Raw genomic sequence first — 57671 nt, 5'->3', positions numbered from 1 at the left:
ACAAGGTGCTTGTCCAAAAGCTGACGGCCTTCTGCGCGGAGAGCAGCCCAGGTCTCGATGTCATGCCGGTGATCGAGGTAGAACCACGCCTTCGCGTCGGCGTCCTCGCGAGTAGGGACAAGCCGTTCAGACACGGTGGTAGGCCTCCAGAGTGGCGATGTAGTCGTGGACGCCGGGCGCCGCCCCGGTCATCGAGGTGGCGGCCACGCGGGCGATGTCGGCGACCTGGTCCCAGGTGAGTGCTCGCCACTGGTCGCGGCTGTCCACGGCGGTGGTCGGCACCCGCTGGCCGCGGGTGAGGAAGACGAAGCAGGGGGCCGGCTCGTTCCGCCAGTGCTCGTAAAGGCGGTCCAGTTGGCGCTCCTGCTCGACAGCGAAGGTCTTGGCCTCCACCACGATCGTCCAGTCGCCGCCATAGAGCACGAGGTCGGCGCGGGTCTCGTCCCGCTGCTCCTCCAACACCGCCCGCACGCCGGCCTCCGTGCCGGAGCCGTCGATCCCGAGGTGGTGAAGCAGCCCGTCGAGCAGAGCAGGGCCGAGGCCGTGGTGGCCATCGGAGCGCAGCAGCCAGGCCAGCCCCGCGGTCATCGCCAGTTCCCGGTACTGCACGTCGAGCGCGGCGAGCAGCGTTCGCGGGCCACCCCGCCAGCGGCCGGTCTGGACGAGGTCCCGCTGGGCGGCCTGCAGCTGTCCGAGGCGGTTCCTCCAGTGCGTCACCGCGGTGGCGCCCTGCGACTGCTCGGCGGCAGCGACGGCGTGCCACTTCACGGTCAGCGTCGCGTGACGCGCCTCCCATTCGTGCATCGCATCGACGGCGACCTCGCCGGGACGGGTCACGTCTTCCGCCCCAGCGACATGGTCAACCGCGAACTCCTGCCCATGGGTGGGTGCTCCGCGCCCTCACGCGACCGTGACGTCCGGAAGAGCTCGGTCTCTGACCTGATGAAGAACGGTCACGATGCCGTCGACCTCTTCCTCGGTGAAGATCGAGTCCGGGCCGTGCGGTGCGCTGTCGGTAAATGGCGACTCGTAAAGGCGCTCCACTTCCATGACGCCGTTGGCGGTCAAGTGCTCGACGATGAGCTGGACGAACCGGATCTGGTTGGCCGAGTACGTGCCGTCGGACAGGTAGCGGTCGAACGCGGCGGTCGCGGCCTCGCGGTCCAGACCGATCAGGGAGCGGATAAACAACCCGAGCCCGTGCGCCTCCTCCCGGGCGCGGGCAATGTCGGCCTCATTGCCGGCGCCGGACTCGACGAGCATCGCCTCCAGCACCGCTAGGTCCTCCGGAGTGAGCTGGAGGTTGCGGCGCAGACGCTGGAGGGCCAAGTGGTCTTCGTGGTCGCGGAGGTAGGCGCGGGCCTTCGCGCGGAACCGCTCCCAGTCAGTGCCCGGAGTGACGCCGGGAAGCTCCACGATGCTGCTCTCGCCGACCTCGTCGGCGAAGTTGGAGTAGACGACCGCGCGCCGGGACTTCTCCACAAACCGCACCAATCCGCGGACGCGCCGCCGGGCCAACTCCAGCATCGGCAGGGTGACGTCGACCCACCATTCGTCGCCGGACAGGCCTTCGAGCAGCTGCTCCTGCGCCTTGACCGAGGGGATCGCGGTCTGGCCGAGTAACGCGGCGGTGATGTCCTGCACCTGCTTGCGCAGCCGCTCGAACAGGACGGCATCGCCGTCGAGCCGCGCGAGCTGGAGCCGCAGCAGGATCAGGTCGAAGCGCTTGGCGTCCTCGTCGTCGTCCCGTCTGGTGGAGGGGAGGCCGGCGAGGTGATGGGCGATGTCGCCGGCCTTCTCCGGGGTCAACTGATGCCAGGCTTTCCAGTCGGAGTACGTCTCGACCCACTGCCGAGCTGGGCGGACCAGGAAGTTGTCGACGTTCATGCCGACCACCACCTCGTGCAGCGACCAAGCGACGTCGACGCGCAGGCCGCGCTCGCTGACCTCGCCCCGGCCGACTTCCGGCTGGTCACCGGGGACGACACCGACTCCGGTTCGGTCCAGCCCGGTCAGGAGTCCCAGGCGCGCCTCGAACAGGCGCTCGGTGAGGGACTTCTGCAGCGACCCGCCGGAGTCGGGCAGGTTCTGGCTGAAGAACTCGAGGTTGCCGCAGAAGTCGAAGACGTAGAAGTCTTTCTTGTCCTCACCCGGCCCGTAGAGGTCGGGGCAGAGGCGAGTGCCGCGGCCGATCATTTGCCAGAACTTGCTCTTGGCGCGCACCAGCTTGAAAAAGACGAGGTTGACGACCTCGGGGACGTCGATGCCGGTGTCGAGCATGTCGACGGAGATGGAGATGTGCGGCGCCTTGTCCTTGATTGAGAAGTCATCAATCAGGTTCTGGGCGTAGGTCACCGAGTGGGTGACGACGCGGGCGAAGTGGCCGGCGTACTCGGGGTAGTTGGCGTCGAAGCGCTTCTGGATGAACTCGGCATGGGCCTGGTTCTTGGCGAACACGATGGTCTTGCCGAGCCGGTCACCGCCGGCGACCTTGTGGCCGTCCTTCATCAAGGTGGCAAGTACCTTGTCGACGGTGTCGGCGTTGAAGAGGAACTTGTTGAACTCTTCGGCCGAGACGGCGTCAGGGATGTCGCCGTCCTCGTTCCATTCGAGCGAATCCCAATCGTCCTTCTCCGCCTCGCTGAGCTCGTCATAGCGGATGCCGTCGCGGAGGAACTTCGTGGGCACCGACACCGCCACCGGCGGCACGAGGTAGCCCGCGGCGACGGCCTCGTCGAGGCTGTAGGCGTCGGTGGGAACTCCGTCTTCGAGGTTGAACAACGAATAGGTGTTGCGGTCGACCTCGTCCTTCGGCGTGGCGGTGAGGCCTACCAGCAGCGAGTCGAACCAGGAAAAGATGGAGCGGTACTTCTGGTAGACCGATCGGTGGGCCTCGTCGATGACGATAAGGTCGAAGTAGCCCGGTCCGAACAGCCTCCGACCTGCGTCGGTCTCGTTGATCAAGTTCATCATCGTTGGGTACGTCGAGACGTATACCCGGCCGTCGGTGACCTTCTCGGTCACCAGGTTGACCGTGGTCGCGTTCGGCAGGTGGGTCTTGAAGGCCCCGACGGCCTGGGTGACCAGGGCGGTGCGGTCGGCGAGGAACAAGACACGCTTGACCCACCCGGCGCGCATCAGCTGATCGACCAGCGCGATGACGGTTCGGGTCTTGCCGGAGCCGGTGGCCATCACCAGCAAGGCGGCGCGCTGCTTGGCGATGAAGGTCTCTCCTACCGCCCGGATGGCGCGCTGCTGGTAATGGCGCTCGACGATGCTGTTGTCGATGGGCGCGTCCGCCAGCGGCAGGCGGCCGGTGCGGCGCTGCACCATCAGTTCGAGCTCGTCGGCGGTGAAAAAGCCCTCGACCCGGCGCGGCGGATAGCCGGCGGCGTCGTCCCATAGCCAGGTCCGGTAGCCGTTGGTGTAGAAGATCACCGGCCGGCGGCCGGTCATCTGCTGCAGGCAGTCAGCGTACAGCTTGGCCTGTTGTTGGCCTACCGCCGGCTCGACGGTGGTCTTCTTCGCCTCCACGACCGCGAGCGGCAGCCCGTCGCTACCCCACAGCACGTAGTCGACGTAGCCCTTGCCCTCGGCGTTGGGCATGCCGGTGACCGGGAACTCGCGGTGGCGGCCCTCGGTGAGCTGCCAGCCCGCCTCGCGGAGGAGTTCGTCGATGATGAGGTCGCGGGTCCGGGCCTCGGAGTAGTCGTGGGTGTCGGTCAGCGTGTGCGCGGCCTGCGCGGCCTTGATCTGCTCCCGCAGTTGTTCAATCTCGGCGTCCTTCGCCGCCGCGAGCTCGTCCCGCTCCCTTAGAGCGCGACCGTGAGCCTCGTCCTGCTGGCGGAACTTTTCCGCCAGCTTCACGACATCCGCCCGGCTCAGCGGAGCCTGACTGCCCGCGAGCTTCGGGTCGAACACCGCCCCGGTCGGCACCGCCGCCGGGTTGGTGGAGTAGCGGAAGGCCGTCCACACCACCACGTGATGCAACTCCCGCAGCACGTCAACCGCCGCACGGGCCGGAATGGGCTGCACATCATGGACAGCCCGGTTCCCGAGCTTGCGGATCAGATTGAGCTTCTGCCCGATCCCGACGCCGACCCGCCGTTGGAACGCCGGCTCGTTGGTACGAGCCGAGAGGTCGTCCTTGTACGGGATAGGCAGCCCGTCGACGTCGTAGATGAGCCCGACGACTTGCTCTGCTGCCCGGCGGGCATAGAAGCACGCCGACCGCGGGTCCGACGCGAGATAACCTTCCGCTCGCCTGCAGTCATTGTGGATCTCAGGCCACTCTTGCCTCACGAACTCGAAGTTGCTCATTTCGCTGTTGCCCCTACTGCACTTCCGGGGTGGAACAGGCGTTGCTCAAGAGCCGCCAGAAGCGACTCCGTCTCGGCAGCCGCGCTCGTCCGCAGTGCAGCCTGTCGGTCCAAGACGCGCACCACCGAACAGAATCGCTCCTGCTCGGCCCGCTCGGGGACTGGCACCAGCAGTTGTTGTAGGACTTTTGTGTTGACGACTTTCTGTGCCGAACCCACGCGACGGCCCAAGAGAAAGTCTTGCGCCGCTTGCGATCGCAAGAAATGCGACAAGACCTCGCCACGAAGCTCTGCACTCGGTGATACGAGCAACATGTTCGCGCAGTTCGCGCCGTCGAGGTCCGATGGCAGGACCGCACAGCGAATCTCATCGACCACGTGTCGCGAGATCAGCACATCGCCGGCCCTCAAGCGACTCTTGCTCAGCCGTCCAGCCAGGTCTTCGTCGATCTGAATCAGGCCGGCTTTGATGACGGCGCCGCGGCCGATGTTTTGTGTGCGCAGCAGCGGAGTGCCTTCGGCAACGACGTGGTCGGCTGTGGGTCCAACGTGGCCAACGGTGACACGTTGCGCGATGTCAGCAAGTCGCTCTCGCCGAGGAGTGCTAGCGAGAAGCTCGTAAGCAAGACTAGCAGCGAGCTCATCCGTGGCCTCGAGCTGACGGCGCTGCAGATCAAGCATGCGATTCGCTTCGTCCAAGATCGCCACGATGCGCCGCTGCTCCTCAAGCGGCGGAACGGGGAGACGAAGTTCTTTCAGGAATGCAGGGGGCACGCGCCGCTGTCCACCACTCCCCGTCATGCGTCGCTCGCCTTCGAGGCGCACACGGTCCTGGCGCAAAAAGTGCATAAGATAGCGAGCGTCAACCATGTCCGTCTTGGGCCTCACGACATGGAACTCGGACGAGCCAACACCTACTTCATGACGCAGGTTCGCCTGACCTATCTTATTGTTCTCAAAGCACGGGGTAATCTTCGCGACCAGCAAATCTTGATCCCGGAAGAGGGTGTACCCACTGGACACTTCCCGGAACGGACGGGTATCGCCTGGGGCGGTCTGAGCCGTCTCGGCATTGAGTGCGGCCATCGGGACGAATGCCACGGCCTCGTCAAGAGCAGGTTTCCAAATGGCCCGTGGGTTGACGTCGGCCACCTCGGCCAGAGAGAGAACCGTCACGACAGCATCGACCTCAAATTCGCAAGGCCCTGCTGGATGTCCGCTTCCAACTTCTCGAGATCGCCGATGATCTCCAGTGGCGGCCGATGTTCGACCTCGTCGTGGATAACCTCCCCATACCGGTTGAGCGAGAGGTCGTAGCCGTTCGCGGCGATTTCGGATTTCGATACGCAGAAACTCTGCTCCGTGCGCTCGCGCGCTCGTTCGTCGCCGTCACGTTCTATCCAGCGTGCGAGCACGTCGGGGAGGTCGTTGGCCTCCGTCGGCGTGCGCTTGTCGTCAAGGGTGAAGCCGTCGGCCTGGACGTCGTAGAACCAGACATCCTCGGTGCCGCCGCTGTTGGTCTTGGTGAACAGCAGGACCGCTGTCGACACTCCCGCGTACGGCCTGAACACCCCGGAGGGCAGCTTGACTACTGCGTCGAGCTTCTGGTCTTCGACCAGGATCCGGCGCAGGGCCTTATGCGCCGTCGAAGATCCGAAGAGCACGCCATCAGGGACGATGACTGCCGCCCGCCCACCGGGCTTGAGCAGCCGAAGGAACAGCGCGAGGAAGAGCAACTCTGTCTTCCTGGTCTTGACGATCCGCTGCAGGTCCTTCGACGTCGACTCGTAGTCGAGGCTGCCGGCGAACGGGGGATTGGCGAGAACCAGGGAGTAGAGTCCCGCCTCCCCTGCCGCGCCTTCGGAGAGGGAGTCGCGGTAGCGAATGTCCGGCTGCTCGACCCCGTGCAGCAGCATGTTCATGCTGCCGATCCGGAGCATGGTGGAGTCGAAGTCGTACCCGTGGAACATGCTGCGGTGGTAGTGCTGCCGCTGCTCTGCGTCGGTCATGACCGTGGGGTGCTGGCTGCGCACGTACTCGGAGGCGGCGACGAGGAAGCCGGCGGTGCCGCAGGCGGGGTCGCAGATTTCGTCCGTCGGCTGCGGGGCGGTCATCGCCACCATGAGCTGGATGATGTGCCGTGGGGTTCGGAACTGACCGTTTTGACCGGCTGAGGCGATCTTGCTGAGCATGTACTCGTACAGGTCGCCGTTGGTGTCCCGGTCCTGCATGGGGACGTCGTTTAGCAAGTCGACGACGCGAGAGAGCAGCGCCGGGGTCGGGATGGTGAACCGAGCGTCCCTCATGTGCTCGGAGTAGGTGGACCCGTCGCCACCGAGCTGGCGCAGGAACGGGAACACCCCCTCACCGATCACCCGGTGCATGACGCCAGGTTCGAAGTCCTTGAACCGCGACCAGCGGAGGTCCTCCTCGCCGGGCCGGAAGATCGGATCCTCGATCGGCTTACCCGTGCGGTTGGCCTTCCGCTCCCTCAGCGTCTGCAGATCGTCGAGCCGACGGACAAAGAGCAAGTAGGTGATCTGCTCAATGACCTCGAGGGGGTTGGAGATGCCCCCGGACCAGAAGGCGTCCCAGACTCGGTCGATCTTGATCTTGAGCTCGCCAGTGATCATGCCGGTGCACCGGTTCCCAGCGTTGCTGACTTCTTCGCGCGCGGTGGCACGTGCAACCCCCTCGGTTGTTCTAAGCACTGGCACGGTAGCCTGGCATCCGCCGCACAGTGGACAACCGGACACGGTCGGTGACGCCAGCGAGCGGATCACCTCGTGGCGGCGCGGGCGTTGCCTCTCATGTGTCCCGTGGCTCCGACTGTGTACGAGCGTCGGACACCAACGGTTCTTCAACGAGGAGCCGGGCAGTTGACACGCCGGCACCCGCCGCGGCCGGGTCGACCCGCCGCCGCTGCAGCCGGATCCGCCCTACTGGGGCTGCGACCTTACGAAGGAAGGCGAAGGCCATTGATGCCAAGAATCAGGCGCCCTCCGCTGCGGCCACCTGCGGCCCCGTCGCGCAGGCCATTCAAGCCCACGAGCTGACGGTTTCTCTCGACCTCACGGTCCCGGGCGGTTCGTTATCCTGCGACGAGTCCGCCCAAGCTTCGAACCCCCGGGCACCTCAACGTAAGCGGCCGGAGTGACCTATCAGGAGGCGATTGGTCACATGGTGGTCACGCGGGTCTATCCAGACACTCGAATGTGCCGCTGACCAGCGCAGATGGGGTCACAAGATCCTGCCTTCCAAGCTGGCCATGCCAGTTCAACCCAGTCGCCCGCTTCACGCATAACCGTAGGCCAACCCAGCCTGCTCGCCCGCCTGGAGCAGCCTCCGAACGGGCCATGTCAACCCTTTCAGGACTCCTGCTTCAGCGCACTACGTTGCCCGGACGCTGTGCGAGTCCAGCTGGTTCGCGACTGATCGCGCAGCCCCTCCCCACCGAGCCGGTCGAGCACCGCCTGGTGCACCCGGTTGCACACGCCGACCTCGGCGCACTCGCATCCACCAGCAGGTCCGGCCCGACCCGTAGCCCGGCTCGGTCGGATCTCGCAGGCGGCCGGTGCGACCGTGAACCACCGGCTTCTGCGGTGAGATCGACAGCTCGAATGTCGTCCACAGCTCCTCCCTGATGAACCGGGGCGGCGAGGAGGACGGGATCGACGGACCGCGTCGAACCGTCAGGGCGGAACAGGGCTCAACGCCCCACTCCTGCGACGTCCTGCGAGGCTCCCTGCCTGCGGCCGTCCTCTCACACCCTTTCAGTGGCAGTTCAGCGCAGGTCAAGCACCCATCGCGAGCCTCTGGATGGCTCGAAGACCAGCACGAGCCCGGGCCCGGCCAGGACATGGGTCCGACCTCCGAGTCAACGGACAGGAAGACCATGCTCATCCATCCGACTCAGTCGTCCAACCGGCACCAGGATCGACGGATGCGGCGATCTGTCACGAGGCTCGTCGCGACGACGGCAACTGCGGGTGCCCTGACAGGCGGTCTCGCCACCGCTGCACAGGTCCCGGCACATGCCGCGAGCACAGCAGCAGGTCCCGCGGAATCACCCGCATCGATCGCACTGAACTCAGCTGCCGCGCAGGCCGAATGGCAGTACGAGACGTGGTATCTGAGCGGCCAGCGCCTCCAGTGCGCCACCGATGGCCTCAACGGTGTGCGCCAAGGTCGGTGGTACGACTACGAATGCAGGAGCTACGGCATCCTGTGGACCGAACTGAGGGTCCTGCGCTAGGAGTCAGCACGCTGGGTCGGCGGCAGCCCCGGCTGCCGCCGACCCAGCCCCCTCCCGTCCGCGTTCGGACCCACGACCCTGCAAGGTGGTCTCCGGCGCGGTGGTCACCGTCGACCGCGGTGGGACGTGCGGGCCCACAGGTCGGCCACCGAGCGATCCCCCCGGAGTCGCGCGTCTCGAACGATCACCGGTGGCCGTGGGGGACGGTGTTCCAGCAGTCCTCGAGACCGAGGAGACCCGGACTCCGTCGTCCTGTCCTCGGTTCGAGGCCTCTGGCGGGCCCGCTCGTGCGGCTGCGGGAAGCCGTGAGCCGTGGTCGGGATGTGCGGCGCGGCTGATCTCTCGGCCGGTGCCGGACACGGTGCGGGGTCAGCTGATGAGGGTCGCGGATCAACCTGTCGACGGCAGCCGGATCGTGTTGAACTCACTTCCGGGAGGAGGCACGCTGGGTGGTGTAGGGCCGTGACTCCCCGGGCACCCGACTGCCGTGGCCGCCGGCGAGCGGAGACGGCCGGGACGGGAGACCGGGGTGGACGTTCGGGTCCTGGGTCCACTCGAGGTCCGGACGGCGCGTGGTCCGCTCCCCCTGGGCGGCACCAAGCAACGCGCGGTGTTGGCCATGCTGGCTCTGAACCTCAATGAGGTCGTCTCCACCGACACCCTCATCGATGGCCTGTGGGGAGGCCGGCCGCCGGCGAGTGCGACCAACATCGTCCAGGTGTACGTCTCCCGGCTACGGAAGACCCTCCTGACCGAGGAGGAGTCCGAGCCACTCGGCGGAGGGATCCTCCACCGCCGCAGACCCGGGTACGCCCTCGACCTCGACCCCGAGCGGCTCGACCTCCGCCGCTTCCAGCGGCTCTCCCGCGAAGGTGCCCGGGAGCTGGCCCTGGCGCCGGCCAGGGCCGCGAGCGCGCTCCAGGAGGCGCTCGATCTGTGGTACGGGCAACCGCTGTCGGAGTTCACCGCCGAGCCCTTCGCGCAGGCCGAGATCCCGCGGCTGGAACAGCAGCGGCTCCGCGCACTGGAGATGCGCCTCCAGGCGGACCTGGCCGTGGGGCAGCACGGCCAGGTGATCACGGAGCTCGAGGACCTCGTCGTCCGACATCCCTTCCGCGAGGGGCTGCACGAACTGCTCATGCTCGGCCTGTACCGATCCGGCCGACAGGCCGAGGCGCTGGGGGTCTACCGGCGACTGAGCCGGTCGCTGGCCGACGAGCTCGGCGTCGACCCCGGCAGGTCGCTGCAGCACCTGCACCGGCAGATCCTGCGCAACGATCCGGCACTCCTCCCCGCACGGACCGCGACCTCCGTCCCGGGCCGGACCACCCCGGTCCCGCGGCAGCTCCCTCCCCCCATCCGCCACTTCACCGGCCGGGCCGCCGAGGTGGCGGCGCTGGACGCGCTGCTGGCCGAAGCGACCGCCGCCGGCGCCCCGGTGGTCATCTCGGCGATCGCCGGCACCGCCGGCATCGGCAAGACGACGCTGGCGGTGCACTGGGCTCACCAGGTCGCGGACCGGTTCCCCGACGGACAGCTGTACGTCAACCTGCGTGGATTCGACCCCAGTGGACAGCCGATGGTCCCGGCCGAGGCAGTACACGGCTTCCTCGACGCTCTCGCGGTGCCGCTCGAGCGCCTACCGGTGGACCTGGAGTCCCAGGCGGCGTTGTACCGGAGCCGCCTGGCCGGCAAGAAGATGCTGGTCGTGCTGGACAACGCCCGCGACACCGCCCAGGTCCGCCCCCTGCTGCCCGGCACCCCCGGCTGCCTGGTCCTGGTCACCAGCCGCAACCGGCTGACGGGCCTGATCGCCGGCGCCGGCGCCCAGCCGCTGACCCTCGACGTGTTCACCCACGACGAGGCCCAGGCCCTCTTGGCGCGCCGCTGCGGTGAGCACCGGATCGCAGCCGAACCCCGGGCCACCACGGACATCGTCACCTCGTGCGCCCGTCTGCCGCTGGCACTGACGATGGTGGCCGCCCGGGCCGCCGCTCAGCCGACGTTCCCCCTCGCCACGCTGGCCGATGAGCTACGCGAGGCGCAGGCTCGGCTGGATGCGCTCGCCAGCCAGGACGGTCCGGCCTCGGACGTGCGCAGCGTGTTCTCCTGGTCCTACCGGCAACTCAGCGACCAGGCGGCGCGGCTGTTCCGCCTCCTGGGGCTCCACCCCGGTCCACACCTCACGGCCCCCGCGGCGGCCAGCCTGGCCGGGCTGCCACTCGCGCGGGTGCGGCCCCTGCTGGCCGAGCTGAGCGGCAGTCACCTGCTCGCCGAGCTGACACCGGGTCGGTACGCCCTCCACGACCTGCTCCGTGCCTACGCCACGGAACTGGCCCGCACCGTCGACACGGGGGCCGACCGGTGCGCGGCAACCCGCCGGCTGCTGGACCACTACCTGCAGAGCTGCTACACCGCCGCACAGCTGCTGCACTGGATCAGGATCCCGATCAGCCTGGTCGAGCAGTGCGCCGGAGTGTCACTCGCGGGCCTGGCTGACGCCGGACAGGCCCTCGCATGGTTCGCCGCCGAGCACCCGGTCCTGCTGGCCGCCGTCGACCAGGCCGTGTCGGCGGGCTTGGACACCCACGCCTGGCAACTGGTCTGGAGCATGGAGATGTTCCTGGACTGGCGGGGGCACTGGCACGACTGGGTCGCCGTCGGGCGCACCGCGCTGGCCGTTGCCCACCGGCTGGGTGATCCGCTCGCCCAGGCCCTGGCTCACCGCGGTCTCGCAGGCGCCTACATCCGGTTGGGTCGCCTCGACGAAGCCATCGACGAAGCCCGGCAGGCGCTGGGCCTGTTCGAGCAACTGGACGACCGGGTCGGGCAGGCCCACACCCACATCAACTTCGCGCGCCTGTTCGAGCGGCAGAGCCGCCCTGCTGAGGCGCTCCACCACGCTCGCCGGGCGTTGCAGCTGTTCGAGGCCGTCGATCACCGCGAGGGGCGGGCCCGGGCCCTCAACACGGTCGGCTGGTGCCACGCTCTGCTCGACGACCACCGCCAGGCCCTGACCTGCTGCGAGCGAGCGCTGACCCTGTTCCGGGAGATGGGTGACCGCCACGGGGAGGCCGCCACCTGGGACAGCCTCGGCCTCGCCCACAGTCGTCTCGACCACCACGCTCAGGCCTTCGACTGCTACAGGCACGCAGTGGAGCTGTTCCGGGAGCTCGGGAACCGGTTCTACGAAGCCAACGCACTCGCTGCCGTCGGCGAAGCCCGACGGAGGGCAGGCGACACCCACGCCGCCCGCGACGCCTGGCAGCAGGCCTTGACCATCCTCGACCAGCTGGCCCACCCCGATGCCGAACGACTGCGTGCCAGGCTGGAGCAGCTCGACGGCGCGAACGCCCCCTGCGACTCGGCTCGGTGACCCGGGCAGCTCCCCCACGACCGTCACCGGAGCCGTCACGAGCTGCGGAACCCGAGGAGGAGCTCCCGGCCGAACGGCGGGACGGCGGCGCTGCTCAGCAGCAGTGAGAGCGGACCGTCGCGCGTTGACGGTCCGCTCAGCGGACTGCTGCCCGTCCTCGCCGAGGCCTACCGGCTCTGGTACCTGCTGTGCATGGAGGAGTTCCGCCTCGCCATGCCGATGGTCGACGAGGTCGGCGACAAGGGGATGCAGAAGGCAGCAGAGCACTACTACGCCGTCGCGGCCGACTGGTGGGGCGAGAAGCCGACGCTCGACCAGTTCATCGCCGGATACGCCCGCCGGGGCACGCTCATCCGCCGGCTCGCCGAGGTCCTCGAGTCCCACCCGCTCGTCCTCCTCCCGGTGTCGGCCGAGCAGGCGTTCAAGTAGGCGTTCGAGCAGGACGCCGACATCGTCAGCGTGGAGAGCATGCGCCGGCTCGTGGCCGCGCAGGCGTCGATGATGGCGATCCCCGTCCTCGGGTTCCCGGCCATGTCGGTGCCCACCGGGGTGGCCGGCGCCCTGCCCACGGGCGTGCAGCTCCTCGGGCGGCGGTTCGACGAGGACACCCGCTCGAAGCCGCCACGGTCATCGAGGCCCGAGCAGGCGTCCTCACCCCCATCGACCCGCGCTGAACAGACGAGCGGGTCCTGACGGCGGGAGGGGCGCAGGGCGCTGCAGACGTGGACGAAGAGGGTTCGGGCGCGGGTGGTGACGAACCGACCTCCGTGGCGGCACGGCGGGCCGCCCGGGGCCGGGCGTGCGAGCCACGCCGTCGCCCTACGCGGACGTCTCGGCCCGGGCGGTGCCGTCCGCGGCCGGCACCGGGCCGGTGGGCCTGGGCCGCAGCCGGTAGGTCGGCGGGAACTCCTGGGACACCCGCACCGCCACCTCGGGGTACTGCCAGTGCAACAGGCGGTGGGCGACGTCCCGCTCCGCCTGGCTGGCCGCGACCAGTCCCCACTCGCTCCCGACGGCACGGGCGGCCTGCTCGAGCAGTGCGTTGACGAACCCGGGGGGCGTGTCCGCGGGGCGACCGCGGTGCAGGGCGCCGGCGTTCCCAGCACGGGGTCGGTCGGGGACCTGGTCCACCACGACGTCCCGCAGTCCCGGTTCGGTGCGCGTGCGTTCCTCGAGCACCTGCTGCCGGGCGTAGCTCAGCACCTGCCCCGGGCTCGGCCGCGGAGCCGGACGTTCCGGCTCGGACCGGTGCGGCTCGGCCAGGCGCACGACATCCCGGCCGCTGCCCATCGCCGGCACGTCGAGCAGCAGGACCATCAGCCGCGGCGGGTTGCGCAGCGGCACCGCCTCGGCCAGCAGCGTGCGGGCCAGGACGGCGAGCTGCACCTCGCTGTACCGGTCGGTGACCGCGCCCACGAGTTCGGGCAGTGCCAGCCGGACCTGGTCCACGGTGCTGTGGACCTCGTCGAGGTGGACGAACCACCATGCGTGCTCGCGCACCCGTGACTCCACGGCGGCCGCGAGGGCCTCGATCGTGACCGGCTCGGGCAGCCGCTGCGGCCGGAACGCCGTGTGGTGCAGCCGCACGGTGCAGCAGCCGTCGGGCACCCGCGGATCGATGCGGATGTCGATGTCGGGGACCCGCAGCCCCAGCTCCTCGTACAGCCGGACCCGCATGCGGGAGAAGGTCTCAGGGTCCACCTCGTCCCGGGTCATCTCGCGCAGGAGCCGCTGGGGCAGCCCGACCAGGACCACGCCCGGGGACAGCCCGGCGATGAGCACCTCTGCCAGCTCGGCGTCGGTCGACGCGCCGCCCTGGGCGGTCTCGAGCACCCGGACGACGGCAGCCGTGTCACGGCAGGACACCCCGTTGGCCACCACCGCCTGCAGCGCCGCTCCCAGCACGTCCGGCGCGTGGGCGGTCATCCCGGCCTTCCGGACCGCTGACACCAGGGCCGCGCGCTGGGGCGGGCCGATCACCACCGACGGGTCCCATTCGACGGCCACCTGGCAGGCCGTGGCCACCTCGGTGGGCCAGTCGGCTCCTGCCTGGTCGTCGTCATCCCCGTCCGCCCCCTGGACCGGACCGGTCGGCGCCAGGGCCGCGGCGAGCCGGTCCTGCGGGATCCGGCACGGCTGGCCGGCGATGTGCAGCCGGGGGAACTCGGCCCCGGGCTCGAGGGCGACCTGCACGACGGGGACGCCTGGCACGCCCAGCTCCGCCATGCGCACCCGTAGGACGTCCGCGACGCGGGATGCAGCCGCGTCCGTGTCCGCCGGCCCCGTCGTCGGGGGAGCCGTGACCAGCCGGACGTCGAGGCGCGGGAGCTGCGCGATCCGGACCGCCTCGCGGAAGACGCGCCGGGCGCCGGCGCGGAAGCCCGTCTGCTCAGGTGCGGACACCGATCTCCTCCTTGCTCAGCACCCGGACGGGGTGGTCGGACGTCATGGCGAGCAGCCGCCACACGTACGGCCGCAGCTCGGCGCTGCCCATGGACACGCAGCGCGGGTGACCCGCGTCCTCGTGCCAGGCGGCCAGGGCGGCGGCCAGGGTGGTGGCCTCCTCCCGCGGGAGCTGCCACACGCTGGGGTCCTCCGGGTCGAGGCCGGCACGGAGCCGCTGCTCGAGGTCCACCGGGAGGGTGGCGCTCGGGACGCCGTCGACGATGGATGCCCGGTCGGCGGCGAGGAGGCGGCGGCGGACGGCGGGCAGCGCGGCCGGTGCGCTCCAGTGCGGCTCGTGCCGCGCCACCTCGGCGAGGATGGTGTCGCGGTCGACGATGGGGACCTGCTCGCGGAGGAGCAGCCGGAGGAGCCGCAGGAGCTCCAGCCGTTCCGACCGGCTGGTCCGGGCCAGCGCCTGACGAGAGGCCTCGGGGAAGGCCCCGCCGCCCAGCCAGAGCGCGACGTCGTCGATGGTGAAGAGCCGGTTCAGGGTGCCCCGGGCGACCTCCTCGAGCCGCGCCACCACGGTGTCCACGGCGGCCGCCCACTGCGCGCTGTCCTGGTCGGCGGTGACCTGGACGGTGCCGCGGACACGGACGTCGTCGTACAGCTCGACCCGGTACGCGTCGTCGGCGAGGTCCGGGTCCAGCCCCAGGCCGACGTGCGGCAGGAGGACCCCCACCTCGTCCTGGATGCGCCCACGGAGCTCGGTGACCGCCGACCGCCAGGCACTGGTCCGGTCCGGGTCGTTCTTCGGCCACAGGGCCGCGCCCACGCGGATGGCCAGCGGTGTGAGGAGCGGGTACATGCGCCGCGGATCGACGTCCTCCCGCCGGGTCCGCAGCAGGCCGGCGAGGGGCAGGGCGTCGAGGAGTCGCCGGACGGCCTCACACTCCGGGCTGCCGGCCGCAACGCTGCGGCCCATCTCCTGGGCGGCGTCTCTGACCACCCAGTAGGTCGCGAACGTGTCCACGGCCTCGGCCAGCGTCGAGGCCACGGCAGCGCTGGCCCCGGGCGCCGGTTCCGCCAGCGCCGCGGTCAGGTGCTCGGCGAACCGCTGCTGTCGTGCTGCGCGTGCGGCCAGGAGGGCCGCGCGCAGCCGGGTGGTGGTCAGCACGTCCGGTGGCACGCCGGGTGCGCCGGAGAGCAGGGACAGCAGCGCCTCGGCGGCGGTCAGGCCCTCGTCGGGCGTGGCCTGCCGGGCGGTCGCCTCGATCTCGGCCCACACGTCGCGGACGACGCGTCGTGTCCCCAGGGATGCCTCCGGGACGGCGGGGTCGGCGCCGAGCCGCAGATAGCGGCGCAGCGCCCGCGTGCGGTCGTCGGCCGCCTCGAGCCGCGCCAGCCCGGCCAAGCAGGCCCGGCGGCGGTCGGCGCCGTCGTCGTCGTCCGCGGGATGGGCGGGGAGGTCGAGGCACCGCTCCAGTTCCTCGACGGCGTTCCCGGCGCCCCGCAGGTCCTCGACGAGGCCGGCCACGGTGGTCCGGACACGGTTCACCTCGGCCCGCAGCCGGTCGGCGTGCGGGGCGTGCTCCGTGAGCTGGAGGAGCCGGGGGAGGTCCATCCGGACGAGGACGGAGAGGGCGTACCGGCTGCGCGCCATCCGGATGCCGTCGTCCAGCTCTCGGGCGCCCTGTTCCAGGTCCCCGGTGCGGCCGCGGGCCAGGAGCATCTGCCCGTACTCCCAGTGCAGGGAGGGGTCCCGCCGGTCCGCGGTGAGCAGCGGCTCGTAGACGTCCACGGCCTCGTCGTGCCGCCCGAGCAGGTGCAGTGCCCAGGCCCGGAGGTTGTCCCGCCGCTGGCCTTCTGCGTCGGCCCGGTCGGCGGCCAGAGCGTACGCCCGGGACGCGTCCTCGGGACGTCCGTCCAGCCAGTGGCAGAGCCCGACCTGCAGCGCGTGCATGACGTCGTCGCCCGTGCTGTGCCGTTCGAGGACCTCCACGGCCTCCCCCGGACGGCCGAGCTCGATCAGGATCTGGACCGTCCGGTTGATCAGCCAGGGGGTCCGCCGACTCATCGGGCGGGCGGTGACGAGCTCGAGGGCCTCCTGGGGTCTCTCGAGCTCGAGGAGGGCGAGGAGGTGCTGGTCGAACAGCACCTCGTTGCCGGGGTCGCGCTCCAGTCCCTGCCGGCTCAGGTCCAGCGCTGCCCAGGGGTTGCCGATCAGCCGGTGGGCCTGGGAGAGCGGGCCCGTCAGCTGCCGATCGGCGGGCGCCACGAGCAGGCCCCGTTCGAGGACGGCCGTGGCGGAGGTGGACGCCCTGGGCCGGTAGAGGTCGCCGGAGCGCAGGTGGGCGATCGACGCGCCGGTCGCGTAGACCCACGGCGGCTGGCCGCCGTCAGCGGCCCGGACCATCCCCTCCGACCAGTGCTGCGCCGCCTCCGCGAGCCGGACCAGGTCCACGAGCCCGTCCTGGCGCACCGCCTCCAGCCGCAGGGCCTCGGCGTAGAGGAAGCGGTACTCCACCTCGGCCGGTTGCCGCTCCACGGCCAGGCCGATGTACTCCCGCGCCGTGGACCGGTCACCCTTGGCCGCATAACGTTGGGCGGCCTTCGCGTAGGCCCGGCCTGCTTCGGTGCGGTTGCCGGCCCGGTCGTGGGTCCGCGCGAGGTCCACGTACGCCTTTCGCTCGGGAAAGGCGCCCGCGGGCAGGGCCTGGGCCTCCTGGAGCGCTCGTCGGATCGCCGTGACGGCACGCTCGGTGTCGGAACTGCGCAGCCGCCGGCCGTGGCGCCAGAGCAGGATCGGCGGGACCGGCGCGAACAGCGCCCCGGACACGACGCGCTCCGCGTCCAGCGCGAGGGCCGCGTCGTACCACTGCTCCGCGCGTGCCACTTCGCCGGCGGCCTCGGCGATCATGCCGCCCAGGACGTGCGCACTCGGTTCGGCCTCGCTGGCGAGGAGCGCCCGGTGCAACTCGTCCTGCGCCGCCGCGGGGTCCCCGTGGTCGAGGAGCGCCTCGCCCAACGCCACGTGCACCACCGCGCGCACGGTGGACGACCACGGCTGTGACGCGCCGGTGAGGGAACCGAGCAGCTCGACGGCGGCTCCCGGCTCGTTGAGCCCCCGGCAGACGGCACGGGCGCGCATCACCCAGCACCGCCCCCGCACGTCGTCGTCGATGGCGGCGCTGCAGGCGGGATCGGTGAGCAGCTCCAGCCCAGGGAGGGTGTAGGCGAGCAGTCCGTGGCGTGCGGCCTCCGCCGAGCCGCGCAGCTGGCGGCGTGTGTCGTCGTCGGGGCGGACACCATCGGCGTCGCAGAGCCACAGGCAAGCCTCGAACTGGGAGGCGCAGAAGGCCGCGGCGTAGAAGTTGCGCCACACGGCGGCTCGGTCCGCCCGGGGCGTGCCCGACAACCGCGTCCGGACGTCGTCCCGCCACGCGGGGCCGGCCGGATCGGTGAGGACCCGGCTCTCGCGGAGCGCGTCCAGTCGGGAGCGCTGCGCCCGGAGCCTCCCGGCCATGGCCGACAGCTCGTCCTCCAGGGTCCGCAGCACGTCACCGGCCTGGTCGTAGGACGACGCCCGTCGCAGCTGCCAGGCCAGCCACCCCCGGGCCGCCAGGGCCAGCGGCCCGATCGAGACGGCGGCGAGGTCGTCGGTGACCGCCCGGCTCACGGCGTCGAGGTCGTCACGCACAGGACTGCGTTCGCTGTCAGCCGGCAAGGAGACCACCGCCCCTCTCCCACTCGGAGACGACCCGGGCGAGCTCCTCGTAGACGACCAGCTCGTCCGGTCGGGAGACCGATTCGCGGATGCGCCGGGCCAGCAGCTGGCCCACCCCGACAGCGCTGTCGGGCCAGGTGTTGCGCTCCACCTCGAGGCGCACCCCCGCGGTCACCGGGCTCTCGGGCAGCACGGTCAGAGCGGCGAGGAGGGCGTCCCGCAGGGACCCGGCCGGCAGGAGGGTGGTGACCACACCGCCGGGCCCGGCTCCGGCCGTGCCCGGCACGGCGTCCGCGCCCGGGAGCAACTGGCTGTCGAGGCTCTGCATGTAGAGGACGGGCGAGCCGAAGGCGAGGTCGTCCTGCAGGTCGACGAAGAGCTCGCCGCGGGCGCACTGGACGGCCTCCTCGATGCTCTTGTGCTCGGCGATCTTCTCGTAGAGGAGCCGGATGAAGCGCGCGGCGGGCTCGCCGGTGAGCGGGTACTGCATGGCCAGCACCGCGGGGATCCCGCGCTGGATGAGGGCCGGGGCGAGCCGCTCGAAGGTCACGTCGAAGTCCAGCGGCGAGGGCTCGCTGAGGTGGAGGACGGCGAGCCGGGCCCGGTTCTCCCCGCGCGGCGTGCCGCCGCTGGCCAGCAGGTCCACGAGCGCGGTCGTACTCGCCCATTCGTGGCCGCCCGAGCCGTCGTCGAGGCAGATCTGCAGGTTGAGGACCCCGCCCTCCCACCGCCGCCGGCACACCCCCACGAAGTGGATGATGTGGGGGTGCGGAGCCGTGCGCAGCCGCTGCTGCACGGTCTTCTGGTTCCACCGCTCGGTGATCTCGGGCTGGATGGTCCTGCTGTACTCGGTCATCCCCGTCAGCGCCTCGGTCAGCTCCTCGCGCTGGGCCGCGTAGGCGGGCGTGTCGGGCACGGCGATGATGCAGTAGACCCGCAGCGGTGGGTCCTGGTGCCGGTTGGGGAAGCGGGTCTGGTTGAGGCTCCGGCTGAGCACCAGTCCGGAGGCCTTGGCGAGGAACTCGCCGCCCCAGTCCGGCGAGTACAGCAGCTCCCACGGCCACTCGGCCAGTTCCCCGGCGCCCGGCCCCAGGGCGAGGTCGACCCGCAGGGTGAGGTCGTCGCGCTCCGCCTCCTCGCGCACCTCCCGGAACTTGGTCTCGACGGCCTCGCGGAACACGGTCCGGTAGAGGTAGCTGCCGAGCAGCTTGAAGGTGTCCGGGACGGGGAGCTTCTTCTGCTGCCGGATGGCCGGCCATCGGTCCAGCCAGAGCCGGAGCACCCGCACCGTCTCCCGCTGCAGCGCGTCGTCCGTCCGCGGGGCGCGGGCCACTTCGGTGGGCACCGTCTCGCCCGGCCCGCTCCTGAAACCGCGGAGGTCCGTGTCGACCACGATGCGGTACTCGTATCCGTCGTCCACGCCAGGTCCTAGGGGGAAGGGGACGGGGTCGTCGGGGGGAGCAGCACGGCGTCCCGGCTGTTGAGGTAGATCACCGGGATGCCCAGCAGCCGCGAGTCGTCCCCGTAGATGACGTGCAATTCCATCCGCCCGGCCTGGACCGCCTCGTCGACCGGGAGCCCCCGGCCCAACCGGTCGTAGAAGATCCGAGCGAACTCCAGCGCCGTCCGGTTCGTCACCGCGTACTGCATGGCGACGACGCACTGCACGCCACGCTTGATCAGCCGTGGCGCGAGTCCGGCGAAGCTGGCGCGGTAGTCGACCTGGGCACCGGCGCACGAGTGGAACAGGGTCAGCCGCGGAAGCGTCCCGCCGGCGTCGAGGAGCTGGGCGAGCGCCTGCTCGCCGACCCAGTCGGCCCGGCCCGTTCCACCCACGAGCGCGATCTGGCCCTCCGCGTGCTCGGCGTCGAACTGCCCGTGGCCGATGAAGTGCACGACGTGGGGACGGGTCTCCTGCACCTGGTCCCTCAGCGACGAGCGCGAGGGCTGCTCGAGGACCACGACGTCCAGGGGCAGCTCCTTCTCCCTCCGGAGCTTCTCGAGCTGCTCGACCACCGGGCCGGCGATGACCTCGCCGAGGTCCTGCGGCTGGGAGGTCAGCACGAGGACGCTGATCCGCGGCTCACCCCCGAGAGCCCGTCGGCCCCGCTCCGACTGGACGAACCGCGTGAGGATCACGTGGTGGTCCGCCGCCAGGAAGAAGCCCTCCCGGCCGGGCCGGTTCGGCACGTGCAGGTACTCCCACGGCACGGCCGCGAGGTCGGCCAGGCCCTCCGACGGGAACTCCAGCTGCAGGCGCAGGCGGCTGTCCCCGAACTCGGTCATCGACTGCTCGACCCAGCTCCACAGGCCCGCGGGGAAGAGACTCCGGTGCAGCAGGCTGCCGAAGGCCCGTACCTCGTCCCACCGCCACTCCCGGCCCCGCTCGGTGAGCCAGCGGGCGAAGATCCGGATGAGTTCGGCGTCCACGCCGGAGAACTGGATGCTCCCGCCCTGCCAGGTGGCGCCGTCGTCCCGGCGGGCGTCGACCTCTCCCGAGGACAGCACCCGGACCTGGATCTCCCGTGTCGCCGTCTCGGTCCCGCCCATGGCCGTCAGACCTCCAGTCGCACGCCGTCGGCCGGCTCGTCGGGCAGCACGGCGCCGAAGCCGACCGAGCGGCCGGTCGCCGACCACTCCTCGGTCGTCGCCGTCCGGTGGTTGAAGGCCAGCGTTCCGCCCGACGAGCCGTAGGTGAGGACCCTGGCCATGGCGATGTCGTGGGGGTGGCCGAAGTAGCTGCCGTCGGTCGAGACGAGGTAGGTGCCCGCGGGCACCGCTCGGAGCACGTCGGCGGTGACGTTCCGGCTGCTGCCGTGGTGGGGGAGCTTGAGGACGTCGACGGCGAGCGTCGGCCCGGTCCGTCGGGCCGACAGCGCCTCGAGGCCGCTGCTCAGGGCGGTCGGCGTCGCATCGGCCGCGAGGAGGGCGCTCCCGCCGTCCAGCTCGAGGAGGAGGGTGATGCTGCTGGCGTTGGCCTCCGAGTCGTCGTCTGCGGTGGGCGTGTCGGCCAGTTCCGCGAGCGCGTCGCCGGGGTCGAGGTAGGAGTCCAGCGGGTTGTACTTCTTCGTCCGCTGCAGTCTCGGCAGGGCGTCCCGCGACGACCCCGCCACCAGGCCCGCCCGGCGGCACTCCCGCTCCCAGACCGGGCGCAGGGCGGCCAGTTCCCTGTCCGACGGGGCGAGAACGGTCACCCGCAGGCCGCCGTCGAGCTCCACCTCGGCCGGAGGCGCTCCCCGCGCCCGGCTGACCGCCGCGCCATCGAAGCGGGCGTTCCAGGGCAGGTGCCGCTCGTCCAGCAGCGCGCCGAGCATCTCCCCGTGCACGGGGCCGAGGAAGTCGTCGGAGGGCAGGTGCTGGTAGCCGTTGAACCACACATCGCCGACGGTGAGGCCGAGGGAGGCGTCGTTCAGCAGCCGGAGGACCCCCTCGATGTGGTCGGCGTCGACGTGCGTGACGACGACGACGTCGAGGTGCCGCTCCGCGGGCTCCAGCCGGGACATCCTGCGGTGCACCGCGGGATAGGCCGGCACCGGGCCCGCGTCGATCAGCATCCGGTGGCGATCGGTGTGCGGCCCCCAGGTGACCAGGGTGCAGTCGCCCTGCCGCACGGGGAGGGCCTCGATGGTGAGGCCGGCCTCATCCGCGGTCGGCATGATCCCTCCTCTTCTCCCGATCCGACGTGACGGCCCGTCTCAGAGCGGCGGCGGACCGATGCCGCTGGAGGGCAGCCGTTCAGGGTGGTAGGCCGCCAGCACGGCTCCCATCAGCCACCACCCGCGGTACACGAGGGCGCGGCAGAGCCGTTCGTCGAGCTTGTCGAAGACGGTCGGGACCAGGGCGAGGTCGCGGCCGTCGTGCGTCCGGTGCTCGGGGTGCGCGGCGCACCAGGCCCGGAGCGGCTCCGGTCGCTCGGTGGGCAGGTCGGTGGCGAGCGAGACCAGCACCCCCCGGCGCGCACCGTCCGGCAGCGGCGAGCCCGCTGGGAGCTCTCGTCCACGACGGAACCGGTTGACCATGTCCCGCGTCCTCAGCGTGGTGCTCTGGCGGTACAGGAGGGAGTTGGCCCGGGCGAGGTCGCGGACCAGCGGCACCTTGCCGTACGAGCCGGCCCGCAGCAGGCCGCCGGCGTTCATCGTGAACAGGAAGACGTCGCGGTACCGCTCGCCATCGAGCGCCTCGAGACCGGTGTTGTCGTACACCCCGCCGTCCAGCAGGGCGGGTGGGGCGGTGCCGCACGGGAACGGGAGGTCGCGGAGCACGACGGGCGCGAAGGTCCCCGGCACGGCGGCCGAGGCGGCGACGGCCCGGCTGAGCCGGAGGCCGGTTCCCTTCGTCGCCAGGAGGCCGATGGTGTAGTCGCCGACGACGTCGCGCTCGAACCCGAAGCGCACGCCCGACATCATGTTCGCGGCGCTGATGATCCAGCGGACGCCGGGGTCGAGGTGCTCGAGTTCCGCCTCGTGCAGGAACCACTCGTCCAGCCGACGGGCGAGCACGTCGGTCCGCGTCTGCGGTCCGACCGTGCGCCACAGCCCGCGCAGGAGAGCGAACTTCAACGAGCGGCTCGACAGCCGCGCGACGACCGGCTCGACGACGAGCTCGTCGAACGCCTCGGCCGTGAAGCCGCGGTCGCGCAGGCGCGGCCAGGCCAGAGCGGTGACCGCGTTGGTGATCGAGCCCCCGGACACCGAGGAGAGGTAGCGCAGGTCGCCGAGGGACCCGGTGCCGGCCACGAGGCGCAGTGCGCCCAGTCCGGCGAGCGTGGCCCGGAACCCCCCGCCCGAGAGCGTGACCGCGAGCGGATCCCGGCTGTCGGGCGGCGGCTCGGGCCGGAGGTCGTCCCCGCACGGCGTGATCCGGAGCCCGGTGCCGACGGCCGGCGAGTCGACGAACGGCACCGAGTCGTCGACGGCAGGTGCCTCGTGTCCGACGCCCATGGCGCCTCCCCTTGGACGGACCGGCTCGGTCCCCCGACGGCGTCCTCCTCCGTGCTGTTCCGTCGGAGGACGCGCCGAGTGGGACGGAGGCTAGGGCCGTGCTCCGCAACACTGCGTAGAGCAACCGGTCACAGGACATGATTGTTGGGTGTGCACGCGCGTCGTTGCGCTGAGTGACGGCGCGATCGAGCGGTGTCAGCCCGTCTCCTCGGTCCCGCGGCCGGGGAGGAACCGCTGCGCCCGGACTGGCAGCAGGACGACGGTCCGGGTACGGGTCCGGCCTGGGACCGGAGAGCGGCGATCCCCCAGCAGCCCGCTGCTGACCGTCGCACGGCGAGGCACCCGTCAGGGGCTCGTCCACCAGCACGGCGCGGACGACCGCCACGGCGAGGGCGCCCGCCCCCTCCCCACCATGCCGAGCGACTCCCGGGGCACCGAGCGAGGGCGCCCACGAGCAGCCGGAGTGGCCGCGATGCGTCGCACAGTGGTCGCGCGGGCTCGGTGGCACACCGGGACGAACCCCGGACCAGCGCGGATGGCCCTACGGTCTCCGGTGTCCGGCTCTCCGAGCCGGTCCCGCGGGTCCGGCTCCCATCACCTCCTCCCCCACCCCGCCCCCTGCTGATCGGCCAGCAGCCGGGCCATCGCGTCGCTCGCCTTGAGGCCCGAGCCGGTGAGGACCAGCACGACGCTGTCGCCGGCGGCCACGTGCCCCTCCCGCGCGAAGTGCTCGAGCGCGGGGACGACCTGACCGCACGTGGGCTCGACGTACAGGCCGGTCGCGGCGAGCGCCAGGGTCGCGGCGCGCAGGTCCTCCTCCCGGACCGCGGTGGCCGAGCCGCCGCTCCCCCGGATGGCCGCGAGCACCTCGCGGTCGCGGACCGGTCGGGCGATGGCGGTGCCCTCGGCGATCGTCGGCTCCCAGGTGCGCGGTTCGACGGTGTCGCGACCGGCGGCCAGCGCCTCGACCAGCGGGCTGCACCGGGCGGGCTGGGACACCAGGATCCGGGGCACGCGCGTGATTTCACCGGCCCTCTGCAGCTCGCCGAACCCGATCGCGCAGCCGAGCACGAGGCTCCCCGCGCCGGTGGGGAGGACGACGGCGTCGGGCGCGGTGAAGCCGAGGTCCTCCCAGATCTCGTAGGCGATGAGCTTGGTGCCCTGGAGGAACATCGGGTGCCAGTTGTGGCTGGCGTAGAAGCGCTCCCTCGACCGGCGGACGGCCTCGTTGGCGGTGTCCTGCCGGGTCCCCGGGACGAGCTCGACCGTGGCGCCGTGCAGCCGGCTCTGCAGGACCTTGGCCGACGACGTCGACGCCGGGGCGAGGATGAGCGCGTCGATGCCGGCGGCCGCGCTGTAGGCGGCAACCGAGGACCCGCCGTTGCCGCTGGAGTCCTCCAGCAGCGCGGTCACGCCCTGGGCGCGCAGGGCGCTGACCATCACGGAGACCCCGCGGTCCTTGAAGCTCGCGGTGGGGTTGACCGCCTCGACCTTGACCGCGACGTCCAGCCCGGCGAGGCGTCGCGGCAGCAGCGGCGTCCGGCCCTCCCCCAGGGTGACCGGCGGCAGGTCGGGCAGCGGCAGGGCCGCCCGGTACCGCCACTGCGACGGCACCGTCGGATCGATCGCGTCCCGCGTGATGCCCGGCAGCGGCTCGACCATGAGCGGCGACCCGTCGTCGCCGCACCAGCGGAGCTCGTCGAGGGGGTAGCGCCGGCCGCCGCGGTCGACGACCGCGGGCGGGGTGGTGGGCATCGGGTCTCCCTGCGTCGTGCCGTCGGGACGGGTGGCCTGATCGGGGCCGGGACACCAGCCTCGCGCACGCCATCGCGCGACCAGGACGGCGCTCGGCCGGAGGTTCTGCGTCGCGCGGAACGGCTATGGTCGGCGGGCCCGAGCCGCGGGTCCCGCCGTCCTCCGGAGCGCCCCATGACCGGCTCCCGGCTGCGCACCCCCGTCCCCCGGCCCGACGCCGGAACCCCTCCGCCGCTGTCCGTGCTCATGGTCATCGACTCCCTCGACGGAGGCGGCGCCGAGCGGTACGTCGTCGACCTCACCGTCGCGCTGCACCGGCGGGGGTGGCCGGTGCACGTGGCCTGCTCGGTGGGCGGGGCCCACGCCGCGTCCCTCGCCGACGCGGGGGTGCCGGTCACCGCCCTGCTCGACGAGCTCGTCGAGCGACGGGTCAGCGGCCGGTACGAGCGCGCGCTCACGCAGCTGGTGGCCGACCTGCGGCCGGCCGTCGTGCACGCCCACCTGTTCGCCAGCGCGGCCGCCGCCGTCCACGCCGTCCGCGACCTGCCGGTGCCGCTGGTGGTCACCGAGCACACCGAGGGGCCCTGGCGGGACCGCCGGACGCGCGCGGTGAGCGGCCTGGTCTACCGGCACGCCGACCGGGTGGTCGCCGTCTCCTCGGCGATCCGGGACCTGCTGGTGAGCGGCTACGGCGTCGCGCCCGAGCGGGTGGAGGTGCTCCTGCCGACGACGGCCGCAGTCCCCTCCGCGGGGAGCCCTGCCCCGGACCCGGGACGGCCGGTGGTCGGGCTGGTGGGCCGGCTGGTCCCGGAGAAGGGCGTCGACGTCTTCCTGCGGGCCGCCGCACTGGTGTCGGGCGTCGTCCCGCAGGCGCGTTTCCTCGTGGTCGGCGACGGGCCGCTGCGGCCCGACCTCGAGCACCGTGCGGCGGTTCTCGGGTTGGCCGGCGCGGTCACGTTCACCGGGTACCGCTCGGATGCCACGCGTCTGCTCACCGGCCTCGACGTGCTCGCCGTGCCCTCCCGGTCCGACGGCTCACCGATGGTGGTCTGCGAGGCCATGGCCGCGGGCGTGCCGGTGGTCGCCAGCCGGGTGGGCGGGCTGCCCGACCTGGTCGAGGACGGCGGCAGCGGGCTGCTGGTGCGCCCGGGCGAGGCCGAGGACCTGGCCCGGGCGCTGGTGTCGCTGCTGCTCGACCCGGAGTCGGCCCGGCGGCTCGGCGCCCACGGCCGCCGGCTGGCCGCGAGCCGCTCGCACGACCGGCTGGTCGACCGGATGACGCAGCTGTACGCGAGTCTGGCCGGGGCCGAGGTCCGCTGACCGCCGCGGCCGCGTCCAGGGTCTGGCCGCGAGCCTGCGAGGGGTGAGGAGGGCGGGGTCCGTCGTCAGGCCGGCGGCTCGACCGGCAGGCCCAGCCGCCGGAACAGCTCGTTGTCGAGGTCGAGGAAGCTGGAGATGTGCGCGACCCGCCCGGCGCGCACCTCGAGCACGTGCAGCGCCCACGGCTCGTGCCCGCCGCCGGCGCGGGGGCGGTACTGGGCGAAGGCCGGCGCCCCGTTGGCGAGGGTCGGCAGCACCCGGGAGCCGCGGCACTTCGCACCCGGGCCGAGCATCCAGGTGCCGATGTCGGCCCGGCCGCGCAGCCACATCTCGAGCGGCGGCATGTGCTGGGTGGCGTCCTCGTGCAGCAGCGCGACGAGGCTCTCCACGTCGTAGCGCTCGAAGGCGTCGACGTAGCGATCGAGCAGGGCCCGGTGGACGTCGTCCAGCGGCTCGGTCTCCGCCTCGCCCCCGACCTCGGCCATCGTGGCGCGGGCCCGCTGCAGCGCGCTGTTGACCGACGCGACGGTGGTGTCGAGCAGCTGGGCGACCTCGTCGGCCCGCCAGCGGAGCACCTCGCGCAGCAGCAGCACGGCCCGCTGGCGGGGAGGCAGGTGCTGCAGCGCGGAGACGAAGGCCAGCCGGATCGACTCCCGCTGCACGGCCTGTTCGGCGGGGTCGGCGTCCTCGGCGACGACCTGCCGGTCGAGCACCGGTTCCACCCACGCCGTGCCCGGCCGGCGGGCGGCCAGCGAGGCCTCGACCGGCTGCCACGGGGAGCCGGAGAGGTCCATGGGCAACGCCCGCCGCTGCCGGCCGGAGAGCTGGTCCAGGCAGACGTTCGTGGCGATCCGGTACAGCCAGGAGCGCAGCGCCGAGCGGCCCTCGAAGTCGGACAGGCCGCGCCAGGCGCGGACCATCGTCTCCTGCACGGCGTCGTCGGCGTCGAACGCCGACCCGAGCATCCGGTAGCAGTAGCCGGTCAGCTCCCGCCGGTGTTCGAGCAGGCGAGGGTCGAGTTCGTCGGTCAGCACGGTCGTCACGTGTCCTCCTCGGGCCTGGGCCGCGACAGCTCACCACAGGACACCGACGGAACGGGAGGTCCCCCGGCTACTGGTAGCTGATCAGGTCAGGGCGCGGCTCGACGGCGACCGTCTCCTCCGGGGTGAGCATCGGGACGTCCTCGTCGTAGAAGTTCTTCCAGCCCCAGGCGACCTCGTCCGGCTCGGTCTGCCGCAGCGTCCGCCAGGTCGCCTGCTTGTCGCCCTGACCGCCCTGGCCGTCGGCGTGCACCATGAGCGCCAGCTCGTCGCGGGAGGTGTCCAGCCGGTCGCGGTCCGGGATCATGTCGACCCGGAACTGGTGCAGCAGCAGCAGCTTCTGCGGCAGGTCGCCCCCCCGCGTCAGGTCGGCCAGCCAGGTCACGACCTCGTTGACCTCGTCGATCGACACCGACCCGATCTGGGTCAGGTGCACCTCGTCCGGACCCAGCCGCCACTCCGGGTCCAGCGCCAGCCCGACGTGCGGCAGCTCCAGCAGCGAGCGGTACTGCTCGGCCTGGGTGACGAAGTCGGTGCGCCCCGGCTGCAGGTCGATGACCACGTACATGCCCGCCTCGCCGGCCGCCTCGACCCAGGGCCGCAGCTCCTCGACGGGCAGCTCGGTGGAGTAGTTGCCGTCCGGCCCGGCCACCGAGGAGGCGACGGTGGCGATGACCTCGAAGGCGGGGACGACGGTGGCGTCCTGCACCAGCGGCTCGTAGTCGGCCGCGTGGGCCTGCGCCCGCTCGACGGAGGCCGGCAGGTCCTGCTCGCCGAGGACGCCGAGCGCGCCGGTGCCCGGGCTGCCGTAGAGGGCGACGAGGAAGTGCTGCGGGAAGAGCAGCTGGCCGCCGCCGGGCAGCTGCCGGCCGGTGGCGGCGGTCTCGAGCTTCCAGTCCAGCCCCTCCTCGGCGCCGAACCCGGCGCCCAGCGCCACCACGGTCCCGGGCTGCTGCTCGCCCAGCAGCTCCACCAGCTCGGCGGAGCCGCGCGGGTCGGGGGGGCTCAGCTGCACGTGGGCGCCGGCGGCCCGAGCTGTGGCCACGCCGGCCAGCGCCTCCGGGGCGCCGGTGCTCACGACGACGGTGTCCTCGAGCGGCTCGGCGCGCTCGACGGCCGGCAGCTCGCCGTCCCCCGGCTCGTCACCGGCCGGCTCGGTGCCGGTGGGCTGCAGCGCGGTCGGCTGCTCGGGGTCCAGCCCGGCGACCGCGGCCACCGCGTCGTCGGCGTCCACCTGCTGCGCCTCGTCCAGCTCCAGCCCGGTGACCTCGGCGACGGCGTCCGGGGCGGCCGGGACGGCGACCACCTCGAGGCCGCCCTCCCCGCCGGCGCCGCCCCCGGCGGCCCCGACCGCGAGCACCGTCGTCGTGCCGAGGCGCTCCAGCTCGCCGCTCAGCGGGTCGGCGGAGCCGCCGCCGGCCGGCTCGAGCAGCAGCGGGACGCCGAGGCCGGTGGCCGCCGAGGCGCCCAGCAGCGTGCCGGCCGCGTCGCCGTCGCGGGCGACGACGACGACGTCCGCGCGGTCGAAGAGGGCCCGGCTGGCGGAGGCGGCCGAGGCGACGGGGTCCTCGTCGGCCACGAGGGTGAGGCGGGCGTCGGGCGCGGAGGTCGCCACACCGCCGCCCTGCGCGGCCTCGTCGCCCGAGGCCGCGCCGCAGCCGCTGACCAGCAACGCCACGGTCACGGCGATCGGCACCGTCGGAGAGCGCACGGCTCCCTCCCCCCGGCCGGGCGCACGGTCGTGCGGGAGCGCGACGGCGGTGGCCGCGCCCGGCCCCCGGCGACCCTAACGACGCGACGGCCCTGGACAGCGGGCCGCCCGTCGCGACCGCGGGCTGCTCGGGCCGATCGCCGGGGCGCGGCGGTCCGCGCGCACCCGGCGGATCTCCGCCACGCTCGGGACCCGACGGGCGACCCTCGCCCACCCGCACCGCTGACCGGGAGGTCACCCACCGTGCAACCCGATGACGCCCCCGAGGTCCGCGTCCTCGTCAACACCAACGTGTCGATGTCGCGGCACAAGGCGGCGGCGCAGGCCGTGCACGCCGCGCTGGCCGCCTTCGGCATCCCCCACGGACGGGTCGTCGTGCTGGGCGGACGGCCGGACGAGGTGGCCGCGATGGACGTCGTCGTCCGGGACGCCGGCCGCACCGAGGTGGCGCCCGGGACCCTGACCGCCGGTGCCACGGTGGTCCGCTGAAAGGGGACCCTGTCCTCCCGCCTCGGAGGAGGCCCCCTGCCCCCCGCGGTTCGCACGCTCGGCGCGAGCCTCGGGACGGGGCCGGGTAGACAGCTCGGGTGACCGACATCGCCGACCAGCTGCGCCCCGCCACGCCCGAGGACTGGCCGTCGTTCAGCCGGGCCTTCTTCACCACGTTCGCCGAGGAGCCGCCCGCCTCCTTCGTCGACGCCGTCCCCGCGCACGCGGAGCTGGACCGCTCGCTCGGGCTGTGGGAGCGCGACCGGGTGGTCGCGACGTCCGGCGTCCACAGCCGGGAGCTGACCGTGCCCGGCGGCGTCGTCCCCTGTGCCGCCGTGACCTGGGTGAGCGTCGCGCCCAGCCACCGGCGGCGCGGCGTGCTCACCGCGGTCATGCGGCGCCAGCTCACCGAGCTCCACGAGCAGGGGCGCGAGCCGGTCGCGGCGCTGTGGGCCTCGGAGTCCTCGATCTACGGCCGCTTCGGCTACGCACCGGCCACCGAGCGCGGCAACCTCTCCGGCGACGTCGCCCGGCTGGCGCTGCGGCCGGACGTCGACCTCGGCGCGGGGCGGGTCGAGCAGGTCGGCGTCGAGGACTTCCGCGCGGCCGCCGTGGGGCTGCACGACCGGGTCCGCCGGTCGGTGCCCGGCAACCTCGCCCGTGACGCCCGCTGGTGGGACCGCGGGCTGGAGGACGACCCGGCCCGGCGCCACGGCGCGACCGAGCGGCGCTTCCTGCGGCACGTCGAGCCCGACGGCACGGTGACCGGCTACGCCACCTACCGCGTCCGGTCGGCGTGGACCGACGACGGCCAGCCCGACGGCACCGTCGTCGTCGAGGAGGTGCGCTCCCTGACGACGCCGGCGTGCGCGTCGCTGTGGCGGTTCCTGCTGTCGCTGGACCTCGTCCGCACGATGCGGGCGCCGACCGCCTCGCCGGACGACCCGCTGCGGCACCTGCTGGCCGAGCCGCGGGCGCTGCGGGCGCAGCCGTACGACGCGCTGTGGGTGCGGCTGGTCGACGTCGGCCGCGCGCTGGCCGCCCGCCGCTACCCGGCCCGGGTCAACCTGGTGTTCGAGGTGCGCGACCGGTTCTGCCCCTGGAACGACGGCCGCTGGTCCCTCGTCGGCCACCCGGCCGGCGCCTTCTGCTTCGAGACCGACGCCGACCCCGACCTCGTGCTCGACGTCGAGGCGCTGGGCGCGGCCTACCTCGGCGGGGTGTCGCTGGCGACGCTGCAGGCGGCCGGACGGGTCACCGAGGTCAGCCCGGGGGCGGTCACCCAGGCCGGGACGGCGTTCCGCTGGCCGGTGACGCCGTGGTGCCCCGACGAGTTCTAGACCTGCTCCTCGCGGGTGGGCAGCCCGCCGGCCGGGCGGCGTCGGTCGCGCTCGTAGTCGGTGATCAGGCCGATCCGGCGCACGTGCCGCTCCTCGTCGCTGAACGGCGTGGCGAGGAAGTGCAGCACCAGCTCGGTGGCCTCCTCGACGCTGTGCTGGCGGGCGCCGATCGAGACGACGTTGGCGTCGTTGTGCTGGCGGGCCAGCTCGGCGGTCTCCCGGTTCCACACCAGCGCGGCGCGCACCCCGGGCACCTTGTTGGCCGCGATCTGCTCGCCGTTGCCGGAGCCGCCGATGACCACGCCGAGGCTGCCCGGCTCGGTGACCGTCCGCTCGCCGACCTCGAAGCAGAACGGCGGGTAGTCGTCCTGCGCGTCGTACTCGAACGCCCCGCAGTCGACCGGCTCGTGGCCTGCGTCGGCGAGCGCCTGCTTGAGGTGCTCCTTGAACTCCAGGCCGGCGTGGTCGGTCCCGACGAAGACGCGCATGGCGGCGAGTCTGTCAGGCTGCCCGGGTGGCGGTGCTGGGTGTCGACGGGTGGCGCGGCGCCTGGGTCGGCGCCCGGCTGGACGGCCGGACGGTGGAGCTGCTGGCGCTGCCCGATGCGGCCGCCGTCCTCGCCGTGCCGGACGTCGAGGTGGTCGGCATCGACATGCCGATCGGTCTGTCCGACACCGGGGTGCGGGCCTGCGACGTCGAGGCGCGGCAGCGGCTGGGGCGGGCGGGCAGCTCGGTCTTCCCCGCGCCGGTGCGGGCCGTCCTGCGTGCCCGCGACCACGCCGAGGCGCGGCAGCTGTCGGTCGCGGCGACGGGCGGCCGCTCGCTGTCGGCGCAGTCCTTCCAGCTGGTCGCGGCGATCCGGGGCCTGGACGAGGCGCTCGGCGACCCGCCGGTCGAGCGCGTCGTCGAGGTGCACCCGGAGTTGGCCTTCCGCGCGCTGGACCAGCGGGTGTGCGACCCCAAGTCGAGCGTGCGCGGGCAGGCGCAGCGGATCCGGGCGCTGCAGCCGCTGATGGACATCCTCGACGCGCTCGCGGGCGCCCCGCCGCGGGTGCCGGCCGTGGACGCGCTCGACGCCTGCGCCGCCGCGTGGTCGGCCCGGCGGATCGCCGACGGCACCGCGGAGTGCGTCGGTGACGGCGCGACCGACGCCCGCGGCCGGCCGATGCGCATCTGCTGGTGAGGTCCGTCCCGAGCCTTCACCGGGTCCCACGTGAGGCCCCGTCCGGAGGCTCGCCGCGGCCCCGTCCAGGGCACCGCCCCGAGCTCGCGAAGGGTGGGGAGGACGGGGTCCTTCCACGGTGAGGAGGACGGGGTCCTCAGGTCACCCGGCGGACGACGGGCAGCGGCAGCACCCGCAGCAGCCCGGCGATCGGACGCCAGGGCCACTCGGGGACGTAGGCGCGCACCGGCTCCCGCTCGACGGCCGCGGTGAGCGCGTCGACGCCGGTGTCGACGTCGACGGTGAACGGGCCGCGGCGGCCGACGTTGATGTCGGTGGCGATGTAGCCCGGCAGGATCGTCGAGACGGCGATCGGCGTCCCGTGCACCTCCGAGCGGATCCCCTCGGCGAGGGAGTTCAGCGCCGCCTTGCTGGCGCCGTACGCCGTCCGGGTGCCGCGCATGCCCCGGACGGAGGCCACCGAGGAGACCACGACGAGGTGACCGGACCCCTGGGCGCGGAAGAGCTCGACCGCCGCCTCGCACTGGGCGTGGGTGCCGAGCACGTTGGTGGCCAGGACGGCCCGGTTGGTCGCCGCCGCACCGGTGCCGATGGGGACCCCGTTGCCGATGCCGGCGTTGGCGATCACGCGGTCCAGGCCGCCGAGCCGTTCGGCCAGCGCGGGCACGACCGTGGCGACCGAGTCGGCGTCGTCGACGTCCATCGCCGCGACCTCGACCCGGATGCCGGGGTGGGCGGCGAGCAGCTCGCGCTGCAGGGCCTCGAGGCGGTCGGACCTGCGGGCGACGAGCGCCAGGTCGCGGCCCATCGCGGCGAAGCGGCGGGCCATGCCCTCGCCGAGGCCGGAGCTGGCGCCGGAGATCAGGATGCGCTGGCGGAGGGGGTGCGGCACCCGCTGAGGATGCCGCACCCCTCCGCGCCGCTTCAGCGGCGGCCGGTCAGCTCGAGGGCGTCGGCCGGCACGGAGTCCATGTCGGGCCCGGAGAGCCGGGTCCGCTTGAGCTCCCAGAAGTCGGGGAGGTTGGCCAGCAGGACGGCGCCGTCGAAGGCCTTGCCGGCGGCCTCACCGGTGGGCACCTTGCTGATGACCGGGCCGAAGAACGCCACGCCGTCGATGTGCATGACCGGGGTCCCGACGTCGTCGCCGACCGGGTCCATGCCCGCGTGGTGGCTCTTCTCGAGGGCCTCGTCGTACTCGGTGGAGGTGGCGGCCTCGGCCAGCGAGGCCGGCAGGCCGACGCGCTCCAGCGCGGGGGCGATCAGCTCGTCGAGCTCCACGCCCTCGTGGTGGCGCAGCGTCCCCATGGCCGTGTAGAGGTCGCCGAGGACCTCGTCGCCGTGCTGCTGCGCCGCGGCGATCGCGACCCGCACCGGGCCGATCGCCTTCTCCATCATGCGCTGGTACTCCTCCGGCAGGTCCCGGCCGCGGTTGAGCACCGCCAGGGACATGACGTGCCAGTGCAGGTCGATGTCGCGGACCTTCCCGGCCTCCAGCACCCAGCGGCTGGTCAACCACGCCCACGGGCACAACGGGTCGAACCAGAAGTCCACGCGGGCCTTCGTCGGCGCGCTCTGCACTGCCTCGGTCATGCGTTCCGCTCCTCGCGTCGTCCTGCCCGGCGGCGGTGCGCCGGGGTCGTCCCTGCCGGTGCCAAGCCGGGCCGGGGAGCCGTTGTTCCCGCGGTCGCCCGGGCGTGGCGTCCCCCGGTCCAGGTCGGGGGCGTGTCGGAGGGCCGTGGGAAGCTCCCCTGCGTGGCCGTACCCAACCTGACCCGCGATGACGCCGCCGCCCGCGCCCGACTGCTGGCGGTCGACAGCTACGACGTCCAGTTCGACCTGACCGACGGCGCCGGGCGTCCCGGCGAGCACACCTTCGGGTCGACGACGACGGTGCGGTTCACCTGCCGCGAGCCCGGGGCCGACACCTTCATCGACCTGGTCGCCGAGAAGGTCCGCTCCGCCACGCTGAACGGCGAGCCGCTGGACGTCTCCGCCTACACCGAGGAGGGCGGCCTGCCGCTGCCGGGCCTGGCCGCGGAGAACACCCTCGTCGTCGAGGCCGACTGCCGGTACTCCAACTCCGGCGAGGGGCTGCACCGCTTCGTCGACCCCGAGGACGGGCAGGTCTACCTCTACACGCACTTCGAGCCGGCCGAGGCCAAGCGGGTGTTCACCTGCTTCGACCAGCCCGACCTGAAGGCCACCTACACCGTGCACGTCACCGCGCCGTTCGACTGGCAGGTCGTCTCCAACACCGGCGAGCGCACCGTCGAGGGCGGCCCCGGCGGCTCCCAGCTGGTGCACTTCGCGCCGACGAAGCGGCTGTCGACCTACCTGCTCGCGCTCGTCGCCGGCCCCTACGCGAGGGTGACCGACTCCCACGAGGGCATCCCGCTGGGGCTGTACTGCCGCGCCTCGCTGGCCCAGCACCTCGACCCGGAGGAGCTGTTCCGGGTCACCAAGCAGGGCTTCGACTTCTACCACCGGGTCTTCGACTACCCGTACCCGTTCGACAAGTACGACCAGCTGTTCGTGCCGGAGTTCAACGCCGGGGCGATGGAGAACGCCGGCGCGGTGACCTTCCTGGAGGACTACGTCTTCCGGTCCAAGGCCACCCGGGCGCGCTACGAGCGGCGCGCGGAGACGGTGCTGCACGAGCTGGCGCACATGTGGTTCGGCGACCTGGTGACCATGCGCTGGTGGGACGACCTGTGGCTCAACGAGTCCTTCGCCACCTACATCTCCACGCTGTGCCAGGCCGAGGCCACCGAGTACACGACCGCGTGGACGACGTTCGCCAACACCGAGAAGGCGTGGGCCTATGCGCAGGACCAGCTGCCCTCGACCCACCCGATCGCCGCCGACATGGTCGACGTCGCCGCGGTCGAGGTGAACTTCGACGGCATCACCTACGCCAAGGGCGCCTCGGTGCTCAAGCAGCTGGTGGCCTACGTCGGCCGTGACGAGTTCCTGGCCGGGATTCGCCGCTACTTCCGCACCCACGAGTACGGCAACACCACGCTGGCCGACCTGCTCGGTCCCCTGGAGGAGAGCACGGGCCGCGACCTCACCGAGTGGGCGCGGCAGTGGCTGGAGACCAGCCAGGTGAACACGCTGCGACCGGTCCTCGAGCTGTCCGACGACGGCCGGTACGCCCGCGTCTCGATCCAGCAGACGGCGGTGCCCGAGCACCCGGTGCTGCGGCGGCACCGGCTGGCCGTGGGCCTCTACGACGAGGGGCCCGAGGGGCTGACGCGGCGCACGCGGGTGGAGCTGGACGTCGAGGGCGAGCTGACCGAGGTCCCCGAGCTCGCCGGCCACCCCGTGGCGGACCTGGTGCTGGTCAACGACGACGACCTGACCTACGCCAAGCTGCGGCTCGACGAGCGCTCGCTGGCCACCCTGCAGGAGTCGATCGGCGCCATCCCCGACCCCCTGCCGCGCGCGCTGTGCTGGTCGGCGGCCTGGGACATGACCCGGGACGCCGAGCTGCCGGCCCGCGACTGGGTGGCACTGGTGCTGGCCGGGGTGGACGCCGAGACCGAGATCAGCGTCGTCCAGTCGCTGCTGGCCCGGGTGCAGTCGGCGCTGACCAGCTACGCCGACCCGCGCTGGGCCGAGACCGGCTGGCGGGCCCTGGCCGACAAGGCGCTGGCCGCCCTCGAGGCCGCGGAGCCGGGCAGCGACACGCAGCTGCAGTGGTCGCGCACCTTCGCCGCCGCTGCCCGCACCGAGGAGCACGCCGCCGTGCTGCGCGGTCTGCTCGACGGCTCCCGGGTCGTCGAGGGGCTGCCGGTGGACGCCGACGCCCGCTGGGCCTTCCTGCACGGCCTGGTCGCCATCGGCGCGGCCGGGGACGCCGAGATCGCCGCCGAGGAGACGCGCGACGCCACGGCGACCGGGCAGCGGCGGGCCGCGACCGCGCGGGCGCTGCGGCCGACGGCGGAGGCCAAGGAGGAGACCTGGCAGCGGGCGTTCCACGACGACACCGTCCCCAACGCGGTGCACGAGGCGATGCTGCAGGGCTTCTGGCACCCGGCGCAGCGGGCGCTCACGGCCGGCTACGTCGACCGGTACTTCGCCGACATCCGCCCGCTGTGGGACCGGCGTCCCGGCGAGATCGCCAAGAACGCGGTGCAGTACCTGTTCCCGCCGGTGGTCGAGCTGCGGACGGTCCAGGCCGCCGACGCCTGGCTGGCCGACCCCGAGCACCCCGCGCCGCTGCGCCGGCTGGTCGCCGAGGGCCGCGACGGGATCGGCCGCTCGCTGCGCGCCCGCGAGCGGGACGCCGCCGAGAGCGACTGAGGGCGTCGAAGGCGTGAGGCCCAGGACCTGTCGGGTCCCGGGCCTCACGCGTTCGACGGCTGGTCGCCCAGCGGCCCCACCCTGAGCCTGCGGAGGTGGGGAGGAAGGGGGTCCTTCCTCAGTGGGTGCGCAGACCTCGCGGGTGACCGGCCTGGTCCGACAGCTGGCGCAGACCGTTGACGATGCCGCCCACCAGGTCGCCGGAGGCGAAGGCGTTGGTCATCGACAGCACCGCCAGCGCGCAGGCGCGGTCGGGCAGCCGGCGCGCGGCCGCGGCACCGGTGACGACCTCGACGACCCGCTGGCCGGGCGAGACCGCGATGAGCACCGAGTCGGGGAGGTCGGAGCCGGAGCGCTCGAAGAGCTCCTCGGCGCGGGCCCGGGTCTGGGGGCCGAGGTCACCGATGTAGAGGGTGAAGCGCAGCCCGGTCTCCCGGGAGGACATGGTCAGCGCCTCGTCGAGGCGCAGCAGCTCCTGGTAGCTGAAGATCGAGTCCGGGGCCTCGGCCTCGTCGGCGCGCGTCGCCATGGTGCCGGCGGACGTCGCGGTGTCGTGCGACGTGCCTTCGAGCACGCGGGTCATCTCCGGCCTCCGTGGGGGGTCTCAGGGGTGCTGCGGTGGACGCTCACGCCGGTCACCAGGTCCCGCGGGCGCCGCCGAACGGACGCGCCGCGGCCGCGGCGGAGGGCCCGGCCGCGAGGGCGCGCGCGCCGGTGGCGCCGTGCGAGTCGCCCCCGCCGTACCCGCCGGACTGGCCGGGGGCACCCGGGCCGTGCTGCTCGGGGTACATCGACGAGCCGAGCGCGGTGGTCCCGTCGCCGGGGACGCCGGCGGGGCCGTGCGCCTCGGTGGGGCCGTGGCCGCCACCACCGACCGGGTGCGGCTCGTACCAGACCGGCTCGTGGTCCCACGCCTGGCCGGGCTTGTAGCGCAGCTTCTTGCGCCGCCCGGGGACGAGGGTGAGCAGGGCCAGGACGGCTATCAGCGCCAGCGGGGCCACCGCGTAGACGAGGAGGGTCTCGACGACGGTCACGCCCCTCAACCTACCGGCACCCGCCGTTGCTCTCACGATCAGTCCCACGACGGCGGGTGGCGGTGCGCCCAGGGGTGGGCGGCCTCCAGCTGGGCGGCCAGCGCGAGCAGCGTGACCTCGTCCGCGGGCCGCCCGACGAGCATCGTCCCGACCGGCAGCCCGTCGTCGGTCCAGTGCAGCGGGACGCTGACCGCGGGCTGGCCGGTGACGTTGAAGACCGCGGTGAACGCGGCGTAGCGCTTCTGCCGCTCGAAGTCCGCGGCGCCGTCGCCGTCGGCGTCGAACCAGCCCAGCGGCCGCGGCGTCATCGTCGTGACCGGCGCGAGCAGGACGTCGTAGCGGTCGGTCGCGGTGACGAAGCGGCGGGCGAACAGCCGCAACGCGGTGAGCGCCTCCATGGCCTGCTGCGCCGACAGCGCCAGGCCGCGGGCCCGCAGCTCCCGGGTCAGCGGCCGCAGCTCGCCGACCCGCTCGGGCGGCACCGGCAGCAGCGTCCCGGACAGGGTCCACACCCGCTCGAAGGCGGTCAGGACGTCGGGGCCCAGCAGCCCGGGTGGCACGTCCTCCACCTCGTGGCCGAGCTCCTCGAGCAGCCGGGCGGCGTCGTCGAAGGCGGCCTGCACCGCCGGCTCCAGCCCGGCGTCGGCCATGGGCGACTCCAGGTACCGGCCGATCCGCAGCCGGCCGACCGGTCGGTCGGTGGCGCCGAGGAAGGTCTCGCCGGGCGGCAGCGGCGGCGCCCACGCCGGGTCCCCGGTCACCGGCCCGGCCATCGCGTCGAGCAGCGCCGCCGCGTCGCGCACGGTGCGGGCCAGCGGGCCGTTGGTGCCCAGCCCGGTGACGTCCCCGCCGAGGGGCGCGTTGCTCACCCGGCCGCGGGTGGGCTTGAGGCCGACCAGGCCGTTGATGCTGGCCGGGATGCGGATCGACCCGCCGCCGTCGCTGCCCTGCGCGACCGGCAGCATCCCGGCGGCCACGGCGACCGCCGCTCCCCCGCTGGAGCCGCCGGCCAGCCGGCCGGGGTCCCACGGGCAGCGGGCCGGGCCGACCAGCTCGTTGTCGGTGTAGCAGGGGAAGCCGAACTCGGGTGTGTTGGTCTTGCCGATGCTGATCGTCCCGGCCTCGGCCAGCCGGGTCACCACGGCGTCGTCGACGGTGGGCACGTTGTCGGCGAGGACGGTGCTGCCGAACGTCGTCCGGACGCCCGCGGTGTTGTTGAGGTCCTTGACCGCCGTCGGGACGCCGAGCAGCGGCGGCAGCTCACCGCCCTCGCGCAGCCGGCGCTCGGCGCGGCGGGCTCCGGCCAGCGCGCGCTCCGGGGTCACGGTGAGGAAGGCGCCGAGGCCGGCGTCGAGGGCCTCGACCCGGCGCAGCGCGTGCTCGACGAGCTCGGTGGGGCTCACCTCCCGCGACCGGACGGCGGCCGCCTGCTCCAGTGCGGTGAGGTCGTGCAGCTGGGTCACGGTCGGCGACGGTAGCGGCGACCGGTACACAGGACGGCGTGGACCTGACCCGGGCCGCCGCCGAGGCCCTCGACGCCGCCGACCCGCTGGCCGCCTTCCGGGACCGGTTCGCCGGTGCCGGGGAGGACGGGCTGCTCTACCTGGACGGCAACTCGCTGGGGCGGATGCCGGTGGAGACGCCGGCCGCGCTCGCGCGGGTGGTCGAGGAGGAGTGGGCGCGGGGCCTGGTGCGCTCGTGGTCGTCGTGGGTCGGCGCCGCCACGCGGGTCGGTGACCTGCTCGCCGAGGGCGTGCTCGGCGCGCGGCCCGGCGAGGTGCTGGTGGCCGACTCGACGACGGTCGACCTGTACAAGCTGCTGGTGGCCGCCGCGGACGCCCGGCCGGGCCGCGACGTGCTGGTCTGCTCCGCCGACGACTTCCCCACCGACCGCTACGTGGTCGCCGGGGTGGCGCAGGCGCGCGGGATGACCGTGCGCGAGGTGCCCGCCGACGCCGACGAGGGGTTGGACCCGGCGGTGCTGGCCACGGCGCTCGACGAGCGGGTCGCCGTCGTCGTCCTGTCGGCGGTCGCCTACCGCTCCGGGGCGCTGGCCGACGTCGCCGCGGTGACCCGGACGGCGCGGGAGGCCGGAGCGCTGGTGGTCTGGGACCTGTCGCACGCCGCGGGTGCGGTGCCGGTCGACCTGGCGGCCGACGGCGTCGACCTGGCGGTGGGCTGCACGTACAAGTACCTCAACGGCGGGCCGGGAGCCCCGGCCTTCCTCTACGTGCGCCGTGAGCTGCAGGAGCGGCTGCGGCAGCCGATCTGGGGCTGGTTCGGCCAGCGCGACCAGTTCGCCATGGGCCCGGCCTACGACCCGGTCCCGGGCGTCGAGCGCTTCGCCGTCGGTACGCCGCCGGTGCTCGCGCTCGCCGCGGTGGAGGTCGGCGCCCGGCTCGTGGCCGAGGCCGGGGTCGACCGGCTGGCGGCCAAGGGCCGGGCGCTCGGTGAGCTGGTCGTCGCCCTCGCCGACGCCTGGCTGGCGCCGCACGGCGTCGCGCTGGCCTCGCCCCGCGACCCGGCCCGCCGCGGCGCGCACGTGACGCTGGCCTCCCCGTCGGCCTGGCAGCTCACCCAGGCGCTGGTCGACCGGGGCGTCGTCCCCGACTTCCGGACGCCGGACCGCGTCCGGCTGGGCCCGGCGCCGCTGTACACCCGTTTCGTCGACGTCTGGGACGCGATGGCCTGCCTCCGCGACGTGCTGGCGAGCGGGGCGCACGAGGGGTACCCCGCCGAGCGCAGCCGGGTGACCTGAAGAGGGGCCCTCGTGCCCCCCACCACTCGCGAGCTCGCGGCGGGGCTCTGCACGAGGGCCGTTCCAGCACGTCGCCAGGGCGTCAGGACTCGGCGAAGACCACGAGGTTCTCGGTCGAGGCCCGGCCACCACCGCGCTGGAAGCAGGTGATGAGCACCAGCCGGCCCGGGTGGGCCTCCCACACCTCGGTGGCGCCGGGCAGCTCACCCTTGGCGTACCGCTCGGTGCGCTCGACGGTGTAGTCGACCGTGCCCTGCGGGGTGCTGACCTCGATGACGTCGCCGGCCCCGAGGGTGCTGCCGCCGCCGTCGGACTCCATCAGCGGGTCGAAGCCGTACTCGCCGGTGCCCGTCGAGTGGGCGGCGAGGTAGAGGGTGTTGTCGGCCTGCTCGGCGCTGCCGACCGGGTCGCCGTACGGGTCGAGCCAGTAGGCCGCGGTCAGCGTCGGCGGGTTGATCGTCCCGTTCCGCGGGCTCAGGGGCAGGACCGGCAGGTCCACGTCCAGCGCGGGGATGACCACGTGCACGTCGGACGAGGGCGTCGGCAGGGCGACCCCCTCCGGCGGCAGCGTGGGCTGCGCCTCCTCGACGTGCGGCGGAGCCGCGGTGGCCGCGGCCACCGGGTCGGGGGACCCGGTGGCCGCGGCCGGCTGCTCGCCGTCGGCCAGGCCGACGGCGAGCACCGTGCCCCCGGCGAAGCCGAGGGTGAGGACCGCCGCGACCGCGGCGGTGCGCCGACTCGGTCGGGTCAGGCGCACGTGCCGCCCTCGGCAGCCGGACGACGACGGGTGCGGGCGACGGCGACGCCGCCCACGCCCGCCAGGACGAGCATCCCGGCACCCGCGGCGATGGCGACGCTCCCGGTGGAGCCCGTCTCGACGGCCTCGACGCCGGTGTTGGAGCGGAGACCGGCGTTGACGACGGCGGGCGCGGCCGGGGTGGCCGGCGCCGCGGCCGGCGGGACGACCGCCGGGGCCTCCTCGGCGACGACGGTGATCTCGGCGTTGAGCACCGAGATGCCGCCGGAGGGGGTCTGCTGCGCGACCACGAGGGAGTAGGCGCCGGGGGCGGTGTCGTCCGGGATGACGACCGACGCCGTCGAGCCGTCGACCTGGGCGGTGAGCTCCACCGGGGCGGCAGCGGTCGGGAAGCCGCGGTTGTCGAGCTCCTGCAGGCCGACCAGCACACCGGCGAGGTCGCTGAGGCCCAGCTCGCGCAGGACGGAGCCCGCGGTCAGGTCGAGCGTGACGGCCGAGCCGACGGTCACCGGGGTCGGGAAGGGGCATCGCTCACCGGTGGTGATCCCGCAGGGGACCTGCGAGAAGGCGGCCAGCTCCGGGTGGACGGTCGCCGCGGCGGGCGCGGCGGCGTCGAAGCCGAGCTCGTAGAAGAGCGGGTCGTAGTAGGTGAGCGCCGGGCCGAAGGTGTCGGTGAGCGGCTGGAGGTACAGGACGGCGGCATCGCCGGCGGCGGGGTCGTCGGCCGGCAGGGCGACCGTGACGCTCCCGGTCCCCTGGCCGGTCACGGCGAGGAAGTCGGGGTCGGCCGGAGCCAGGCTGGAGGAGTACGTCGCCTCCGGGGTGCCGTCCCCGTCGTCGTCGAACACCAGCTCGGCCTCGACGGCGGAGTCGTCGAGGCCCGCGGGCACGTCCACGGTGATCGTGCCGCTGTACTGCACCGGCACCGGGGTGAAGATGCCGGCGCTCGAGTTCGTCGTCATCGGGTCCATGGGACCGCCGATGTTCTCCACCGGCACGGCGCTGAGGGCGACCTCGGAGGGCTCGAGCGGGATGACGACGCCGGTCGCGGCGACGGCGGGCGATGCGATCCCGACGAACAGCACGGCGGAACCGATGCCGACGAGGCCCAGGCGCTGCAGCGGCCGGCGGGACGGGGTGGGGCTGGACATGAGGGACACCTTCCGGCGACCGCAGCGCCCCGGCGGCGCTGGCTGCCGCGGAACGTAACGGCGCGTGTCAGGTCAGCTGCGTACCGAACACGCGACGCGGGTCACGTGGGGCAGCGTGTGACCGGAGTGTGACCTGGGACGCCGCACTCGTCGGCAGGAGCTGACGGACGAACGACGTCCCCATGGGTTGGCACCTGGCACTTCTCACCGGGGGAAACCTGCTCGCTTGTGGATTTTCCCTAGTCCTCGGCACGCGGGTCGCGCCTTGTGCGGAGGACGACCGCACCCACGCCCGCGAGCACCAGGAGGCCGGCGCCCGTGGCCAGTGCACCGGTCCGGGTCGCACCGGCCTCCGCCGCCTCGACACCGGTGTTCGACCGCAGCCCCACGTTCACCACGGCCACCGGGGGGGTCGGGGGCTGCTCCGCGGCAGGGGGGACGACGGCCGGCGCGGCCAGCACCTGCAGCTCGACGGTGGCGATGGTCACCGGCCCGCCGGAGGTGGGGTCGCCCAGCAGCACGGACAGGTAGTGGCGGCCGGGCCCGAGGTCGGCGGGGAGGGTCACCGTGGCGTCCCAGGGGCCGGCAGCGGCGTAGCGAGCCGGGTCGCCGCTGAGCGGGAGCGGCGCGTCGTGGGCCCCGGTGAGGTCCACGAGCGTCACCCCGGCGTCCTGGAGGGTGCCGTGGCCCAGGGCCCGCAGCTCCGACCCCGGCGGGACGGTGACGCGGAACGGCGTCCCGGCCGTGACCGTCGTCCCCGCGCAGCGGACCGCGGCCGTCGGGTCGCAGGGCTGGTCGGCCACCACGGTCACCTGCGGGTCGAGCTCCGCGGTGGGTGGGGCGGTGGGGTGCAGCTCGAGGAAGTAGGTGTCCGGGTGGACCGGGAAGCCGTCCTCGGAGGTGACCCCGGAGACGAGGAGCGCGCCGATCGGTCCGTTCGCCGGGTCGAGCGGCGGGAGCGCGATCGTGAACCGGCCGGAGCCGACGCGGCTCGCCACGAGCCCGTCGGGCCCCGGGGTGTCCGTCGAGAGCACCCGCGTCGGCGAGCCGCCGACCTCCGGGCCGAGCTCCAGCCGGGCGCCCAGGGTGGTGGCGTCGAGCCCGTCTGGGAGCTGCAGCACGACGGCGCCGCCCCAGGCCACCGGGACCGGTCCGGGGTCCTCGGCCGGGTCGGCCGCCGTGCCGAAGTTCTCGACGGCCTCGAGGACGATCGCGACGTCCGTCGGGTCCAGCGGGATGGTCGCGGGTCCCTCCGCACCGGCCGTCCCGGCGCCGAGGGCGGTCGAGGCCAGCACGGCCAGGCCGAGGACGCCGGTGCGCGCCGCGAGCCGACGGCGCCCCGGACCACGGGTGGGGACGAGCGGGGTCATCGAGGCGCCTCTCCGGTCCGGAGGCGCGCCGGCCGCGCCGTCCGGGGAGGCAACCTAGGGTGACCGCAACCTCGCGTTGTCGGACGACACGCCGAGCTGTGACGACGTGGGGCGTCTGAGGCGCCGATCCGGCCGGTCCCCGATCGGATCCCCCCGAGGGGTCAGCCGGGGTCCGGAGCCCCGATCGGGTTGGCCTCCGGCCAGACGCCCGCCGCCACGACGGCGCGGCGCACCGGCCCCAGCAGCTCGGCCAGCCGGTCGCAGCGCACGTCGCCGAGCGCCTGCCACGGGCCCAGCGCCAGCCGGTCGGTGTCGGCCTCGACCGCGGCGACGATCGCCGCGCCCTCAGCGGTGAGCTCCTCGCCGGCCAGCCAGCCGCGGGCGACGAGCTCGCCGGCGGCGGCGTCCCACGCGGCGACGTCCCACCCGCGGGCGCGCATGAGCCACTCCCGCGCCGTCCGGCCGGCCGCGGCGGCCAGCACGTGCGCGCCGACGCCGGAGATGCCCCGCTGCAGCAGGGCGGCGTTGTGCCCGTCCCCGCGGTGCTCGCGCAGGGTGGTGAGGGACTGCCAGGCCGCCAGGTGCGGCTCCGAGGGCAGCGGCAGCCCGGCGTTGGCCGCGGCGAGCGGCCGGCCGGGGGCGTCCACCGCCGCGGCCGCGACGGCGAGCTGCTCGGCGGCCTCCGCCGCGGCGGGCGAGCCGACCCACTCCTCCCCCACCACCCGGCGCACCGCGGCGTCCACCCCGACCAGCCGCGCCTCGAGCGCCGCGGCCGGGTCGATCACCCCCCACACCTCCGGCACGGACCGGGCCACGAACGCCGGCGCGAAGTTGTAGAAGGTGGCCGTCACGACCTCGGCCCCGACCGGGCCCAGCGGCGCGGCGCGCAGCGCGAAGTAGGTCCGCCAGAACCCGCGCAGCCCGGTCGCCTCCGCCGCCGACCGGCACTCGTCGGCGAAGTAGGTCAGCGCGTGGTACGGCTCCCCCAGCGCCCACAGCCGCCGCGCCGTCGCCGGTGACGTCATGGGAACGGCCCCCTGCAGGGCCCCGCCGCGAGCCTGCGAGCGGCGGGGGGCAGGGGGTCCTTCGAGGGGGCCTTCACGCCGACACGCTCTCCGGCATGCCGAGCCACTCGCGCCAGCGCGGGTCGACGGTGCGCGCACCGAGCAGCCGCCAGGCCGCGCCGCTCGGGGTCCGGGGCGGGTGCGGCAGCTTCCAGCCGAGCTCGGCCAGCGACCGGTCGGCCTTGGTGTGGTTGCAGCGCCGGCAGGCCGCGACGACGTTGTCCCAGGTGTGCGTGCCGCCACGGCTGCGGGGGACGACGTGGTCGATGCTCGTGGCCGAGCCGCCGCAGTAGACGCAGGTGGAGGCGTCGCGGTGGAACACCGCCCGCCGCGACAGCGGCACCTGCGCCGGGTAGGGCACCCGGACGTAGCGGGTCAGGCGCACCACCACGGGGACGGGCAGGACCACCGTCTCGGCGTGCACCTCCTCGGGCGCGCTGTGCACCGAGACCGCCTTGTCGGCGAGCACGAGGACGATGGCGCGCCGGCTGGAGACCACGCACAACGGCTCGTAGGTGGCGTTGAGCAACAGCGTCGCGGCGGCGGTGGACCGCGCCGGGACAGGCGTCATCGGATGGGAGTGGTGGTCGCGCCGCGGACCTGGATGGCCTGCGGACGACCCGGACGCGGTACGCGGCACGGGGCACCTCCGGCGCCCGGGGCCGCGCGCCGGGTGCAGTGCGACCCGTGGGCGTACCCATTCTGACCTGGGGAGCCGCTCCCGCGCTCCCGGGATGCGCTCAGCGGGCCCGAGGGGCCTCCCGGGCCGTCACTACCGTGGGCCGCGTGCGCTACCCCGAGGCCCCCCGGCTCGACCTCGTCGAGCACCTGCACGGACACGCCGTCGCCGACCCCTACCGCTGGCTCGAGGACCCCGCCGACCCGCGGACGGCGTCCTGGACCGCCGCCCAGGACGAGCTGACCGCCGGGGCGCTGGCCGCCCTGCCGCTGCGCGACCGCTTCGCCGCACGGCTGGCCGAGCTGGTGCACGCCGGCGCCGTCGGCGTCCCCGTCTGGCGGGCCGGCCGCGCCTTCTCCACCCGGCGCGATCCAGGCCAGGAGCACGCGGTGCTGCGGGTGCGCGAACCCGACGGCACCGAGCGGGTCCTGGTCGACCCCATGGCCGTCGACCCCTCCGGCACCACGACGCTGGACGCCTGGTCACCCTCCTGGGAGGGCGACCGGCTGGCCTACCAGCTGTCCACCGGCGGCGACGAGGAGTCGCGGCTGTTCGTGCTCGACGTCGCCACCGGCGAGCAGCTCGACGGGCCGATCGACCGCTGCCGGTACTCCCCCGTCGCCTGGCTGCCCGGCGGCGAGGAGCTGTTCTACGTCCGCCGCCTGGCCCCCGAGCAGGTGCCCGCCGGTGAGGAGCAGTTCCACCGGCGGGTCTGGCGCCACCGGGTGGGCGCCGACGCCGACGGGGACGTCCTCGTGCACGGCGAGGGCAGCGACCCGGCCACCTACTTCGGCGCCCGCACCAGCCGCGACGGCCGTTGGCTGGTCGTCTCCGCGTCGATCGGCACCGCGCCCCGCGACGACGTCTGGCTGGCCGACCTCGCCATGTCACCCGAGGGCGGGCCGCCGCACCTGCGGGAGCTGCAGGTCGGCGTCGACGCCCAGACCGCGGCGTGGGTCGCCCGCGACGGCCGGCTCTGGCTGATGAGCGACCGCGGCACCCCGCGCTGGCGGCTGGCCGTCGCCGACCCCGCGGACCCGGCCACCTGGGCGCCGGAGGCCTGGCGCGACGTCGTCCCGCAGCAGGAGGACGGCGTGCTCACCGACGTGGCCCTGGTCGACGGCCCGGACGGCGGGCTGCAGGTGCTCGCCGTCCACTCGGTGGACGCCACCGACCGGCTCTCGGTCTGGGCCGGCGACGGTTCCGGCCGGCAGGCCGAGGTCGGCGCCCTGCGCGCCGGCAGCGTCTCCGGCGTGAGCGCGCCGCCGGAGGGCGGCGGCGCGGCCTGGGTCGGCTTCACCGACCACTCGACCCCGCCGTCGGTGCTGCGCTGGGACGCCGCCGACCCGACGTCCCTCACCAGCTGGGAGCAGGCGCCGGTCGCCGGCGACGTCCCGGAGGTCCGGGTCGTCGAGACGCACGCGACCTCCGCGGACGGGACGCCGGTGCACCTGTTCGTGATCTCGCGGGCCGGGGTGCCCGACCGCCCGCGCCCCACCGTGCTCTACGGGTACGGCGGCTTCGACGTCGCGCTCACCCCGGGCTACTCCGCACAGGCCCTGGCCTGGGTCGAGGCCGGCGGCGTGTGGGCGGTGGCCAACCTGCGCGGCGGCTCCGAGCACGGCGAGGAGTGGCACCGGGCCGGCATGCGCGAGCGCAAGCAGAACGTCTTCGACGACTTCGCCGCCGCCGGGGAGCACCTGGTCGCCGGCGGCTGGACGACGCACCCGCAGCTGGCGGTGATGGGCGGGTCGAACGGCGGCCTGCTGGTCGGCGCCACCCTGACCCAGCGCCCGGACCTCGCGGCCGCCGTCGTCTGCAGCGCACCGCTGCTGGACATGGTCCGCTACGAGCGCTTCGGCCTGGGCCGCACGTGGAACGACGAGTACGGCACCGCCGAGGACCCGACCGAGCTGGGCTGGCTGCTGGGCTACTCGCCCTACCACCGGGTGGTGGAGGGGACGGCCTACCCGGCGGTGCTGTTCACGACGTTCGAGTCCGACACCCGGGTCGACCCGCTGCACGCCCGCAAGCTGGCCGCGGCGCTGCAGCACGCCACGTCGTCCGACGCGCCGGTGCTGCTGCGGCGGGAGACCTCGGTCGGCCACGGCGCCCGGGCGGTCAGCCGGACCGTGGGGCTGGCCGCCGACCAGCTGGCCTTCCTCGCCGCGCACACCGGCCTGACCGGCTGATCCCGGGGGTGTGCCGCGCCACACCGTTCGGGGATGATGGCAACACGGGGTTGCCTTCCTGTACCTGAGAGTATCGCCGTGATGACCGCTTCACCCTCTGTGACCACCCTTGCCGCCGCCGACGACGGCTCGGCACCCGACTGCGCCGACTACTGGCTCTGCCAGCAGGTCTACGAGTGGTCGGGTGCCGAGTGGCTCGCCGAGAACGCCCGGGCCCTGATCGCCACACCGGCGCGGATCCTGCTCATCGTCGTGGTCGCCGTCCTGGTGCGTCACCTGGCGCACCGGGCGATCCGCCGGCTGACCGACACCACCGCGGTGGGCCCGCTGCCCTCGATCCTGCGGGCCCGGCGGCTGCGCGCCACGGCCCTGGGGGACGGCGCGGAGCAGCTGACCGCGCGGCGCACCCAGCGGGCCGAGGCCATCGGGTCGGTGCTGCGCAGCTGCGCCTCCATCGTGGTGCTGTCCATCGCGGTGGTGCTCGTGCTCGGCGAGCTGGGCATCAACCTCGCGCCCATCCTGGCCAGCGCCGGGGTGGTCGGCGTGGCGCTCGGCTTCGGCGCGCAGAACCTCGTCAAGGACTTCATCGCCGGGATCGGGATCATCCTCGAGGACCAGTACGGCGTCGGGGACGTCGTCGACCTCGGGGAGGCCGGCGGCACCGTCGAGGCGGTCGGCCTGCGGATCACCCGGCTGCGGGACGTCAACGGCGTGGTCTGGTACGCCCGCAACGGCGAGATCCTGCGGGTCGGCAACAAGAGCCAGGGCTACGCGCAGGTCGTCATCGACATGCCGGTCGCCCACGACACCGACCTGGAGCGCTGCCGGACCGTTCTGCAGGAGGTGGCCGACCAGATGTACGCCGAGGAGGAGTGGGCCGGCGTGCTGCTGGCCGAGCCGGAGTCCCTCGGAGTGGAGATGATCACCGCCGAGGGCGTCGTCATGCGCCTGCAGGTCCGCACCACCAACGCCGACCAGTGGCGGGTCGGCCGCGAGCTGCGGCTGCGGCTCAAGGAGCGCTTCGCCCTCGAGGGCATCCGCACCCCCGTGCCGCTGCTGTCCGCGGCCGGCACACCGGCGGGGGCGTCCTGAGCGGCAGCGCGCCGGCCGGCGGCAGCAAGGCCGGCGCCACCCGCCGCCCGGCGACCTTCCGGGACCTGTTCGCCGTCCGCGAGTTCCGCCCGCTGTTCGGCACGTACCTGCTGTCGACCATCGGCGACGAGCTGGCCCGCGTCGCGCTGACCGTGCTCGTGTACCAGCGCACCGACTCGCCGCTGCTGTCGGCGATCACCTTCGCGATCAGCTACCTGCCCTGGCTGGTCGGCGGGCCGCTGCTGTCGACGCTGGCCGACCGGTTCCCCCGGCACCGCGTGCTCATCGCCACCGACGCCGCACGCGCCCTGCTGGTCGCCGGCATGGCCGTCCCGGGGACGCCGCTGCCGCTGCTGCTGGGCCTGCTGTTCGTCGTCGCGGTGTGCGGGCCGCCGTTCGAGTCGGCCCGCTCGGCGCTCGTGGCCGACGTCCTCGACGGCGACCGCTACGCGCTGGCGACGTCCCTGACCAACGTCGGCTCGCAGGTGGCGCAGGTCCTGGGCTTCGTCCTGGGCGGCACGCTCGTCGCGATCCTGAGCCCGTCGGCGGCGCTGCTGCTGGACGCGGCGACCTTCGCGGTCTCGGCGGTGTGGCTGTGGGCGCGGCTGCAGCGCCGCCCGGCCCCCGACGACGGCGGCGGCACCGAGCGGCCCCGCTCGATGTGGCGGGACGCGGCCGAGGGGCTGCGGCTGATCGGCCGCACGCCGCGGCTGCTGGCGATCATCGCCGTCACCTGGGTGGGGATGCTGTTCGCCAACGCATCCGAGGGCATCGCCGCGCCGCTGGTCGAGCAGCTGGGCCAGGGCCCCGCGCAGGTCGGCGTCCTGCTCGGCGCCAACCCCGCGGGGGTCACCGTGGGCGGGCTGCTGATCGCCCGCGCCCTCACGCAGGAGCGCCGCGAGCGCCTCGTGCCGCACCTCGTGGTGCTCTCGCTGGCGCCGATCCTGCTGGCCGGCCTGGTCACCGTCTGGAGCGGACCGGGCTCCGGCGCCTACGCGGCCGTGGTGGCGCTCATGTTCGTCGCCGGGCTCGGGGCGGCCTGGAGCATCCCGCTCAACGTCGCGTTCGTGCAGTCGGTGCCCCCGGCCTACCGCGGCCGCGCCTTCGGCGTCGCGGTCAGCGGGCTCTACGGCGTCCAGGGCATCGGCGCGCTCGGCGCCGGCGCCCTGGCCGAGGGTCTGACGGCCGGGACCGTGGTGGGCCTCATCGGCGCGCTCGGGCTGCTGGCCGTCGTCCCGCCGCTCGTGGGCTACCTGCGTACCCAGGGTCACGTGGCAGCGGCTCCCCCGGCTGCGGGACCATCGGAGGCATGAGCCGATCCCTGCCGTCGGCGCGGACCTTCTACGAGGAGGTCGGCGGCGCCCCCACCTTCCGTCGGCTCGTGGCCCGCTTCTACGCGGGGGTGCGCAGCGACCCGGTGCTCGCGCCGCTGTACCCGCAGGACGACTGGGAGGGCGCCGAGAGCCGGCTGCGCGGCTTCCTCGAGCAGTACTGGGGCGGCCCGACCACCTACTCCGAGCAGCGCGGCCACCCCCGGCTGCGGATGCGCCACGCGCCGTTCGCCATCGGCCCCGCCGAGCGCGACGCGTGGCTGCGCCACATGCGCGACGCCGTCGACTCCCTGGAGCTGACCCCCGAGCAGGACGCGACCCTGTGGGGCTACATGGAGATGGCCGCGCGCAGCATGCAGAACCGCTGGCCCGACGACGCGCCCGGCGGCCTCTCCATCGCCTGAACGACCGCCGCCCGACATCAGGGCGGCACCAGCACGCGACACCCTCGAGGAGACCGGTGAGCCCGGTAGAAGGACCCCCTGCCCCCCACCACTCGCAGGCTCGCGGCGGGCCCCTGCAGGGGGCCGCCGGCCCGTTCCGCCGCACCGACGCCGACTGGTGGCGTGACGCGGTCTTCTACCAGGTCTACATCCGCAGCTTCGCCGACGGGAACGGCGACGGCGTCGGCGACCTGGCCGGCATCCGCGCCCGCCTGCCGCACCTGGCCGCGCTGGGCGTCGACGCGCTGTGGGTCACGCCGTTCTACCCCTCCCCCATGGCCGACCACGGCTACGACGTCGCCGACCCGCGCGACGTCGAGCCGGCCTTCGGCGACCTCGCCGAGTTCGACGCGCTGCTGGGCGAGGCCCACGCGCTCGGCATCCGGGTGACCGTCGACCTGGTGCCCAACCACACCTCCGACCGGCACGCCTGGTTCCAGGCGGCGCTGACGGCCGGTCCCGGGTCGCCCGAGCGGGCCCGCTACCTGTTCCGCGACGGTCGCGGCCCGGACGGCGCGGAGCCGCCCAACAACTGGCCCTCGGTCTTCGGCGGGCCGGCCTGGACCCGGGTGGCGGACGGGCAGTGGTACCTGCACGTCTTCGCCCCCGAGCAGCCCGACCTGGACTTCACCGACCCCGAGGTGCTCGCCGACCTCGAGACGACGATGCGGTTCTGGCTCGACCGCGGCGTCGACGGGTTCCGCATCGACGTCGCCCACGGCATGGCCAAGCCCGAGGGGCTGCCGGACATGGAGCCCATGGAGGACACCGGCCTGCTCGACGACCACGGGCCCGGGGACCACCGGTTCGACAACGACGGCGTGCACGACGTGCACCGGCGGGTCCGCGCCGTCCTCGACCGGTACCCCGGCACCATGGCCGTCGGCGAGGTGTGGGTGTCCGACGACGACCGGCTCGCGCAGTACCTGCGCCCGGACGAGCTCCAGTTGGCGTTCAACTTCAAGCTGCTGACCGCCGACTGGGACGTCGACGCGCTGCGCGACGCCGTCGTCCACTCGCTGGCCGCCGTGGCCGGGACGCCGGCGCCGGCGTGCTGGGTGCTGTCCAACCACGACCGCCCCCGGCACGTCTCCCGCTACGGCGGGGGCGCGCAGGGCACCCGGCGGGCGCGGGCGGCGGCGCTGCTGCAGCTGGCGCTGCCCGGCGCGGCCTACCTCTACAACGGCGACGAGCTGGGCATGCCCGACGTCGAGCTGCCCGACGAGGCGCTGCAGGACCCGATCTGGGAGCGGTCCGGGCACACCGAGCGCGGCCGCGATGCCTGCCGCATCCCGGTGCCGTGGTCGGGCACCGCGCCGTCCTACGGCTTCTCCTCGCGCGCCGAGACGTGGCTGCCGATGCCCGAGGGCTGGGAGTCGCTGACCGCCGCCGCCCAGGAGGGCGACCCCGGTTCGGTGCTGTCGCTGTACCGAGCTGCGCTCGCCCTGCGGCGGACCTCCCCCGCCTTCGCCGGCGAGGGCCTCGACTGGCTGCCGGCACCCGACGGGTGCCTCGCGTTCCGCCGTCCCGGCGGGCTGGTGTGCCTGCTCAACCTCTCCGGCGCCCCGGTGCCGCTGCCCGAGGGCCGCGTGCTCCTGGCCAGCGCGGACACCGCCGGCGGGGTCCTGCTGGACGACGCGGCGGTGTGGCTGCACGCGTGAAGCGGAAGGACCACCCTTCCCCCACGCCTCGCAGGCTCAGGCGGAGGGCCCCTGAAGGGTGGCTGTTCGGGGGCGTCCGTGACCGCCGTCCGCCGGGCGTGGGCGCCCCCCGGGGTGGGTAGCATCGATGTGGTGACACAGCGTCGCGGGGACGCTGACGGCTCGGTCTCCGACCCCGGGGTCGGGGCCTGTTCGGGGGAGGCCCGCCCGTCCATGGCGCTGCTGCAGGTCGAGGGCCTGAGGAAGTCGTTCGGGGCCCGGCGCGTCCTGCGGGACATCTCCTTCGGCGTCGCCGAAGGGGAGATCGTCGGGCTCGTCGGCAGCAACGGCGCGGGCAAGTCGACCCTCGGGGACATCCTGGCCGGCATCACCCCGGCCGACGCGGGCCTCATGACGCTGCAGGGCCACCCGTACGCGCCGCTGTCGGCGGACGACGCCCGCCACCTCGGCGTCGGCGTGGTCGAGCAGCTGGTCCGGATCGACCCCGGGCTGACCGTCGCGCGGGCGGTCTTCCGCGGCACGCCGCTGGCCGACCGCCCGCAGGCCGAGCTGCGCGAGCGGGCACGGGTGCTGCTCGCCGAGGTCACCCTCGACGTCGACCCCGACACCCTCGTCGGCGAGCTCCCGCACTTCGTGCACGGCCTGGTGGAGACCGCGCGCGTGCTCGCCGAGGACACCCGGCTGGTCGTGCTCGACGAGGTGTCGGCGGCGCTGCTGCCCGTGGAGGTCACCCGGCTGCACGCCGTCGCCGGCCGGCTGAGCCAGGAGGGCCGCGGCGTCCTCTACATCAGCCACCGGCTGCCCGAGATGCTCGCGGTGGTCGACCGGGTGCTCGTGCTGCGCGACGGCGTGATCGCCCTGGACAGCCCGTCGGAGGACCTGGACCCGGTCCGGCTGGCCGCGGAGACCGTGGGCGAGCCGGTGTCGCTGCCTGCGCCCCGGGTGGCTTCCGCCCCGACGCGGTCCGGTCGGGACGACGCCCCGGCGCGCGCCTCGACGTGGCCGGCCCCCTCCGACGGCGACGTGGCCCTGCGGGTGCGCAACCTGCGGGTGCCCGGCCGGGTCGACGGGGTCGACCTGCTGCTGCGCCAGGGCGAGGTGGTCGGGCTGACCGGGCACCGGTCCTCGGGCGTCCAGGAGATCGCCGGCGCCCTGACCGGGGAGCTGCCGGCGCTGAGCGACGAACTGGTGCTGCACGGCGAGCGGCGGTCGCTGGGCTCCACGGCGGACGAGGCGGCGCTGCGGCTGCCCGCCTACCGACCCGACGACGACGCCTACGGGGTCGACCCCGGCGAGACGATCGCCCGCACGCTGACCCGGGAACCGTGGGGAGCGCTCACCGACGTCCGCAGCGAGATCGCCTCGCTGCGCGGCGTGATCCGGACCGTGCACCGGCTCGACGTCAAGACGCTGAGCATCCGCACCGTCTTCGGCGCCCTGTCCGGCGGCGACCAGCACAAGCTCGCGCTGGCCCGCTGGATGGCCTCGGCGCAGGACGTCGTCGTGCTGCACGAACCCACCCGCGGCCTGGACGTCCGGGCCCGCCAGCAGGTGCGCCAGCTGCTCGACGAGGCCACGGCGCACGGGACGTCGGTCGTCGTGGTCTCGGTGGACCCCGACGAGCTGGCCGAGTGCTGCGACCGCGTCGGCATCGTGGCCGACGGCCGCGTGGCCCGCTGGATCGACACCTCCGAGCTCGCCGTGGACGCCGTCCGCGAGCGGATCGTCGAGGCCGCCACCGCCGCCTGAGGAAGGACCCTGCTGCCCCGGTCGCGTCCGTGTCGCCGGGCGGCGCCCGGCGGGCCCCTGACGCCGACTGCGTCCCGGGACGGCTCTCGAACGCCCTCCGTGGAGACTCCACCCCTGCTTCCAGGGGGAAGCAGGGGTGGAGTCTCCAAGGGGGGGTACGGCACCCCGCGGGCCCGTCGGCCGTCACGGCGGGGCCGCCCGACCCGGAGCCGGGCGGCACCGCCGCGGGGTCAGACGCTGACGGTGGCCGCGACGGCCCGCAGCTTGTGCCGCGCCAGCGCCAGGTTGGCGGTGACGCGGTTGAGCACGAGGTAGATGAACAGACCCGTGTTGGCCTGACCCTTGAGCACGTTGATCAGGTGGTACTGGCCCTGCAGCGTGATCAGGATGTCCTCGACCTCGTCCTTCAGCTCGAGGTCCTGGATGGTGCGCAGCTTGGCGCGCACCACGTTGGAGTTGCCGGCGGCCGCGACGTTGAGGTCGAAGCCGGGGGTGCCGCCGGCCGCGAGGGCCATGCCGCTGTCGATGTCGACGATCGCGGCGCCGCTGGCACCCTCGATCGCGAGCAGGTCGGCGATGACGTTGTCGAGCTGTGCCACGGATGGGACTCCTGTCGTCTCGAGGGGGAGGCGCAGCGGGGTGCTGCGGTCCGGGTCGGGGGGCGACCCGGGTCGACCGGACGGGCCGGACGCCTGCCTGTGCGCGGGCTCCCCGGGCGGCGACGGTGCCGCACCGGCGCGCGTCGCACCGGCCGGAGCGCGGTGCGCAGCCGTCCCGCCGACGGCGGGAGGTGCACCGGCCGGCGGGGTCCGCGCGGTCCGGGGCGCCACGTCGGGCTCCCGGACCGGGTCCTGCGGACGCTCCGCGGGGACGTCGTGCGCCGCGGGGCGTCCCCACGACCACAGCGACGCCCACCACGCGGTTGCCATGCCTGTCGTTCCGCCTTCGCCGAGGGGCTCAGGGACCCCAGACAACACGTCCCCGGCAGGCCCGGCAAACCGGCGGACGTATCTGCAGGTGAGCGCGCCGACACCGACGGCCACCGGTTCCCGGGGTCCCCGACGGCCGCTCGCCCACCCGCGCCGGTCGGCCGCCCGCCGTCCTCGGGTACCTTCCGCGCGGGGCAGCGCGGCCCGTCGCGCCCCGGGAGGAGACTGCCGTGAAGACCAGGGACCTCGCCTACGTCGCCCTCTTCGCGGCGGTGATCGCCGTGCTCGGGACGATCCCGGCCATCCCCGTGGGCCCGGTGCCGATCACCGCCCAGACGCTCGGCGTGATGCTCGCCGGGGCCGTGCTGGGGGCCCGCCGTGGCTTCCTCGCCGTCCTGCTGTTCCTCGTGCTGGTCGCGCTCGGGCTGCCGCTGCTGGCCAGCGGCGCCGGTGGCCTGGCGCCCTTCGTCGGCACCACGGCCGGCTACCTCTACAGCTGGCCGGTGGCCGCGTTCGTCATCGGCTGGCTGACCGAGCGGGCCTGGGACCGCTACAACGTCCTGCGTGGCACGTTGATCAACGTCGTGGGTGGCATCGTCGTCATCTACGCGGTGGGCGTGCCGGTGCTCAAGGCCGTCGCCGGGCTGTCCTGGACCGCGGCGGTGACCGGCGGCGCCCTGCCGTTCATCCCCGGGGACCTGTTCAAGGCCTTCGTCGCCGCGGCCATCGCCGACGTGGTGCGGCGCAGCTACCCGGTCATCGAGCGTCCTCGCCGGGCCGCCGGCGCCCGGTGAGGTTCCGCCGTCCCGGTGCCGCGCCCGCAGCAGTCGACGTCGCCGACCCGGGTCGCGGCATCGAGCTCCGCGGGGTCGGGCACCGGTACGGCGACCGGGTGGTGCTCGAGGGCATCGACCTCCGGCTGACCGAACCGCGCGTCGGCGTGGTCGGCGCCAACGGCTCGGGCAAGAGCACCTTCGCCCGGCTGCTCAACGGGCTGGTGGTGCCCACCGACGGGCAGGTGCTGGTCGACGGGCTGGACACCCGCACGCAGGTGCGCGCGGTGCGCCGCCGGGTCGGGTTCGTCTTCCAGGACCCCGACGCGCAGATCGTGCACCCGACCGTCGCCGAGGACGTCGCCTACGGGTTGGAGAACCAGGGCGTGCCCCCCGACGAGCGGGCTGCCCGGGTCGCCGAGGTGCTGGAGCGCTACGGCCTGGCCGGGCACGCCGACCACCCGGCGCACCTGCTCTCCGGCGGCCAGAAGCAGCTGCTCGCCATCGCCGGGGTGCTGGTCATGCGGCCGGCCCGGATCGTGTTCGACGAGCCGACGACGCTGCTGGACCTGGTGAACGCCCGCCGCGTCGCCGAGCTGATCGCCGGGCTCGAGCAGCAGGTCGTCGTGGTGACCCACCAGCTGGACCTGCTCGACGGCTTCGACCGGGTGCTGGTGGTCGACGGCGGCCGGGTCGTCGAGGACGCTCCCCCGGGTCCGGCGGTGGCCACCTACCGCGCGCTCATGGAGCACCGGTGACCCTCCCGCTGTACGTGCCGGTGGCCAGCCCCGTGCACCGGCTGTCGGCCGGGGTCAAGCTGCTGTGCCTGGCCGCGCTCGCCGTCCTGCTCTTCGCCCGGCCGACGCTGACGGTGGCCGGCGCCGCGCTCGTGGGCACGCTGGCCGTGGGGCTGGGCGTGGCCCGGCTCCCGGTCGCCGTGCTCGCCCGGCAGGCGTGGGCGCTGCGGTGGTTCCTGCTCGCGCTCCTCGTCGTGCACGCGCTGACCACCGACGTGGCCTCCGGTGCGCACACCGTGCTGCGGCTGCTCACCCTGGTGCTGGCGGCGGCGGTGGTGACGGCGACGACGCGGGTGACCGAGATGGTGGCGGTGGTCGAGCGGCTCTGCGCGCCGCTGCGACTGGTCGGGGGGCGGCCGCAGCGGGTGGGCCTGCTGATCGCGATGGCGCTGCGGTTCATCCCGGTGCTGGTCGAGCGGGCCGACCGGATCCGCGCGGCGCAGGCGGCCCGGGGCGGTGCGCCCCGGGGGGTGCGGGCCCTGCGGACGACGGTCGCCCCGCTGCTGGTGCAGCTGCTGCAGATGGCCCACGACGTGAGCGAGGCGCTGGACGCGCGGGGTGCGGACGACGTGCCGGCGCACCGGCCGAGGAGGACGTGATGGACGGCGGCGTGCTGACCGGGATCTGGCTGACATCCGAGGCGGCCGCGCCGATGCGGCGGGTGCCCTCGGCCCAGCTGCTCGCCGGTCGCGGGTTGGAGGGCGACCGCTACGCGCTGGGCGGCGGGACGTGGGCGCAGTACCCCGACCTGGAGAAGCAGCTGACGCTGATCGACGCCGCGGACGTCGCCGCGGTCGCCGACGAGGTGGGCGTGCCGCTGACCCCGGGCGACACCCGACGGAACCTGGTGACCGCGGGCGTCGACCTGCCCGCACTGGTGGGCCGCTGGTTCGCCGTCGGCGACGCGCTGCTGTTCGGCGTGAAGCGCTGTCCGCCGTGCACGCACCTGGAGCGGCTGACCGGCGCCCGGCTGGTCAAGGCGATGGTGCACCGCGGCGGCATCAACGCGGCGGTCTTCTCCGGGGCGCCCGTCGCGGAGGGTGCCGTGGTGCGGCCGGTGTCCGAGGAGGAGGCCGCGCGGCGGGGCGCGCCCACCGGCGCCGACCGCCCCGTGCCGCGGATCGTCAACGGCTAACCCCCGGAAGGCTCCCCCCTGCCCCGTCCTGTGGGCAGGGGACGAGCGTCGGGGAACCGGGCGGTTCCCAGGTCCGTCGAACAGGTGTGGACGGACTCCGGACGCTGCTCAACCTGGTGTGGCTGGTCCTGCACGGGTGGCTGCTCGCCCTGGCCTACGCGTTGGCCGGGCTGATCGCCTGCCTGCTGGTCGTCACCATCCCCTTCGGGATCGCCGCCTTCCGCCTGGCCGGCTTCGTCGTCTGGCCCTTCGGCCGGACGACGGTGCGCGCGCCCGGCGCCGGGGTGGCCTCGGCCGTGGGCAACCTCGTGTGGTTCCTCGTCGCCGGCTGGTGGCTGGCGCTGGTCCACGTCCTGGCGGGCATCGCCTTCTGCGTGACGATCATCGGCATCCCGTTCGGGGTCGCCTCGTTCAGGCTGGCCGCGGTGGGGCTGTTCCCGCTGGGCAAGCGGGTCGTGGGGACCGATCAGCCGCGGGACTGGCTGCACGCCGGCGGCGGCGTGGTGCACGGCGCGCCGGTCGGCTGAGGACCGGGGCTCAGTCCGCGGGCTGCTCGTCGGCGTAGCGGGCGAGGAAGGCCTTCTCGGCCGGGGTGAGCCGCCGCGGCCGCT

The 57671-nt window shown here is 73.9% G+C and carries 47 protein-coding genes and 1 pseudogene (2 of these 48 cut by a window edge); 20 read left to right on the top strand and 28 right to left on the bottom strand.

Annotated features, from left to right (window positions below; all coding sequences use genetic code 11):
- The 6 genes and pseudogenes from BLS21_RS08310 to BLS21_RS25830 all read right to left on the bottom strand — a co-directional run.
- Window positions 1-134, bottom strand: the 5' end (the start) of a protein-coding gene (locus BLS21_RS08310; protein WP_091216274.1) for a hypothetical protein. Its footprint begins 469 nt before the window's first position; the window shows 134 of its 603 coding nt (coding positions 1-134); the start codon lies at window positions 132-134; the stop codon falls past the left edge of the window.
- The gene (locus BLS21_RS08305) at window positions 127-837 is read right to left on the bottom strand and encodes a PD-(D/E)XK nuclease family protein (protein ID WP_091216272.1); all 711 of its coding nucleotides are present in this window, start codon (window positions 835-837) and stop codon (window positions 127-129) included. The genes BLS21_RS08310 and BLS21_RS08305 overlap by 8 nt, the downstream gene beginning before the upstream one ends.
- Window positions 838-900: 63 nt before the next feature.
- On the bottom strand, window positions 901-4320 hold the full coding sequence (locus tag BLS21_RS08300; RefSeq protein ID WP_091216267.1) for a DEAD/DEAH box helicase family protein: 3420 nt from the start codon (window positions 4318-4320) through the stop codon (window positions 901-903).
- Entirely contained in the window at window positions 4317-5495 is a 1179-nt protein-coding gene (locus BLS21_RS08295) for a restriction endonuclease subunit S (protein WP_091216264.1), read from the bottom strand. Before BLS21_RS08295 ends, BLS21_RS08300 begins: the two co-directional genes overlap by 4 nt.
- Window positions 5492-6952 carry a type I restriction-modification system subunit M gene (locus BLS21_RS08290; RefSeq protein WP_091216260.1) on the bottom strand — a complete coding sequence of 487 codons (1461 nt, stop codon included), beginning with the start codon at window positions 6950-6952 and terminating at the stop codon, window positions 5492-5494. Before BLS21_RS08290 ends, BLS21_RS08295 begins: the two co-directional genes overlap by 4 nt.
- A gap of 763 nt (window positions 6953-7715) precedes the next feature.
- Window positions 7716-7991, bottom strand: a pseudogene (locus BLS21_RS25830) (IS5/IS1182 family transposase); the annotation flags it as partial.
- A gap of 1070 nt (window positions 7992-9061) precedes the next feature.
- Here BLS21_RS25830 and BLS21_RS08285 point away from each other — a divergent pair.
- The 3 genes from BLS21_RS08285 to BLS21_RS08275 all read left to right on the top strand — a co-directional run bounded on the left by BLS21_RS08285 (window position 9062) and on the right by BLS21_RS08275 (window position 12643).
- A complete protein-coding gene (locus tag BLS21_RS08285; RefSeq protein ID WP_091216257.1) occupies window positions 9062-11950 on the top strand; it encodes a BTAD domain-containing putative transcriptional regulator in 2889 nt (962 codons plus the stop codon).
- A 192-nt stretch (window positions 11951-12142) separates the two neighbouring features.
- On the top strand, window positions 12143-12379 hold the full coding sequence (locus BLS21_RS08280) for a hypothetical protein (RefSeq protein WP_091216254.1): 237 nt from the start codon (window positions 12143-12145) through the stop codon (window positions 12377-12379).
- A 39-nt stretch (window positions 12380-12418) separates the two neighbouring features.
- Window positions 12419-12643: a hypothetical protein gene (locus tag BLS21_RS08275; RefSeq protein ID WP_139177051.1), complete on the top strand. Its 225-nt coding sequence runs from the start codon at window positions 12419-12421 to the stop codon at window positions 12641-12643.
- A gap of 126 nt (window positions 12644-12769) precedes the next feature.
- Here the strand turns inward: BLS21_RS08275 and BLS21_RS08270 are convergent, their stop codons facing one another.
- The 7 genes from BLS21_RS08270 to BLS21_RS08240 form a co-directional block, all read right to left on the bottom strand.
- Entirely contained in the window at window positions 12770-14353 is a 1584-nt protein-coding gene (locus BLS21_RS08270) for a hypothetical protein (protein WP_091216249.1), read from the bottom strand.
- Entirely contained in the window at window positions 14340-18014 is a 3675-nt protein-coding gene (locus BLS21_RS08265; protein ID WP_139177050.1) for an FHIPEP family type III secretion protein, read from the bottom strand. The genes BLS21_RS08270 and BLS21_RS08265 overlap by 14 nt, the downstream gene beginning before the upstream one ends.
- Window positions 18015-18051: 37 nt before the next feature.
- A complete protein-coding gene (locus BLS21_RS08260; RefSeq protein WP_175479491.1) occupies window positions 18052-19482 on the bottom strand; it encodes a CHAT domain-containing protein in 1431 nt (476 codons plus the stop codon).
- Window positions 19483-19490: 8 nt separating this feature from the next.
- Complete coding sequence (locus BLS21_RS08255; RefSeq protein ID WP_091216241.1) at window positions 19491-20612, bottom strand: CHAT domain-containing protein; 1122 nt, start codon at window positions 20610-20612, stop codon at window positions 19491-19493.
- Window positions 20613-20617: 5 nt separating this feature from the next.
- Entirely contained in the window at window positions 20618-21718 is a 1101-nt protein-coding gene (locus tag BLS21_RS08250) for a ComEC/Rec2 family competence protein (RefSeq protein ID WP_091216239.1), read from the bottom strand.
- Between the two features lie 39 nt (window positions 21719-21757).
- On the bottom strand, window positions 21758-23002 hold the full coding sequence (locus BLS21_RS08245) for a patatin-like phospholipase family protein (RefSeq protein ID WP_091216236.1): 1245 nt from the start codon (window positions 23000-23002) through the stop codon (window positions 21758-21760).
- 594 nt (window positions 23003-23596) lie between these two features.
- Complete coding sequence (locus BLS21_RS08240; RefSeq protein ID WP_091216233.1) at window positions 23597-24757, bottom strand: threonine synthase; 1161 nt, start codon at window positions 24755-24757, stop codon at window positions 23597-23599.
- Between the two features lie 174 nt (window positions 24758-24931).
- On the opposite strand from BLS21_RS08240, the gene BLS21_RS08235 reads away from it, so the two are divergent.
- Window positions 24932-26077 carry a glycosyltransferase family 4 protein gene (locus BLS21_RS08235; protein WP_091216231.1) on the top strand — a complete coding sequence of 382 codons (1146 nt, stop codon included), beginning with the start codon at window positions 24932-24934 and terminating at the stop codon, window positions 26075-26077.
- A 65-nt stretch (window positions 26078-26142) separates the two neighbouring features.
- On the opposite strand, the gene BLS21_RS08230 is transcribed toward BLS21_RS08235, so the two are convergent.
- Window positions 26143-27120 (bottom strand): sigma-70 family RNA polymerase sigma factor, encoded by a 978-nt coding sequence (locus BLS21_RS08230; protein WP_091216228.1) that lies wholly within the window; start codon window positions 27118-27120, stop codon window positions 26143-26145.
- Between the two features lie 67 nt (window positions 27121-27187).
- Window positions 27188-28828, bottom strand: a complete 1641-nt coding sequence (locus BLS21_RS08225; RefSeq protein WP_091216225.1) for a hypothetical protein — start codon at window positions 28826-28828, stop codon at window positions 27188-27190.
- A 243-nt stretch (window positions 28829-29071) separates the two neighbouring features.
- Here BLS21_RS08225 and BLS21_RS08220 point away from each other — a divergent pair, with 243 nt between their 5' ends.
- Window positions 29072-29317 carry a hypothetical protein gene (locus BLS21_RS08220; protein WP_091216222.1) on the top strand — a complete coding sequence of 82 codons (246 nt, stop codon included), beginning with the start codon at window positions 29072-29074 and terminating at the stop codon, window positions 29315-29317.
- Window positions 29318-29415: 98 nt separating this feature from the next.
- Window positions 29416-30657: a GNAT family N-acetyltransferase gene (locus BLS21_RS08215; RefSeq protein ID WP_091216220.1), complete on the top strand. Its 1242-nt coding sequence runs from the start codon at window positions 29416-29418 to the stop codon at window positions 30655-30657.
- Here the strand turns inward: BLS21_RS08215 and BLS21_RS08210 are convergent.
- Window positions 30654-31145: a ribose-5-phosphate isomerase gene (locus BLS21_RS08210; protein ID WP_091216217.1), complete on the bottom strand. Its 492-nt coding sequence runs from the start codon at window positions 31143-31145 to the stop codon at window positions 30654-30656. The two genes, BLS21_RS08215 and BLS21_RS08210, sit on opposite strands and share 4 nt — an antisense overlap.
- Before the next feature lie 26 nt (window positions 31146-31171).
- Here BLS21_RS08210 and BLS21_RS08205 point away from each other — a divergent pair, with 26 nt between their 5' ends.
- The gene (locus BLS21_RS08205; RefSeq protein ID WP_091216213.1) at window positions 31172-31840 is read left to right on the top strand and encodes a DUF429 domain-containing protein; all 669 of its coding nucleotides are present in this window, start codon (window positions 31172-31174) and stop codon (window positions 31838-31840) included.
- 136 nt (window positions 31841-31976) lie between these two features.
- Here BLS21_RS08205 and BLS21_RS08200 read toward each other — a convergent pair whose 3' ends face one another.
- Window positions 31977-32732 (bottom strand): SDR family oxidoreductase, encoded by a 756-nt coding sequence (locus BLS21_RS08200; protein ID WP_091216210.1) that lies wholly within the window; start codon window positions 32730-32732, stop codon window positions 31977-31979.
- Between the two features lie 32 nt (window positions 32733-32764).
- Complete coding sequence (locus BLS21_RS08195; protein WP_091216207.1) at window positions 32765-33430, bottom strand: mycothiol-dependent nitroreductase Rv2466c family protein; 666 nt, start codon at window positions 33428-33430, stop codon at window positions 32765-32767.
- Between the two features lie 162 nt (window positions 33431-33592).
- Between BLS21_RS08195 and pepN the strand changes: the two genes are divergently transcribed.
- A complete protein-coding gene (gene pepN, locus BLS21_RS08190) occupies window positions 33593-36145 on the top strand; it encodes an aminopeptidase N (RefSeq protein WP_091216205.1) in 2553 nt (850 codons plus the stop codon).
- Window positions 36146-36263: 118 nt separating this feature from the next.
- Here the strand turns inward: pepN and BLS21_RS08185 are convergent, their stop codons facing one another.
- The 3 genes from BLS21_RS08185 to BLS21_RS08175 are packed head-to-tail and all read right to left on the bottom strand — an operon-like array spanning window position 36264 to window position 38642.
- Entirely contained in the window at window positions 36264-36728 is a 465-nt protein-coding gene (locus BLS21_RS08185; protein ID WP_091216202.1) for a DUF5130 family protein, read from the bottom strand.
- A gap of 52 nt (window positions 36729-36780) precedes the next feature.
- Window positions 36781-37179, bottom strand: a complete 399-nt coding sequence (gene ctaJ / locus BLS21_RS08180; RefSeq protein WP_091216199.1) for an aa3-type cytochrome oxidase subunit CtaJ — start codon at window positions 37177-37179, stop codon at window positions 36781-36783.
- A 38-nt stretch (window positions 37180-37217) separates the two neighbouring features.
- Complete coding sequence (locus BLS21_RS08175; RefSeq protein ID WP_091216525.1) at window positions 37218-38642, bottom strand: amidase; 1425 nt, start codon at window positions 38640-38642, stop codon at window positions 37218-37220.
- Window positions 38643-38680: 38 nt separating this feature from the next.
- On the opposite strand from BLS21_RS08175, the gene kynU reads away from it, so the two are divergent.
- On the top strand, window positions 38681-39937 hold the full coding sequence (kynU, locus tag BLS21_RS08170) for a kynureninase (RefSeq protein WP_091216194.1): 1257 nt from the start codon (window positions 38681-38683) through the stop codon (window positions 39935-39937).
- A gap of 82 nt (window positions 39938-40019) precedes the next feature.
- Here kynU and BLS21_RS08165 read toward each other — a convergent pair whose 3' ends face one another.
- From BLS21_RS08165 to BLS21_RS08145, 5 genes are all read right to left on the bottom strand, one after another.
- Window positions 40020-40694, bottom strand: coding sequence for a class F sortase (locus BLS21_RS08165; RefSeq protein WP_091216191.1), 675 nt, complete (start codon window positions 40692-40694; stop codon window positions 40020-40022).
- On the bottom strand, window positions 40685-41845 hold the full coding sequence (locus BLS21_RS08160) for a hypothetical protein (RefSeq protein WP_091216187.1): 1161 nt from the start codon (window positions 41843-41845) through the stop codon (window positions 40685-40687). The genes BLS21_RS08165 and BLS21_RS08160 overlap by 10 nt, the downstream gene beginning before the upstream one ends.
- Window positions 41846-42084: 239 nt before the next feature.
- Window positions 42085-43215: a hypothetical protein gene (locus BLS21_RS08155; RefSeq protein WP_091216185.1), complete on the bottom strand. Its 1131-nt coding sequence runs from the start codon at window positions 43213-43215 to the stop codon at window positions 42085-42087.
- Window positions 43216-43376: 161 nt separating this feature from the next.
- A complete protein-coding gene (locus tag BLS21_RS25075) occupies window positions 43377-44240 on the bottom strand; it encodes an SCO6745 family protein (protein ID WP_091216182.1) in 864 nt (287 codons plus the stop codon).
- A 73-nt stretch (window positions 44241-44313) separates the two neighbouring features.
- Window positions 44314-44850: an HNH endonuclease gene (locus tag BLS21_RS08145; RefSeq protein ID WP_091216179.1), complete on the bottom strand. Its 537-nt coding sequence runs from the start codon at window positions 44848-44850 to the stop codon at window positions 44314-44316.
- A gap of 215 nt (window positions 44851-45065) precedes the next feature.
- On the opposite strand from BLS21_RS08145, the gene BLS21_RS08140 reads away from it, so the two are divergent.
- The 6 genes from BLS21_RS08140 (at window position 45066) to BLS21_RS08115 (ending at window position 53426) form a co-directional block, all read left to right on the top strand.
- Complete coding sequence (locus BLS21_RS08140; RefSeq protein ID WP_091216523.1) at window positions 45066-47150, top strand: prolyl oligopeptidase family serine peptidase; 2085 nt, start codon at window positions 45066-45068, stop codon at window positions 47148-47150.
- A gap of 81 nt (window positions 47151-47231) precedes the next feature.
- Window positions 47232-48242: a mechanosensitive ion channel family protein gene (locus BLS21_RS08135; RefSeq protein WP_091216521.1), complete on the top strand. Its 1011-nt coding sequence runs from the start codon at window positions 47232-47234 to the stop codon at window positions 48240-48242.
- On the top strand, window positions 48128-49555 hold the full coding sequence (locus tag BLS21_RS08130) for an MFS transporter (RefSeq protein WP_245700165.1): 1428 nt from the start codon (window positions 48128-48130) through the stop codon (window positions 49553-49555). The genes BLS21_RS08135 and BLS21_RS08130 overlap by 115 nt, the downstream gene beginning before the upstream one ends.
- Window positions 49552-49977, top strand: coding sequence for a globin (locus tag BLS21_RS08125; protein ID WP_091216177.1), 426 nt, complete (start codon window positions 49552-49554; stop codon window positions 49975-49977). Before BLS21_RS08130 ends, BLS21_RS08125 begins: the two co-directional genes overlap by 4 nt.
- 56 nt (window positions 49978-50033) lie before the next feature.
- Window positions 50034-51677, top strand: coding sequence for a glycoside hydrolase family 13 protein (locus BLS21_RS08120; protein WP_245700163.1), 1644 nt, complete (start codon window positions 50034-50036; stop codon window positions 51675-51677).
- A gap of 132 nt (window positions 51678-51809) precedes the next feature.
- Entirely contained in the window at window positions 51810-53426 is a 1617-nt protein-coding gene (locus BLS21_RS08115) for an ATP-binding cassette domain-containing protein (protein WP_245700160.1), read from the top strand.
- 230 nt (window positions 53427-53656) lie between these two features.
- Here BLS21_RS08115 and BLS21_RS08110 read toward each other — a convergent pair whose 3' ends face one another.
- Window positions 53657-54025, bottom strand: a complete 369-nt coding sequence (locus BLS21_RS08110) for a hypothetical protein (protein ID WP_091216172.1) — start codon at window positions 54023-54025, stop codon at window positions 53657-53659.
- A 560-nt stretch (window positions 54026-54585) separates the two neighbouring features.
- Between BLS21_RS08110 and BLS21_RS08105 the strand changes: the two genes are divergently transcribed.
- The 5 genes from BLS21_RS08105 to BLS21_RS08085 all read left to right on the top strand — a co-directional run bounded on the left by BLS21_RS08105 (window position 54586) and on the right by BLS21_RS08085 (window position 57587).
- On the top strand, window positions 54586-55149 hold the full coding sequence (locus BLS21_RS08105; protein WP_091216170.1) for a biotin transporter BioY: 564 nt from the start codon (window positions 54586-54588) through the stop codon (window positions 55147-55149).
- Window positions 55146-55886, top strand: a complete 741-nt coding sequence (locus BLS21_RS08100; protein WP_175479489.1) for an energy-coupling factor ABC transporter ATP-binding protein — start codon at window positions 55146-55148, stop codon at window positions 55884-55886. The genes BLS21_RS08105 and BLS21_RS08100 overlap by 4 nt, the downstream gene beginning before the upstream one ends.
- Window positions 55883-56524 carry an energy-coupling factor transporter transmembrane component T gene (locus BLS21_RS08095; RefSeq protein ID WP_091216168.1) on the top strand — a complete coding sequence of 214 codons (642 nt, stop codon included), beginning with the start codon at window positions 55883-55885 and terminating at the stop codon, window positions 56522-56524. Before BLS21_RS08100 ends, BLS21_RS08095 begins: the two co-directional genes overlap by 4 nt.
- Entirely contained in the window at window positions 56524-57060 is a 537-nt protein-coding gene (locus BLS21_RS08090) for an MOSC domain-containing protein (RefSeq protein ID WP_091216165.1), read from the top strand. The genes BLS21_RS08095 and BLS21_RS08090 overlap by 1 nt, the downstream gene beginning before the upstream one ends.
- Before the next feature lie 86 nt (window positions 57061-57146).
- Complete coding sequence (locus tag BLS21_RS08085) at window positions 57147-57587, top strand: YccF domain-containing protein (protein ID WP_091216162.1); 441 nt, start codon at window positions 57147-57149, stop codon at window positions 57585-57587.
- Window positions 57588-57597: 10 nt separating this feature from the next.
- Here the strand turns inward: BLS21_RS08085 and BLS21_RS08080 are convergent, their stop codons facing one another.
- Window positions 57598-57671: the end of an acyl-CoA thioesterase gene (locus tag BLS21_RS08080; protein ID WP_175479488.1), read on the bottom strand. Its footprint extends 343 nt past the window's final position; the window shows 74 of its 417 coding nt (coding positions 344-417); its start codon lies off the right edge, out of view — the gene reads right to left on this strand; its stop codon occupies window positions 57598-57600.

Origin of the sequence: Geodermatophilus siccatus (assembly GCF_900103785.1) — a bacterium.
Taxonomy (GTDB): Bacteria; Actinomycetota; Actinomycetes; order Mycobacteriales; family Geodermatophilaceae; genus Geodermatophilus; species Geodermatophilus siccatus.
The sequence above is the reverse complement of the archived record's forward strand: the minus strand, read 5'-3'. Positions and strand labels throughout refer to the sequence as shown.

Excerpts from the sequence above, each read along its gene's own strand:
- BLS21_RS08300 (WP_091216267.1), bottom strand. The coding sequence starts at position 4,320 with ATGAGCAACTTCGAGTTCGTGAGGCAAGAGTGGCCTGAGATCCACAAT.
- BLS21_RS08290 (WP_091216260.1), bottom strand. The coding sequence starts at position 6,952 with ATGATCACTGGCGAGCTCAAGATCAAGATCGACCGAGTCTGGGACGCC.
- BLS21_RS08280 (WP_091216254.1), top strand. The coding sequence starts at position 12,143 with ATGGAGGAGTTCCGCCTCGCCATGCCGATGGTCGACGAGGTCGGCGAC.
- BLS21_RS08275 (WP_139177051.1), top strand. The coding sequence starts at position 12,419 with ATGCGCCGGCTCGTGGCCGCGCAGGCGTCGATGATGGCGATCCCCGTC.
- BLS21_RS08255 (WP_091216241.1), bottom strand. The coding sequence starts at position 20,612 with ATGGGCGGGACCGAGACGGCGACACGGGAGATCCAGGTCCGGGTGCTG.
- BLS21_RS08250 (WP_091216239.1), bottom strand. The coding sequence starts at position 21,718 with ATGCCGACCGCGGATGAGGCCGGCCTCACCATCGAGGCCCTCCCCGTG.
- BLS21_RS08245 (WP_091216236.1), bottom strand. The coding sequence starts at position 23,002 with ATGGGCGTCGGACACGAGGCACCTGCCGTCGACGACTCGGTGCCGTTC.
- BLS21_RS08240 (WP_091216233.1), bottom strand. The coding sequence starts at position 24,757 with ATGCCCACCACCCCGCCCGCGGTCGTCGACCGCGGCGGCCGGCGCTAC.
- BLS21_RS08235 (WP_091216231.1), top strand. The coding sequence starts at position 24,932 with ATGACCGGCTCCCGGCTGCGCACCCCCGTCCCCCGGCCCGACGCCGGA.
- BLS21_RS08210 (WP_091216217.1), bottom strand. The coding sequence starts at position 31,145 with ATGCGCGTCTTCGTCGGGACCGACCACGCCGGCCTGGAGTTCAAGGAG.
- BLS21_RS08195 (WP_091216207.1), bottom strand. The coding sequence starts at position 33,430 with ATGACCGAGGCAGTGCAGAGCGCGCCGACGAAGGCCCGCGTGGACTTC.
- BLS21_RS08185 (WP_091216202.1), bottom strand. The coding sequence starts at position 36,728 with ATGACCCGCGTGCTCGAAGGCACGTCGCACGACACCGCGACGTCCGCC.
- BLS21_RS08160 (WP_091216187.1), bottom strand. The coding sequence starts at position 41,845 with ATGTCCAGCCCCACCCCGTCCCGCCGGCCGCTGCAGCGCCTGGGCCTC.
- BLS21_RS08155 (WP_091216185.1), bottom strand. The coding sequence starts at position 43,215 with ATGACCCCGCTCGTCCCCACCCGTGGTCCGGGGCGCCGTCGGCTCGCG.
- BLS21_RS25075 (WP_091216182.1), bottom strand. The coding sequence starts at position 44,240 with ATGACGTCACCGGCGACGGCGCGGCGGCTGTGGGCGCTGGGGGAGCCG.
- BLS21_RS08145 (WP_091216179.1), bottom strand. The coding sequence starts at position 44,850 with ATGACGCCTGTCCCGGCGCGGTCCACCGCCGCCGCGACGCTGTTGCTC.
- BLS21_RS08135 (WP_091216521.1), top strand. The coding sequence starts at position 47,232 with ATGACCGCTTCACCCTCTGTGACCACCCTTGCCGCCGCCGACGACGGC.
- BLS21_RS08125 (WP_091216177.1), top strand. The coding sequence starts at position 49,552 with ATGAGCCGATCCCTGCCGTCGGCGCGGACCTTCTACGAGGAGGTCGGC.
- BLS21_RS08090 (WP_091216165.1), top strand. The coding sequence starts at position 56,524 with ATGGACGGCGGCGTGCTGACCGGGATCTGGCTGACATCCGAGGCGGCC.